The sequence below is a fragment of the Aliterella sp. E5.1 genome, from assembly GCF_057473825.1.
In genome coordinates, this window is the sequence record NZ_JBYCCV010000017.1 from 1 (window position 1) to 57,671 (window position 57,671).

Annotated in this window: 54 protein-coding genes, 1 tRNA gene and 1 pseudogene (1 of these 56 running past the window's edge); 33 read left to right on the forward strand and 23 right to left on the reverse strand. The window is 43.2% G+C overall.

Translation table 11 applies throughout. The features are described from left to right. Positions 1-142, forward strand: a pseudogene (locus tag AC2VE5_RS08605) (IS630 family transposase); the annotation flags it as partial. Positions 143-327: 185 nt separating this feature from the next. On the opposite strand, the gene AC2VE5_RS08610 reads toward AC2VE5_RS08605, so the two are convergent. Continuing rightward, positions 328-555 (reverse strand): hypothetical protein, encoded by a 228-nt coding sequence (locus AC2VE5_RS08610; RefSeq protein WP_486887349.1) that lies wholly within the window; start codon positions 553-555, stop codon positions 328-330. Positions 556-727: 172 nt separating this feature from the next. On the opposite strand from AC2VE5_RS08610, the gene AC2VE5_RS08615 reads away from it, so the two are divergent. Next, complete coding sequence (locus AC2VE5_RS08615) at positions 728-2,032, forward strand: DUF58 domain-containing protein (protein ID WP_486887350.1); 1,305 nt, start codon at positions 728-730, stop codon at positions 2,030-2,032. 9 nt (positions 2,033-2,041) lie between these two features. Here AC2VE5_RS08615 and AC2VE5_RS08620 read toward each other — a convergent pair whose 3' ends face one another. Next, positions 2,042-3,247 carry an HhoA/HhoB/HtrA family serine endopeptidase gene (locus tag AC2VE5_RS08620; protein ID WP_486887351.1) on the reverse strand — a complete coding sequence of 402 codons (1,206 nt, stop codon included), beginning with the start codon at positions 3,245-3,247 and terminating at the stop codon, positions 2,042-2,044. Positions 3,248-3,413: 166 nt separating this feature from the next. Between AC2VE5_RS08620 and AC2VE5_RS08625 the strand changes: the two genes are divergently transcribed. From AC2VE5_RS08625 to AC2VE5_RS08640, 4 genes are all read left to right on the forward strand, one after another. Then, positions 3,414-4,292 (forward strand): LysM peptidoglycan-binding domain-containing M23 family metallopeptidase, encoded by an 879-nt coding sequence (locus tag AC2VE5_RS08625; protein WP_486887352.1) that lies wholly within the window; start codon positions 3,414-3,416, stop codon positions 4,290-4,292. A gap of 151 nt (positions 4,293-4,443) precedes the next feature. Further along, entirely contained in the window at positions 4,444-6,198 is a 1,755-nt protein-coding gene (locus tag AC2VE5_RS08630) for a metallophosphoesterase family protein (protein ID WP_486887353.1), read from the forward strand. A 281-nt stretch (positions 6,199-6,479) separates the two neighbouring features. Beyond that, positions 6,480-8,066: a B12-binding domain-containing radical SAM protein gene (locus tag AC2VE5_RS08635; protein ID WP_486887354.1), complete on the forward strand. Its 1,587-nt coding sequence runs from the start codon at positions 6,480-6,482 to the stop codon at positions 8,064-8,066. A gap of 383 nt (positions 8,067-8,449) precedes the next feature. Continuing rightward, on the forward strand, positions 8,450-10,051 hold the full coding sequence (locus AC2VE5_RS08640; RefSeq protein ID WP_486887355.1) for a B12-binding domain-containing radical SAM protein: 1,602 nt from the start codon (positions 8,450-8,452) through the stop codon (positions 10,049-10,051). A gap of 44 nt (positions 10,052-10,095) precedes the next feature. Here the strand turns inward: AC2VE5_RS08640 and petL are convergent, their stop codons facing one another. Next, positions 10,096-10,191, reverse strand: a complete 96-nt coding sequence (petL, locus tag AC2VE5_RS08645; protein ID WP_071994149.1) for a cytochrome b6-f complex subunit PetL — start codon at positions 10,189-10,191, stop codon at positions 10,096-10,098. Positions 10,192-10,276: 85 nt separating this feature from the next. Here petL and aroB point away from each other — a divergent pair, with 85 nt between their 5' ends. The 5 genes from aroB to ggt all read left to right on the forward strand — a co-directional run bounded on the left by aroB (position 10,277) and on the right by ggt (position 16,672). Beyond that, entirely contained in the window at positions 10,277-11,368 is a 1,092-nt protein-coding gene (gene aroB / locus AC2VE5_RS08650; RefSeq protein ID WP_486887356.1) for a 3-dehydroquinate synthase, read from the forward strand. 428 nt (positions 11,369-11,796) lie between these two features. Then, positions 11,797-12,972 carry a formamidase gene (gene fmdA / locus AC2VE5_RS08655; protein WP_486887357.1) on the forward strand — a complete coding sequence of 392 codons (1,176 nt, stop codon included), beginning with the start codon at positions 11,797-11,799 and terminating at the stop codon, positions 12,970-12,972. 115 nt (positions 12,973-13,087) lie between these two features. Beyond that, positions 13,088-13,360 (forward strand): FmdB family zinc ribbon protein, encoded by a 273-nt coding sequence (locus tag AC2VE5_RS08660; RefSeq protein ID WP_486887358.1) that lies wholly within the window; start codon positions 13,088-13,090, stop codon positions 13,358-13,360. A 178-nt stretch (positions 13,361-13,538) separates the two neighbouring features. Beyond that, positions 13,539-14,810 carry a DEAD/DEAH box helicase gene (locus AC2VE5_RS08665; RefSeq protein ID WP_486887359.1) on the forward strand — a complete coding sequence of 424 codons (1,272 nt, stop codon included), beginning with the start codon at positions 13,539-13,541 and terminating at the stop codon, positions 14,808-14,810. Positions 14,811-14,911: 101 nt separating this feature from the next. Further along, complete coding sequence (gene ggt / locus AC2VE5_RS08670; RefSeq protein WP_486887360.1) at positions 14,912-16,672, forward strand: gamma-glutamyltransferase; 1,761 nt, start codon at positions 14,912-14,914, stop codon at positions 16,670-16,672. Here the strand turns inward: ggt and AC2VE5_RS08675 are convergent. The 4 genes from AC2VE5_RS08675 to AC2VE5_RS08690 all read right to left on the reverse strand — a co-directional run bounded on the left by AC2VE5_RS08675 (position 16,659) and on the right by AC2VE5_RS08690 (position 22,036). After that, positions 16,659-16,916 carry a hypothetical protein gene (locus AC2VE5_RS08675; RefSeq protein ID WP_486887361.1) on the reverse strand — a complete coding sequence of 86 codons (258 nt, stop codon included), beginning with the start codon at positions 16,914-16,916 and terminating at the stop codon, positions 16,659-16,661. The two genes, ggt and AC2VE5_RS08675, sit on opposite strands and share 14 nt — an antisense overlap. A 350-nt stretch (positions 16,917-17,266) precedes the next feature. Next, positions 17,267-18,724, reverse strand: a complete 1,458-nt coding sequence (locus tag AC2VE5_RS08680) for a DUF4335 domain-containing protein (RefSeq protein WP_486887362.1) — start codon at positions 18,722-18,724, stop codon at positions 17,267-17,269. A gap of 118 nt (positions 18,725-18,842) precedes the next feature. Continuing rightward, on the reverse strand, positions 18,843-19,433 hold the full coding sequence (locus tag AC2VE5_RS08685) for a DUF3038 domain-containing protein (RefSeq protein WP_486887363.1): 591 nt from the start codon (positions 19,431-19,433) through the stop codon (positions 18,843-18,845). A 224-nt stretch (positions 19,434-19,657) separates the two neighbouring features. After that, on the reverse strand, positions 19,658-22,036 hold the full coding sequence (locus AC2VE5_RS08690) for an endonuclease MutS2 (protein WP_486887364.1): 2,379 nt from the start codon (positions 22,034-22,036) through the stop codon (positions 19,658-19,660). A 165-nt stretch (positions 22,037-22,201) separates the two neighbouring features. On the opposite strand from AC2VE5_RS08690, the gene AC2VE5_RS08695 reads away from it, so the two are divergent. After that, complete coding sequence (locus AC2VE5_RS08695) at positions 22,202-23,365, forward strand: GuaB3 family IMP dehydrogenase-related protein (protein WP_486887365.1); 1,164 nt, start codon at positions 22,202-22,204, stop codon at positions 23,363-23,365. A gap of 150 nt (positions 23,366-23,515) precedes the next feature. On the opposite strand, the gene AC2VE5_RS08700 is transcribed toward AC2VE5_RS08695, so the two are convergent. The 7 genes from AC2VE5_RS08700 to AC2VE5_RS08730 all read right to left on the reverse strand — a co-directional run bounded on the left by AC2VE5_RS08700 (position 23,516) and on the right by AC2VE5_RS08730 (position 32,042). Then, entirely contained in the window at positions 23,516-25,189 is a 1,674-nt protein-coding gene (locus AC2VE5_RS08700) for a GspE/PulE family protein (RefSeq protein ID WP_486887408.1), read from the reverse strand. 229 nt (positions 25,190-25,418) lie between these two features. Further along, positions 25,419-26,702, reverse strand: coding sequence for a dihydrolipoamide acetyltransferase family protein (locus tag AC2VE5_RS08705; protein ID WP_486887366.1), 1,284 nt, complete (start codon positions 26,700-26,702; stop codon positions 25,419-25,421). Positions 26,703-26,811: 109 nt separating this feature from the next. Continuing rightward, complete coding sequence (locus AC2VE5_RS08710) at positions 26,812-27,261, reverse strand: YlqD family protein (RefSeq protein WP_486887367.1); 450 nt, start codon at positions 27,259-27,261, stop codon at positions 26,812-26,814. A 35-nt stretch (positions 27,262-27,296) separates the two neighbouring features. Next, a complete protein-coding gene (locus AC2VE5_RS08715; protein WP_486887368.1) occupies positions 27,297-29,213 on the reverse strand; it encodes an AMP-dependent synthetase/ligase in 1,917 nt (638 codons plus the stop codon). Between the two features lie 98 nt (positions 29,214-29,311). After that, positions 29,312-29,956: an HAD-IA family hydrolase gene (locus tag AC2VE5_RS08720; RefSeq protein WP_486887369.1), complete on the reverse strand. Its 645-nt coding sequence runs from the start codon at positions 29,954-29,956 to the stop codon at positions 29,312-29,314. Further along, on the reverse strand, positions 29,953-30,594 hold the full coding sequence (locus AC2VE5_RS08725; protein ID WP_486887370.1) for a DUF2238 domain-containing protein: 642 nt from the start codon (positions 30,592-30,594) through the stop codon (positions 29,953-29,955). Before AC2VE5_RS08725 ends, AC2VE5_RS08720 begins: the two co-directional genes overlap by 4 nt. Positions 30,595-30,845: 251 nt before the next feature. Then, positions 30,846-32,042 (reverse strand): NAD(P)/FAD-dependent oxidoreductase, encoded by a 1,197-nt coding sequence (locus AC2VE5_RS08730; RefSeq protein ID WP_486887371.1) that lies wholly within the window; start codon positions 32,040-32,042, stop codon positions 30,846-30,848. 241 nt (positions 32,043-32,283) lie between these two features. Between AC2VE5_RS08730 and AC2VE5_RS08735 the strand changes: the two genes are divergently transcribed. Together AC2VE5_RS08735 and AC2VE5_RS08740 are read left to right on the forward strand one after the other, a co-directional pair. Beyond that, on the forward strand, positions 32,284-32,982 hold the full coding sequence (locus AC2VE5_RS08735) for a pirin family protein (protein ID WP_486887372.1): 699 nt from the start codon (positions 32,284-32,286) through the stop codon (positions 32,980-32,982). Between the two features lie 202 nt (positions 32,983-33,184). Then, positions 33,185-35,653, forward strand: coding sequence for an ATP-dependent Clp protease ATP-binding subunit (locus AC2VE5_RS08740; protein WP_486887373.1), 2,469 nt, complete (start codon positions 33,185-33,187; stop codon positions 35,651-35,653). Positions 35,654-35,734: 81 nt separating this feature from the next. On the opposite strand, the gene AC2VE5_RS08745 is transcribed toward AC2VE5_RS08740, so the two are convergent. Next, positions 35,735-36,307: a VapC50 family PIN domain-containing toxin gene (locus AC2VE5_RS08745; RefSeq protein ID WP_486887374.1), complete on the reverse strand. Its 573-nt coding sequence runs from the start codon at positions 36,305-36,307 to the stop codon at positions 35,735-35,737. A 5-nt stretch (positions 36,308-36,312) separates the two neighbouring features. After that, positions 36,313-36,783, reverse strand: coding sequence for a helix-turn-helix domain-containing protein (locus AC2VE5_RS08750; protein WP_486887375.1), 471 nt, complete (start codon positions 36,781-36,783; stop codon positions 36,313-36,315). A gap of 283 nt (positions 36,784-37,066) precedes the next feature. Here AC2VE5_RS08750 and AC2VE5_RS08755 point away from each other — a divergent pair, with 283 nt between their 5' ends. The 6 genes from AC2VE5_RS08755 to AC2VE5_RS08780 all read left to right on the forward strand — a co-directional run bounded on the left by AC2VE5_RS08755 (position 37,067) and on the right by AC2VE5_RS08780 (position 39,964). Continuing rightward, a complete protein-coding gene (locus AC2VE5_RS08755) occupies positions 37,067-37,306 on the forward strand; it encodes an AbrB/MazE/SpoVT family DNA-binding domain-containing protein (RefSeq protein ID WP_486887376.1) in 240 nt (79 codons plus the stop codon). Further along, positions 37,300-37,647, forward strand: coding sequence for a type II toxin-antitoxin system PemK/MazF family toxin (locus AC2VE5_RS08760; protein WP_486887377.1), 348 nt, complete (start codon positions 37,300-37,302; stop codon positions 37,645-37,647). The genes AC2VE5_RS08755 and AC2VE5_RS08760 overlap by 7 nt, the downstream gene beginning before the upstream one ends. 99 nt (positions 37,648-37,746) lie before the next feature. After that, positions 37,747-38,595 carry a class I SAM-dependent methyltransferase gene (locus AC2VE5_RS08765; RefSeq protein ID WP_486887378.1) on the forward strand — a complete coding sequence of 283 codons (849 nt, stop codon included), beginning with the start codon at positions 37,747-37,749 and terminating at the stop codon, positions 38,593-38,595. 6 nt (positions 38,596-38,601) lie between these two features. Then, positions 38,602-39,309: an HAD family hydrolase gene (locus AC2VE5_RS08770; protein WP_486887379.1), complete on the forward strand. Its 708-nt coding sequence runs from the start codon at positions 38,602-38,604 to the stop codon at positions 39,307-39,309. Between the two features lie 53 nt (positions 39,310-39,362). Further along, positions 39,363-39,435 (forward strand) — tRNA-Ala (locus AC2VE5_RS08775). 85 nt (positions 39,436-39,520) lie between these two features. Next, positions 39,521-39,964: a hypothetical protein gene (locus tag AC2VE5_RS08780; protein ID WP_486887380.1), complete on the forward strand. Its 444-nt coding sequence runs from the start codon at positions 39,521-39,523 to the stop codon at positions 39,962-39,964. A gap of 44 nt (positions 39,965-40,008) precedes the next feature. Here AC2VE5_RS08780 and AC2VE5_RS08785 read toward each other — a convergent pair whose 3' ends face one another. Continuing rightward, a complete protein-coding gene (locus AC2VE5_RS08785) occupies positions 40,009-40,149 on the reverse strand; it encodes a hypothetical protein (RefSeq protein ID WP_486887381.1) in 141 nt (46 codons plus the stop codon). A 138-nt stretch (positions 40,150-40,287) separates the two neighbouring features. On the opposite strand from AC2VE5_RS08785, the gene AC2VE5_RS08790 reads away from it, so the two are divergent. Next, positions 40,288-41,154 (forward strand): DUF2382 domain-containing protein, encoded by an 867-nt coding sequence (locus tag AC2VE5_RS08790; protein WP_486887382.1) that lies wholly within the window; start codon positions 40,288-40,290, stop codon positions 41,152-41,154. A 198-nt stretch (positions 41,155-41,352) separates the two neighbouring features. On the opposite strand, the gene AC2VE5_RS08795 is transcribed toward AC2VE5_RS08790, so the two are convergent. Beyond that, entirely contained in the window at positions 41,353-41,955 is a 603-nt protein-coding gene (locus tag AC2VE5_RS08795) for a hypothetical protein (protein WP_486887383.1), read from the reverse strand. Between the two features lie 156 nt (positions 41,956-42,111). On the opposite strand from AC2VE5_RS08795, the gene rppA reads away from it, so the two are divergent. The 4 genes from rppA to AC2VE5_RS08815 all read left to right on the forward strand — a co-directional run bounded on the left by rppA (position 42,112) and on the right by AC2VE5_RS08815 (position 45,993). Continuing rightward, positions 42,112-42,810 (forward strand): two-component system response regulator RppA, encoded by a 699-nt coding sequence (gene rppA / locus AC2VE5_RS08800; RefSeq protein ID WP_486887384.1) that lies wholly within the window; start codon positions 42,112-42,114, stop codon positions 42,808-42,810. A 48-nt stretch (positions 42,811-42,858) separates the two neighbouring features. After that, the gene (locus tag AC2VE5_RS08805) at positions 42,859-44,124 is read left to right on the forward strand and encodes a sensor histidine kinase (RefSeq protein WP_486887385.1); all 1,266 of its coding nucleotides are present in this window, start codon (positions 42,859-42,861) and stop codon (positions 44,122-44,124) included. A 105-nt stretch (positions 44,125-44,229) separates the two neighbouring features. Further along, positions 44,230-45,624, forward strand: coding sequence for a magnesium transporter (gene mgtE, locus AC2VE5_RS08810; protein WP_486887386.1), 1,395 nt, complete (start codon positions 44,230-44,232; stop codon positions 45,622-45,624). A gap of 198 nt (positions 45,625-45,822) precedes the next feature. Next, a complete protein-coding gene (locus AC2VE5_RS08815; protein ID WP_486887387.1) occupies positions 45,823-45,993 on the forward strand; it encodes a hypothetical protein in 171 nt (56 codons plus the stop codon). A gap of 29 nt (positions 45,994-46,022) precedes the next feature. Here the strand turns inward: AC2VE5_RS08815 and AC2VE5_RS08820 are convergent, their stop codons facing one another. Next, positions 46,023-46,160, reverse strand: a complete 138-nt coding sequence (locus AC2VE5_RS08820) for a hypothetical protein (RefSeq protein WP_486887388.1) — start codon at positions 46,158-46,160, stop codon at positions 46,023-46,025. 23 nt (positions 46,161-46,183) lie between these two features. Between AC2VE5_RS08820 and AC2VE5_RS08825 the strand changes: the two genes are divergently transcribed. From AC2VE5_RS08825 to AC2VE5_RS08845, 5 genes are all read left to right on the forward strand, one after another. Then, the gene (locus AC2VE5_RS08825; protein WP_486887389.1) at positions 46,184-46,399 is read left to right on the forward strand and encodes a hypothetical protein; all 216 of its coding nucleotides are present in this window, start codon (positions 46,184-46,186) and stop codon (positions 46,397-46,399) included. Between the two features lie 73 nt (positions 46,400-46,472). Continuing rightward, complete coding sequence (locus tag AC2VE5_RS08830) at positions 46,473-46,931, forward strand: NirD/YgiW/YdeI family stress tolerance protein (protein ID WP_486887390.1); 459 nt, start codon at positions 46,473-46,475, stop codon at positions 46,929-46,931. Between the two features lie 13 nt (positions 46,932-46,944). Further along, positions 46,945-47,550 (forward strand): SAM-dependent methyltransferase, encoded by a 606-nt coding sequence (locus tag AC2VE5_RS08835; protein WP_486887391.1) that lies wholly within the window; start codon positions 46,945-46,947, stop codon positions 47,548-47,550. 140 nt (positions 47,551-47,690) lie between these two features. Next, on the forward strand, positions 47,691-47,915 hold the full coding sequence (locus tag AC2VE5_RS08840) for a hypothetical protein (protein ID WP_486887392.1): 225 nt from the start codon (positions 47,691-47,693) through the stop codon (positions 47,913-47,915). 119 nt (positions 47,916-48,034) lie between these two features. Continuing rightward, positions 48,035-48,844: a glucose 1-dehydrogenase gene (locus AC2VE5_RS08845; protein ID WP_486887393.1), complete on the forward strand. Its 810-nt coding sequence runs from the start codon at positions 48,035-48,037 to the stop codon at positions 48,842-48,844. A gap of 6 nt (positions 48,845-48,850) precedes the next feature. Here the strand turns inward: AC2VE5_RS08845 and AC2VE5_RS08850 are convergent, their stop codons facing one another. Then, positions 48,851-49,027, reverse strand: coding sequence for a hypothetical protein (locus AC2VE5_RS08850; RefSeq protein ID WP_486887394.1), 177 nt, complete (start codon positions 49,025-49,027; stop codon positions 48,851-48,853). Between the two features lie 103 nt (positions 49,028-49,130). Between AC2VE5_RS08850 and AC2VE5_RS08855 the strand changes: the two genes are divergently transcribed. Then, positions 49,131-51,770: an MGH1-like glycoside hydrolase domain-containing protein gene (locus tag AC2VE5_RS08855; RefSeq protein WP_486887395.1), complete on the forward strand. Its 2,640-nt coding sequence runs from the start codon at positions 49,131-49,133 to the stop codon at positions 51,768-51,770. 155 nt (positions 51,771-51,925) lie between these two features. Next, the gene (locus AC2VE5_RS08860; protein WP_486887396.1) at positions 51,926-52,132 is read left to right on the forward strand and encodes a hypothetical protein; all 207 of its coding nucleotides are present in this window, start codon (positions 51,926-51,928) and stop codon (positions 52,130-52,132) included. Between the two features lie 4 nt (positions 52,133-52,136). On the opposite strand, the gene AC2VE5_RS08865 is transcribed toward AC2VE5_RS08860, so the two are convergent. The 3 genes from AC2VE5_RS08865 to AC2VE5_RS08875 all read right to left on the reverse strand — a co-directional run bounded on the left by AC2VE5_RS08865 (position 52,137) and on the right by AC2VE5_RS08875 (position 56,620). After that, positions 52,137-53,177 carry an AI-2E family transporter gene (locus tag AC2VE5_RS08865; protein WP_486887397.1) on the reverse strand — a complete coding sequence of 347 codons (1,041 nt, stop codon included), beginning with the start codon at positions 53,175-53,177 and terminating at the stop codon, positions 52,137-52,139. 301 nt (positions 53,178-53,478) lie between these two features. Continuing rightward, positions 53,479-53,862 (reverse strand): hypothetical protein, encoded by a 384-nt coding sequence (locus AC2VE5_RS08870; protein ID WP_486887398.1) that lies wholly within the window; start codon positions 53,860-53,862, stop codon positions 53,479-53,481. A 25-nt stretch (positions 53,863-53,887) separates the two neighbouring features. Further along, complete coding sequence (locus AC2VE5_RS08875; RefSeq protein ID WP_486887399.1) at positions 53,888-56,620, reverse strand: cation-translocating P-type ATPase; 2,733 nt, start codon at positions 56,618-56,620, stop codon at positions 53,888-53,890. 547 nt (positions 56,621-57,167) lie between these two features. Here AC2VE5_RS08875 and AC2VE5_RS08880 point away from each other — a divergent pair. Continuing rightward, positions 57,168-57,671, forward strand: partial view of a bacteriorhodopsin gene (locus AC2VE5_RS08880; protein ID WP_486887400.1) — the 5' portion only. 300 nt of this gene lie beyond the right edge of the window; 504 of the gene's 804 nt are visible here — the first part of the coding sequence; the start codon lies at positions 57,168-57,170; its stop codon lies beyond the right edge, outside the window.

Here is a 57,671-nt window from a genome sequence, read left to right on the forward strand (position 1 = left end):
GTGGTTGCAAGCAAAGAGGTTTATCCGAGAGTTCTATCATCTGTGTAAATCTTTCTTTGCTGTCAAGCGCTTGTTTGAGCTAGTAACTCACCGACAAATTTTTAATTTCCCAAAGATATTCATGTATGGTGCATTTTCATGAACCATTCAGGATTGCTATATCTGGGAAGATATTCGAGAAAACAACTTTTATAATCAAGCCTTTTCCTCCCTTGAACAAGTAGAAGATGTACTTTGCCAAGGCTTACTTGAACTTTCTGCTAATAGTGAGCGCCTGCGCTCTATGACTTTCTTTCCTCACCTTCAATTACTACCTCTGATCGCAACTTAGTATAACTCATACTCGGCGTGTGGTATTCCTAATATTTCACACAATTCGGCTGCGACTTTTTCTGCCCAATCTTCGCCTACATTTGATCGGGCTTGTTTATATAAATAATCCAGATTTTCATGCTTAAACCAAAATTTATCTTTAGTTCCTAAGTATTCATTCTCGCGAAGTTCAAAATTTTCTTTGGTAACAACAATAACTTCGTATTCCGGCGTGCTTATCATTAGGGAGGAGTGCGTTGCGAACAATAATTAATGCCCTAACCAATGTATCAAGTTAGTCGAATTTATATAAAGTTGTGCTGGAGCGCTATAAAGCGTCTTTACTACTAGGCTGCTTTTATCCCTTCTGGTGAATAGACGAGTTTAAATGTTACACCTTAAATAAAGTCCTTAAATGATTCCCTCAAAAAGAACCTATTTATTACTGCTATTTGGAATTGCGATCGCTCTTTCCACAGCTATCATCTGGAATGTGCAAACAAGTATAGCGATTACTCTGCTATTTGATGCCATTGTTTTAGCCCTAATGGTGGTAGATAGTTTGCAAGTAAAATCTCACCGCGTCCAAATAAAGCGCACCTTGCAACCGCGATTATCTATTGGGCGAGATAACCCCGTAGTGTTAACTATAAACTCAAAAAATCGCCCCATCGAAATCCAGATCTGCGATCGCCCACCGACAGAATTTAAGTCTCAGCCAATCTTACAAACTTCCTTACCCAGCAATACCACTAGCGAATTAACCTATACTGTTTCTCCAACTAAACGCGGCGAATTTGACTATGGCGATCTTCAAGTGCGCCAGCTAGGTAGTTGGGGACTTGCTTGGGATGACTTTAAAATTTATTGCAGCCAAAAAGTCAAAGTTTACCCAGACTTATTAGGATTAAAAAGTCTATCAATTCGCCTGACATTACAGTCTAGCGGTGCGCTGCGGAGAATGCGTACTCTAGGTATAGGTACAGAGTTTGCCGAATTGCGCGATTATGGCAAAGGCGACGATTTGCGCTTAATTGACTGGAAAGCTACCGCAAGGCGCGATCGCCCTTTAGTGCGAGTTTTGGCACCAGAACAAGAGCAAACCCTAATTATACTGCTCGATCGCGGGCGCTTGATGACGGCTCAAGTTCAGGGATTAAAGCGGTTTGACTGGGGAATGAATGCTACTTTATCTTTAGCTCTAGCGGGCTTAAATAGAGGCGATCGCGTAGGAGTTGGTGTATTCGATCGCCAGATGCACCTATGGATTAGACCCGAACGAGGTCAACATCAATTAAGCCACCTGATCGATCGCCTCACACCGATTCAACCCGTGCTGCTGGAATCAGACTATATGGGAGCGGTTACAAACGTAGTCCAACAGCAAACTAGACGCGCGTTAGTGGTATTGATTACTGAAATCGTAGACAGCACGGCTTCGGCGGAATTATTAGCCGCTATGGGACGACTTGCGCCCCGTTATTTGCCTTTTTGCGTCACATTAGGCGATCGCCAAGTAGACGAAATTGCCCACACTCCCACCCAAAACGTAACCGCTACTTACACTCGCGCCGTAGCCTTAGATTTACTCGCCCAGCGTCAGTTAGCTTTTGCCAAGCTCAAGCAAAAAGGCGTATTAGTATTAGATTCAACCTGCGATCGCATTAGCGAACAAATTGTAGACCGATATCTACAACTTAAAGCCCGCAATCAATTGTAAGAGTTGCTACTACCCCTTACTTTCAGGAAACGCTCCTGGCTTAACTTGAATAACTTGAACTTTGCCATCGCGGTTAATTTCCATCGCTAAAGTAGTTCCGAGCGTAGTAGCTTCAACGTACTGCTGCACCTCCGAGGATTTTTTCACTGGAGTATTGTTAATTTTTTGAATTACATCTCCTTCTTTTAATCCTGCTTGCTCGGAGGGTGATTTTCTTAAAACTTCGACGATTAACACTCCAGAATTTTGCTTAACATTCAAATTAGTTTCTTGATTAACTTGTTCTCTAGTAGTGCTAGTTAGATCCACCATTTTTATGCCTAAAAATGGATGATCCACGCTGCCTTTACTAAATAACTGATTGGCTACGCGGGCGGCGGTTTGAATTGGAATTGCAAAACCCAACCCCTGAGCATCCGAGCGAATTGCTGTATTTACCCCGATAACTTCACCTTGAGAGTTTAATAGCGGTCCTCCAGAGTTACCAGGATTAATTGCGGCATCGGTTTGAATAAAAGTTACCCGCTTGTCTGGAACCCCAACTTGAGCGCTAGATCTATCTGTAGCGCTAATAATCCCAATAGTTACCGTGTTATCTAATCCCAACGGATTGCCAATGGCGATCGCCCATTCACCAGGAATTAAGTTATTGGAGTTGCCAATTCTAACTTGGGGCAAATTATTCGCTTTAATTTTTACCGCCGCTACATCGGTAACAGCATCTACCCCGACAACTTTCCCTTCAAAACTGCGTCCATCTTTGAGCGTAACTTGCACTGTATCTGTATCTGCGACTACGTGGGCGTTAGTGAGTAAATGCCCATCCGCACTTAAAATAAAGCCCGATCCTGTACCGCGCTCTACTCGCTCGTCGGGAATAGGTTGCTCGTCGCCAAAAAAGCGGCGAAATAAAGGATTATCCAAGGCTTCAGGAATTTGATTTGTTACTTTGCGCGTGGCGTTAATTCTTACTACCGCCGGACCTACTTGTTCGACGGCGGTAGCAATAAAATTGCGATCGCTACTCGGAATAATCCCCGCCGTGACGCTACTACCTACTGGTGGAGACGCTGAGGGCTGGATTACTGGTACAGTTCTCAGTTGCTGAAATGTTTGTTTTGGCGCGGGTAAATAGCGGCTGCCTAAGACCCCCGCACCACCGCCGATAACCAGTAAAGTAAGAGAAAAAGCCAACTGTTTTAAAGATACGCCCATATTATTTGCTGCTTTTTAACCGCGATGCAGATATTAATTTTTAAACTTGCTAATGCCGCTCTAGCTAGTTTTAACTTTAACTTTGCTGGGGCGAAACCACGTTAACCCGGGTAATTGCTTAATGACAATGCGATCGCACTTGTACCCTAATTACAATTTAATTGCTATGGTTCTGCGTTTACTGTTTTTTTCAACACTTTTTGGTTTAATATTAGCAACCGATAATCGCTCAGCCATTGCTGCACCCACACCGCCCAAAAATTGTTCTACTCCTGCCTTAGCTCGTCTAGTGAGCCACAAAATAGCACCAGGCGAAACTATAGAAGAAATCGCCGCCAAATACAATTTAATTCCTGCAACTTTAATTGGTCTAAATCCAGCTTTGCAAAATGGACAAGCTACTATTGGCAGCAAAATTGCGATTCCTCCTTACAACGGCATTCGCGTCCAAGTATCAAAGGGTCAAACTTGGAAGCAGTTGGCAGCCAAATACAAAGTCCGCGCCGATGTATTATTTGAAGTCAATGGTTGTCAAAGCGTACCGCAAGTTGTATTTATTCCTGGAGTAAATTGGTCGCCACAGCCTATTGTGCCTAGTTCTACACAACCTATCCTCGGCTACCCGTTACCACAAAAAGCAAACATAGGTTTAGGTTATGGCTGGCAAGTTGATTCTGCTACAAATCAAGTAGTCTTTCATAGTGGCATAGATTTATTAGCACCCGCCGGAACTACAGTACAGGCAGCAGAGGACGGAATTGTTGCTTTTGCGGGCATTCAAGCAAGTTATGGCAATTTGGTGGTAGTCAATCATCAAGGCGGCAAACAAACCCGTTACGCTCACTTGCAAAGTATTGCTGTACGTACTGGTCAGCAAGTCAAACAAGGTGAATTACTCGGAAAAGTAGGTACTACTGGACAACCTAGTTCTCAGCAGGTGCATTTACATTTTGAGTTGCGCTACGCTTCGGGACTTGGCTGGACGGCGGAAGATCCGGCTTCTGTAATAGTCAACCGTCCGCAAGCAATAGGTAATAAAAAGTAGTACAAAACTCAACCCAACTGCTTATTTAATTTAGCTAGTCTTGGTTATGATTAAGCTGGGATTTTGGGTGCGATAGCGTCTTAATATTTATCTTTAAATCTTTTCTAAGCAAGGACTAAGTAGCTCTTTAGCAATATTTGAGAACAAATTAATGTTCAACTTCAACACTCTTATCCGTTGGTGTGCGGCGGTATTATTAGTTTCAACCTGCATTATCTTAATAAGGTCAACGGCAGCTGAACAACCAATTATGACTTCTGTACCTCAGCTATTGAGCGATCCATTTTTGCAACTACCAACAGAAAATTCAGTCCGGGTGGTGTGGTTTACTGAGTTTGCCGGATCTGGGCATACTGTTAGTTACGCTCAAGATTTTAGTCAAAGTGCGATCGCTACAACTACAAAACTTAGCCGTCGTACTCGTGAAGATCAAAAATCTATGGTAGGTACTGAGTACAAACAACCTACTAAACGCGATATTTGGCGACACGAAGCAGAAATTACCCAACTTAGTTCTAATATCCACTTGCCGTATCGGGTAACGAGTGTAACAGAAGACGGTAAAAGTATCAGTAGCGGTGAATTTACCTTAGCTGCAAAACCAATACCAGGTATGCCGTTAAAGATTTTATTAACCTCCGACCATCAGCTTAAACCAATGACGGCGGTTAATCTGCAAAAAGTAGTCGAAACTGTGGGGAAAGTAGATGCAGTATTTTTTGCTGGCGACTTGGTAAATATTCCCGATCGCGCGTCAGAATGGTTTGATGATATTCGTGGGGGAGCTTTTTTTCCCTGTCTCCAAGGTCGTGCTAAGTATGAGTTAGAGAAAAATGGCGTTAAAACTACTTATACTGGCGGCGAAATTATCCAACACGCTCCCTTATATACAGCGATCGGCAATCATGAGGTGATGGGGCGCTTTGAGAGGACTGGTAGCTTAGATGATGAATTTGGCGATGCTTATCCCCGCCAAGCTGCAATAGCACAGCTACTCAAGCAAAAGCGCGATCGCATCTTTGTCAAAGACTATTCCTTTAATACCGATACCTACGAAGAAATTTTTACATTACCCCAAAGCGATCGCGGGGGCGAAAAATACTATGCTGTTACTTTTGGCGACGTGCGTTTGGTTGTACTATACGCGACGAATATTTGGCGGACTCCGAACTTAGATAAGTTGGCTAAAGGTAAATATCAAGAACGACAACAAGATGTAAATAACCCAGATGAATGGGGATACGGACAGCATATATTTGAGGATATTTCTCGTGGTAGCCCTCAATACAATTGGCTAGAGGAGGAACTAAATAGCCCTCAATTTCAAGAGGCAAAATACAAAGTTGTGATGTTGCACCATCCGCCTCATTCTTTGGGAGATAATATTGTTCCTGCCTATACTAATCCAGTCCAAATAATTAACACCGATAAGAACGGTACTACGTCTGTAAGCTATAAGTACCCAATAGAGCAAGATTACCTGATCCGCGATATTGTCCCTTTGTTAGAAGCAGCTTCGGTGCAGTTGGTATTTTATGGACATTCGCATTTATGGAACCGTTTTGTTAGTAGTAGCGGAATGTACTTTTTAGAAACTTCTAATGTTGGTAACTCCTACGGTGCTGCTTTAGGCGACAAGCGCCGCGATGTGCCAGTTGGAAATAATAATTATGCAGCCACAGGCGATCCTAATGGGCTAGAACCTGTATTACCGACGATCAAACCCCTTTTAGGTAAAAACGGTCAAAAGCTACCCTACATTGCTAGTAACGACGTTACAGCGTTCAGCATTTTAGATACTGCTACTGGCAGTGTTAGTAGTTATAAATTTGATACGCTAAAACCAGATTCAGAAGTAGTAAAATTTGACGAATTTAAGCTGAAGTTAAGTACAGGTAGCAATTGACATATTTGCTGCTTAATTTTAGCGATCGCTCACAACTAAAATAATTGCAATCCGCAACATTTAGAGCCAAAATCAAGAACAATTAGATTTGCCAATCGGTCTATATACAGAGATTTAAAATAACTGACTCTAAAATGCTAACTTAGCCGATCTTTGCTTGCTTGAGTAGTTTATAATGCAAAGCAATTTAACAAAGAAATAAAACTTTAAGTAAAAATCCAACCGAGTCTGCGTATATAAGTTTTGAGCTAGGCTAACAAATATAGTGTGAGGTCTATAGTATGCGAGTCTTACTTGTTTACCCTTTATTTCCCAAAACTTTTTGGTCTTATGAAAAAATACTGGAATTGGTAAACCGTAAAGTTTTGCTTCCGCCTTTGGGCTTGGTTACAGTAGCGGCTATCTTACCCCAAGAATGGGAGTTTAAGTTAGTAGATCGCAATATTCGTACTGTTACCGACGCAGAATGGGCATGGGCAGATATATGTATTTTTAGCGCAATGATCGTCCAAAAAGACGACCTAATCGAACAGATTAAAGCTGCTAAACAACGAGGCAAATTAGTAGCGGTAGGTGGTCCTTATCCCACTTCTGTACCCGATGAGGCTTTAAAAGCAGGCGCAGATTATCTAATTTTGGATGAAGGGGAAATTACCCTCCCTATGTTTGTGGAAGCAGTTGGACGCGGCGAAACTTCGGGCATTTTTCGCACTCAAGAAAAGCCTGATGTCACAAGTACCCCCGTTCCCCGCTTCGATTTATTAGAACTCGATGCCTATGATATGATGTCGGTGCAGTTTTCGCGGGGTTGCCCGTTTCAATGCGAATTTTGCGACATTATTGTGCTGTATGGGCGCAAGCCACGTACCAAAACTCCAGCCCAACTACTTGCGGAGTTAGATTACCTCTACCAATTAGGGTGGCGGCGCGGCGTTTTTATGGTGGATGATAACTTTATTGGCAACAAACGCAATGTCAAATTGTTGCTTCAAGAGTTAAAAGTTTGGATGCAAGAACACCAATATCCCTACAGGTTTGATACCGAAGCCTCCATTGACTTAGCCCAAGATCTAGAATTGATGGAATTGATGGTAGAGTGCGGCTTTGCGGCGGTATTTTTAGGAATTGAAACCCCCGATGAAGACAGTTTGCAACTAACTAAAAAGTTTCAAAATACCCGTAGTTCCCTAACGGAATCTGTCGAAGCAATTATTAGGGCTGGATTGCGCCCGATGGCAGGATTTATTATTGGCTTTGATGGCGAAAAAGCCGGAGCAGGAAGTCGCATAGTCAAGTTTGCCGAACTTGCAGCGATTCCCTCTACTACCTTTGCTATGCTGCAAGCTTTGCCCAATACTGCCTTATGGCATCGTTTAATCAAGGAAGGACGGCTACGAGAAGACAAAGACGGCAATATCAATCAAACAACTTTGATGAATTTTACTCCTACTCGTCCTTTGGAGGATATTGCTAGAGAGTATATCGAGGCTTTTTGTGCGTTGTACGATCCAGAAAAATATTTAGACAGAACTTATCGTTGCTTTTTGATGATGGGTGCGCCGACTTGGAAAGCTCCCTTTAAGTTACCAGAATTAGTTGTTGTGAAGGCACTAGCGATCATAATCTGGCGACAAGGAATCAAACGCAGTACGCGCTGGAAGTTTTGGCATCATTTGTTTAGCATGATTAAGCAAAATCCAGGAGTTGCGGAACATTATCTGGCGACTTGCGCTCATATTGAGCATTTTATGGAGTACCGCCAAATCGTACGCGATCAAATTGAAAGCCAGCTTGAGGAGTTTCTGACTCAAGAACAGGTATTACCAAAGGAATCTGTAGAAACTAAAACCGCCGCTTTGCAGCACTAAAATCTCTACAATAACGGCATTAAGAAGATTGGGATGTTTGAGAAGGTATGGTTTGTTAGCAGGAGATCCCCCCTAACCCACGGCAACAAAGCGGGAAGCGGAAGCTCATCCGCTTTTTGCCTCCCCTTAAAAAGGGGGGGAAATGTGGAGCAATTAGCTTAAAAGGGAGAGAATACGAAAAATTGACTTAATAAAGGAAAATATTTATTATTCCCCCTTTTTAAGGGGAGCCAGTGCGCCCGTCGGATTTCCCGGCTTGAAGCATCTGGCATGGATTTAGGGGGATCTGAACGCTTGGCAACTAACCGAAAGACTTTCAGTACATCCAACAGATTGCTAAAGAGCGTACCAGTTTAAAAACAAAATTAGAGGTTGAATATTTCGTGAAAGTTTTACTTTTATATCCGCTATTTCCTAAAAGCTTTTGGTCTTTTGAAAAAACTTTAGAATTGTTAGGGCGCAAAGCGATGCTACCACCTTTGGGATTAGTCACCGTAGCAGCAATTTTGCCCCAAGAATGGGAATTTAAGTTAGTCGATCGCAATGTTAGTTCAGTAACCGAAGAAGAATGGCAATGGGCAGATTTAGTTATTCTTTCGGCAATGATCGTCCAAAAAGAGGACTTGCTTGCCCAAATTCAAGAAGCAAAAAAACGCGGTAAATTAGTAGCAGTGGGCGGTCCTTATCCTACAGCTTTACCTCAAGAAGCCCAAGGTGCAGGGGCAGACTTTTTGATTTTGGATGAAGGGGAAATTACTCTCCCCATGTTTGTAGAGGCGATCGCAAAAGGAGAAAAAAGCGGCACTTTCCGGGCTATTAATGGTGAAAAACCTGATGTCAGCAATACCCCAACGCCCCGCTTTGACTTGTTAAAATTTGATGCTTATTCGGAAATGTCGGTGCAGTTTTCGCGCGGTTGTCCGTTTCAATGCGAATTTTGCGACATTATTGTCCTTTACGGGCGCAAACCACGTACCAAAACCCCGGCGCAAATTATCGCCGAATTAGAATACTTGTACCAGCTTGGCTGGCGGCGCAGCATTTTTATGGTAGATGACAACTTTATTGGCAATAAACGCAATGTGAAGTTGTTTCTCAAAGACTTAAAACCCTGGATGGTTAAAAAACGCTATCCTTTCTCTTTTGCCACCGAGGCATCAATCGATTTGGCAAAAGACCAAGAATTGATGGATATGATGGTTGATTGCAACTTTGGTTCGGTGTTTTTAGGCATTGAAACCCCCGATGAAGAAAGCTTAACTTTGACGCAAAAGTTTCAAAATACTCGTGACTCTTTAACAGATTCCGTTCATGCCATTACCCGTACTGGACTGCGGGTAATGGCTGGGTTTATTATTGGCTTTGACGGCGAAAAATCGGGCGCAGGCGATCGCGTTGTCAAGTTTGTCGAAAAAACCTCAATTCCTACGGCTATATTCAGTATGCTGCAAGCATTGCCAGATACAGCGCTGACTATTCGCCTAGAAAAAGAAGGCAGATTGCGATCGAAAGATGCCAATATCAACCAAACTACGTTGATGAATTATGTCCCTACTCGCCCTTTAGAAGAAATCGCCCGCGAATACGTTGCTGCTTTTTGGGAATTGTACGATCCAGAGAAGTTTTTAGATCGTACTTACCGCCACTTCCGCATTTTAGGAGAAGCAAAATATCCTGATAAAGGTAATACTTCTAAAACCGGAGTTGATTTAAAGGTAATTCAAGCATTTTTGACAATTTGCTGGCGGCAAGGAGTAGTTCGCAAAACTCGCTATGCTTTCTGGCGCAATTTGGTGAATATGTATCGCTATAATCGCGGCGGAATTAGTAGTTATTTGTCAACCTGCGCCCAAATCGAGCATTTTCTCGAATACCGATCGATCGTCAAAGCAGAAATTGAATCGCAATTAGCTGAATATCTGGCAGAAGAAGCCAAACTCAAAGCCCAAGCTCCCCAAGTGAATGTTACAGTTTTAGCTAGTTAAGTCTATAGATAGGGCGCATCGGTAAAATGCGCCCAGCACAGCAATTACAGCAATTTAACCGCGCGTAGCCCGAACAGCAAACCCACTGCGAGAGCAAAAAAACCGCCCAAAAGCAGGACGTAAGAAATAACTCCAAACATTTGTGTTTCTCCATTAGCTATAAAGAATATTGAAACATTAGTTGAAGTAAAATACAGCGCAGAGTCGCCGATTGGATTATTTGCTATGTCTGTTATTAGTGTAAATCTACCTTCTGAGTCTTACGACATTGCGGTTTCTCCTGGCAACTTAGAATTGCTGGGCGAGAAAATGGCTGCCCTCAAACTGGGTAAAAAAGTTTTATTAGTGTCCAACCCCTCAGTGTTTGGTCATTATGGGGAAAAAGTAACTTTATCTCTCAAAAATGCTGGCTTTGATGTCACAACAAGCATTCTCAACGACGGCGAACAATACAAAAACTTAGCTTCTATCCAGCAAATCTACGACAAAGCTATAGAAAACCGTCTAGAACGCGCGTCAACGATGGTTGCTTTAGGTGGGGGCGTAATTGGCGATATGACAGGCTTCGCGGCGGCTACGTGGCTACGAGGGATTAATTTTGTCCAAGTACCCACGACACTGCTATCTATGGTGGATGCTTCTATTGGTGGCAAAACGGGTGTAAATCATCCCCAAGGCAAAAATTTAATTGGTGCATTCCATCAACCGCGACTGGTGTTAATAGACCCCCAGGTATTGGATACTTTGCCCGTGCGAGAATTTCAAGCGGGGATGGCGGAAGTAATTAAGTACGGGATAATTTGGGATGCAGACTTGTTTGCACAAATGGAAAAATGCGATCGCTTAGACGAAATGCGTTACCTTTCCCCAAGCCTGCTGCAAACTATTTTGGAACGTTCTTGTCAAGCTAAAGCTGATGTTGTTAGTAAGGACGAAAAAGAAGCGGGATTAAGGACAATCCTCAATTACGGGCATACTATTGGTCATGCGGTAGAAAGCCTGACAGGCTATCGTGTTGTCAATCATGGTGAGGCGGTCGCAATTGGGATGGTAGCGGCGGGAAAACTCGCCCTGGGGATGAATTGGTGGGATGCAGAGTCGCAAGCACGGCATATTGCGCTAATTCAAAAAGCTGGACTTACAATTAAATTGCCTGCGGGAATAGATATTAATGCGATCATTGATGCTTTGCAAACTGATAAAAAAGTTAAAGCAGGTAAGGTTAGATTTGTGCTACCTACTCAAATTGGTGCAGTAGAAATAACGGATCAAGTACCAACAGATTTAATTAGTCAAGTCTTGCAGGAAATGCAGTAAATTTATTTTTTTACTCTTATTATTGGGCAGGCAAGATGTCTGCTCAAATAATTGCTTATTTTGTTACTTTTTGCCGTTAAAATTTTACCCTAAGAAAAACCAAGATTTTGGGAAGCCACCCCCAAAACCCCTGCAAACTAAAGTTTTGTAGACAAATAATCAAGCTTTTGTTTTGGCAAACCTAGATGTGTAAGTCCTACAAACCTAGTTCGTTTTTTGTATTAATCAATACAATCTAATTGCTGTATTTTTGCTTTTATTAAACGTAATTAATTTTTTGGTATTTGAAGAATAGTGCTTCAATATAGTTGAATGGTTCGTATTCTTTGGCTACTAATTAATAATATGTTTGATAAAAATTGAGCTTCATTTGCTTAGTTTTTTAAGAAAAATCCAACTTGCAACAAACAGACAAAGAGGAGAAACTTATGCCAGAAGTACTGTTTAAAGTTGACTTAAATAAGCCAATGACGGAACAAGATGCGGTTGGACATAATCGTTGGCATCCTGATATTCCAGCTGTAGCGTCTGTCAATCCTGGTACAGTATTTCGGATTGAGTGCAAAGACTGGACGGATGGACAAATTCACAACAACGATAGTCCTGAAGATATCCGCACGGTCAATTTGACTATTCCTCACGTACTTAGCGGACCAATTCATGTTAACGGTGCAGAACCAGGCGACTTGCTGGTAGTAGATATTTTAGATGTGGGAACTTTGCCTAGCTACGAGTGGGGTTTTACAGGAATTTTTGCTAAAGAAAATGGCGGCGGCTTTTTAACGGAGCATTATCCGACAGCGCAAAAAGCAATTTGGGACTTGCAAGGCATCTATGCGCGCAGTCGTCATATTCCTGATGTAAGATTTGCTGGGATTCCCCACCCTGGACTAATTGGCTGCGCTCCTTCACATGAATTGTTAGCTACTTGGAATAAGCGGGAGGCGGAATTAGTAGCAACAGATCCAGATCGCGTACCAGCTTTGGCTTTACTGCCAAACCCTAAAGATGCAATTTTGGGTTCTCTCAAAAGCGGAGAATTTGACCGCGTAGCACAAGAAGCTTGCCGTACTATCCCTCCCCGCGAACATGGCGGAAACTGCGACATCAAAAATTTATCTAAAGGCTCAAAGGTTTATTTCCCTGTCTACGTTGAAGGTGCAAAACTTTCCATGGGAGATATTCACTTTTCCCAGGGTGACGGAGAGATTACTTTTTGCGGCGCAATTGAGATGGCTGGCTACCTCGATTTGCACGTAGAGCTAATCAAAGGTGGCGTAGAAAAATACGGGCTAATCAATCCCATATTCAAACCAGGTCCCGTCCAACCTCAATACTCAGAATTTTTGGTATTTGAAGGCATATCGGTAGATGAGTTTTCCGGCAAGCAGTACTATTTAGACGCTCATGTTGCCTATCGTCGTGCTTGCTTAAATGCGATCGCTTATTTCAAAAAGTTTGGTTATACAGGCGAACAAGTTTATTTACTTTTGGGTTCTGCACCAGTAGAAGGACGCATTAGCGGCATTGTAGACATTCCCAACGCTTGCTGTACGATCGCTGTACCAACAGCAATTTTTGAGCGTAATGTGCTACCGACCTAGGTAAATAATCTGAAAGATACTTCCAAATATTTTCCCCCCTTTTGAAGGGGGGTTAGGGGGATCTCCAAATAATGGCTACCAACCAAAAGTTCAATAATTAAGAAGATAGCAAACAATGCCCTTATACGATTTTCGCTGTGAAACTTGCGGCATATTTGAGCAAAGCCGCAGCATTCAAACCGCCAACGATCCGATGTTTTGTCCAACTTGCAATACTGTAGCCAAACGCCTCATCTCTGCGGTAGGCATACTCAAGACCCCAACCCAACTAAGCAAACGAGTTGAACAAAGCGCCGAACCTCGCGTAGTGCAACGCGCACCCCAACACAACCACTCAACCCACACGCGCAACCACCATCACGGACGACCCTGGGCGATCGGTCACTAATGCTCAGATACTTTATCAAAATTACTGTTAAGATGAATCTCTGCTAGTGCATCCCGGTCTGTTGCTGGCGGATTGGACTTGCTGATTTAAGCCATCCAACTAAACCAAAATTTCTTGCTCTTAGACTGGTTCCAGACATTTGCTTTGGGTAGGGGCATCACTAGGAGCAATCGCATCTATGACATTTTCTCATCTCGGTCTTGCCAAGGACTTACTTCGTGCTGTCGCCGAACAAGGCTACACCGAGCCAACCCCCATTCAACAGCAAGCAATTCCTGCGGTTTTGCAAGGAAAAGACGTTCTTGCCAGCGCCCAAACAGGAACGGGTAAAACGGCAGGTTTTACATTGCCTCTGTTGCAACTCCTCAACAACAATAGCCCAAATAAAAACTATCGCACTCCTCGCGCCTTAATTCTCACCCCCACCCGCGAACTTGCACAACAAGTGGGCGATAGCGTGAGAACCTATGGTAAACACCTATCTCTGCGCTCGGCAGTAGTCTATGGTGGGATTGGCATTAAACCGCAAATTCAAACCTTGCGCCAAGGCGTTGATATTGTAGTTGCGACTCCCGGTCGCCTAATCGACCACTTAGAGCAAAAAAACATCGATTTATCCCAAATAGAAATACTCGTGCTAGATGAATGCGATCGCATGTTAGACATGGGCTTTATTCACGATATTCGCAGAATTTTGGCAAAATTGCCCGCTTCCCGGCAAACGCTGATGTTTTCCGCCACTTTCTCCAAAACAATCCAGCAGCTTGCAAATACTCTATTGAAGTCTCCTACTCTAATTGAAGTTGCTTCCCGCAATACCGCCTCCGAGCAAGTAGAACAGGTCGTTCATCTAGTCGATCGCGATCGCAAACGAGATTTGCTTGCTTACATGATTAGTTTTCACAACTGGAAACAGGTGCTAGTTTTTACCCGCACAAAACACGGTGCTAGTCGTCTAGCCGAGCAGCTTGCCAAAGATGGATTAAAAACTGCCGCAATTCATGGCAACAAAAGTCAAGCAGCCCGCATGAAAGCTCTAAACGATTTTAAACAGGGTAGGGTGCGCGTGTTGGTTGCTACCGATGTAGCATCACGGGGGCTAGATATTGAAAAGCTGCCTCATGTCGTCAATTTTGAACTGCCCAATGTTCCAGAAGACTACGTTCACCGTATTGGTCGTACTGGTCGCGCTGGGATGGAAGGACGAGCGGTTTCCTTGGTCTGCAAAGATGAGTATCCTTTTTTAGAGAGTATCGAAAAATTGCTTAATTGTCCTATTGCCAAAGAATCCATCCCAGGATACGAGCCTAGTCTACCCATTGCTGGGGCAGAGCAAGCGCAGCCTAAGCGCTCTAAACAACGTCGCAGTAATTGGGCAAAGTCGCCTACTAGCAGCAAAAAGCCCCCTGTGCCAAGCAGTCGCACTCAAAAACGATTGCATAGTGTTTGAGAACCTGATAGTCAACTTACTCAAAATGATCGCATGAGTAAGTTGACGATTAAAGTGCATAATTACTAGAGAATCTGCTTGTTTTTTATCAAAAGCTGTTAATGCTCAGTACCCATAACCTTAAAATACCTCTATTAGTTTTTCTATTCTTTTTTTCGGCGCAACCAGCCTCTGCTCTCATTCAACCACTGACAACCAAACGCGGCATGGTAGTATCGGCTCATCCTTTGGCAAGTCAGGCAGGGCTGGAAATACTGCGAAATGGTGGTAATGCAGTAGATGCTGCTGTAGCGACAACTTTGGCTATTTCTGTAGTCGAACCTTTTTCGGCGGGTATTGGGGGTGGTGGTTTTTTACTTTTGCATCAAGCTAAAAATGCAGAAATGAAGGCGCTCGATTTTCGCGAACGCGCTCCCTTAAAAGCTACCAAAAATATGTACCTGGATGCCCAAGGCAAGGTACGTCCAAATGTAAGTATTGATGGCTATTTATCTGTGGGCGTACCCGGTACGGTAGCTGGGCTTTATCAAGTACATCGCCAGCATGGAAAATTGCCTTGGGCAAAATTAGTTGCTCCATCTATTAAGTATGCTCAAGATGGATTTGTAGTCACAGAGCGGTTTGTGGGAGCCGTAGAAAGCCGCAAAAAGCAAATTCTGAGCAACTCTGCCGCTCGGCAAGTTTTTACTCGTAATGGTTCAATGTACGCAGTGGGCGACAAGCTAGTACAGCGCGATTTGGCAAAGACTTTACAACAAATTGCAATCAATCCCCAAAGTTTTTATACCGGAAATATTGCCCGTGCGATCGCGTCCGATATGACAAATAAGGGTGGTTTAGTTACTCTTGAAGACTTAAAAACTTATAAACCTATTTGGCGCACTCCAGTTTGCGGTACTTTCCGCTCTCTTGAAAAGGTTGACGCGGGAATCCTCCCGCGCCCAACTTTCCGCGCCTCCCGCATTTGCTCAATGCCGCCGCCTTCTTCGGGAGGCGTGCATTTATTGCAGATATTAAATATGATCGGCGACACCGATTTTAAAGCCAAAGGATGGCACAACCCGGATGTACTGCACTTAATGGTAGAAGCAATGCGTATTGCTTACGCCGATAGATCGGAATATTTGGGCGATCCCGATTTTGTCAAAGTGCCAGTACAACAACTAATTAGCCGCGAATATGCTGCCAAACGACGGCAAGAGATTCGTACCAATGTAACGCCGTCAACTAAAGTAAAACCCGTAGATAAAGCAACTTTAGAACGCTTTACTAAAGCAGAATCTGCCGACACTAGCCATTTAACAGTAGTAGACGAACAGCGCAACGCCGTTAGCTTGACTTTTACAGTCAATTACGGCTTTGGCTCTGGGGTAGTTACGCCGGGAACGGGTATTTTACTCAATGATGAAATGGACGACTTTGCGGCGGCTCCCGGCGTACCCAATGCTTACGGATTAGTCGGCGGTGAGGCAAATGCGATCGCCCCCCGTAAAACTCCTTTGTCTAGCATGACACCTACCATAGTCACCCAAAATAATCGCTTGAAGATGGCAACGGGTGCGCCGGGAGGCAGCACAATTATCACTACCGTGCTGCAAATCATTCTCAATGTTTTGGCTTACGATATGAATGCCGGAGAAGCAGTTTCTGCCCCACGCATTCATCACCAATGGTTGCCTGACGAATTGAGAATGGAGCCTTTTGGTTTAGATACAGCGACTATTGCCGAACTGCAAAGACGGGGACACAAAGTAGAAGTGCGATCGCCTTGGGGAAATGCGAACGCGATCGTTGTCACCCCAGAGGGTCAATTGGCAGGAGCCGCCGATCCGCGTGGTGAAGGTTCTCCTAGCGGTTATTAAAAGTTTCGACTGGGGCGATCGCAAATTCTTTGGCTCTGGCACTAGGTACTAACGTCCAGCCTGCTTTCATTAGTTTTTGGTAGGTTGCCCAGCCTTTAGAGCCGCCAGGTACGCGGTAATCTGGTACGGCAATTTGGGGAAAAGCTGTATAAGGTCGCCAAGAGCGATCTACTTGTGTCTGCAAATGCAGTATTTTTTCTCCGTCGTCGCCCTGTCTGGATAACCAACACATTTGTCCTGCCATATCACTACTCCTCAATTCAATAAAACCTAAAACCTGCCCGAAATTTGGGTTTTGGGCTAATATCTCAATTCCATTGCAATGGGCTGAAATTTTTGTGTATTAAGCACTGAGTCCTCTTAAGAGAACTTGAGTTATCAATCATTGGTTGATAACTTTGGTAGATGATTGCAAGAGGTCCTTTATTTACCTGCATCTTTGCACGCTTTTGTCAATGATGGCATCCTCCTAAAAGATTAGTTTATTCGGTACTTTACTTTGTGCAAAACATCAATAGTAATTAATACCCAATATTGAGATATTTGCCTAAGTATTTTAGTATTACAGCTAACAAAACTTAAGAAATATTTGTTTTACCTAGCATCACTCGTCTCTAAAAATGCTTGGACTTTGCCATTCGGATTGAAAAGTAGGCGGATTCTAGGACTTTGACCGCCTTGATTTGCGGAGACAAAGCGTTCGCCAATTAGTGGCATTCCCGTGCGATCGAGATAAGTTCTAGATGCTAATCCATAGGGTTCAATGACTTGAATGCTACCGTCAACATCTAGAACAATGCTGTATTCCAACGAACTCTTCAAGTTCGTTGGTGCTTCCCACCGTTGGTTAAAATAATCGCTAACTTCTGCTACTTGAGGATTGGTAACAGAAGCAGTGCGGGTAGCGGCAACCTTGGGCTTGGGTGGTGTTGTCGGCTTAGTAGGAGTATTAGCTGGCGCTGCTGTGGCGGTAATTTTTTCTGTGGTAGCGTTAGGAGCTACTTTTAAATTGGGATTAGGGATAACCGCAATAGGGGGTGCTATACGACTGGTAGCTCCGGGAATAGTTATGGTAGTAGTAGTGTTTTGCCCTGTATTGGGGATATTAATGGATTGCGATGGTAAGCCATTAGCTACAGAATTAGCCTGATTGCCTGGTGTTGTTGGCGGCACTGAAGTTGTGCTAGGTGAGGCGATTTGAGCAGTAGTTTTAGCACCAGAATTAGTGGGAACTGCGATCGCATTTGGTGGCGGCGGCAAGGTTCCCGCCGGAGATATAGTAGGAAAGGGCGAGGGAGCAAGGGCAACTTGGGGACTATTGATAGTTTTGGGGCGATTATTTAGATTATTCGCAGTTTGCTGAGAATTAGGACGATTGAACATTTGCAATCCTACCGCCGAAATTCCCACCCCCAATAGTAATGCGGCGGCGATATTTGCCCAAACTAGAGGAGGGGAAGAAGTTTGAGCATGGCTATAGGTTGGTAAAGCAACTAAATCGCTGGCATATTCATCAAGGGCAGTTGCCAAATCAAATAATTGTAGTAAGCTAAGCTGGACAAATTTCCCTGTGCTTGCCGTGGCTAAAGAGCCGAGAAAAAGGTTGTGAGATACTTTTGTTGCTGGTTTTAGGGTTAAAGCCTCGCCTTGAGCAATCTCAGTTACAGACCCTCGATTAGCTTCTGGAGTTGCGGGGGGCTGTTCATCCACTGGCATTAGCCAAACATCGCCTTCTACATCTACGCTTGGCGAGGGAGGTACAGTGGGTGGTGTTTCGATGCCTAAAGTAGCAAAACTTTCTGGCGACAAGTTGAGCAACTGTTGAATGTAATCTGTGACTACCGTGTGGACAGCTTCTAATTGGTGGCGATCGCCTACAATGCTAATTTGTTTGTCCGCAGGAAATCTTGGAGCGTCAAAACGCAAGTCAAACTGTACTTGTTTTACTACTTTAGAACCCAGCCAACGGGATACAGGCGAACTATAAGCCACAACTTGCAGCGTACAAGTGGGAGAAGTATAGCGATGTAGAACCGAATTTGATAGGGACATAGTAAGGAATAGTTTTGAGCCAATGAGTTCAAGAGTTGGAAATTTTTTCGATTGAGCTTTAGAGCTTAAAGTTATTTCCTTAAAATTATTAAGGAGATGGCGATCTTAAAAGCTAGAGCTAGGTTTGGGTACGGTCTAAAAGTGCTAACCACAAACGCCGATGACCTCCAGGACCACTATAAAACAGCAAATCTACTAAAAGTTTGAAAGCAAGTTGAGTCAAATTGTCTGTAGAAACGTGGCTATCCTCTTCCATACGTTCTAGGTAGGTATTATTAAAAGCATCCAGATATTCTCCAAGCATTGCAGTTTTGTGAGGTTCGCTGTTATTTTGAGAGACTTGTTCGAGCAAGTCGATGGCGCGACGGATTTGCTCTTGGTGCTGTTTGGCAAGATAGCAGCTAATTAAAACAAGACTTCGTGCTTCTTCTACATCTAGCTTTTTTCGTCCACCTTCACCTTTGCGTAATGGATTTGATTGGCGCAACCGCCATAAGGTCACGCGGTCGGGTATTTTTGATTCCAGATTCAGCGCTAACGCGGCTTGCAGCATGGCCTCAGACCCAATACCTGCTAAGGACTCCAACGCTAACAGCACCAAATCTAACTGAGTTTTGATGTTGTCTAGTTGGGTGGAGTCAGGCTTGGTGCGGCTTAGATCGTCCCAAGGAGGAGATGACCCAGCGCTAGAATGCGTATCTTTAAGCATATAAGCTAAGACAGGTATCGATAGAGTTGTTACCTATTTTGAAACCAGACTTCTTTACAAGAAATTTGGTTTCTAATAGCATAATCTGTCAGCTTACCCCTGTCAGCTATTCATGCCTCCGTATAAACATTTATACTGTTTGTTTTGTTACTTAAAAAGCTTTTTTTACTCAAGTTGAGCTATTGTTTCTATGGCGATCGCGCTTATTTATAAAGAATTGTTCGCTAATCTATATAAGCTACCGTGACACCCGTACCGCCATCAGCTTTTTGAGCATCTTCATAGCGGCTAATTCTGGGGTGCTGGTGCAAAAATTCGCGAACGCCTTGCCGCAATTTCCCCGTCCCGTGTCCGTGAATAATCCACAGTTGCCCTATAGCGGTCGAAATTGCATCGTCTAAAGTCCTTTCCGCATCAGCAACTCGACTACCACGCAAGTCCACGGTATTTTTGGAAGTCCGAATCACTGGAGTTGGAGGAGTTTCTGCGGGTTTTTCTTCAATTACTTCTGGTTTTTTCTTTTTAGGAACTACTGGTTTTTCACCGTCCAATGATTCAATATCTGCTAGCTTGACAGTCATTTTCATCATCCCAAACCGGACAATTAGCTCTCCATCGTCACTAGGAGCGCTTAACACCTCCGCCGTTTGTCCTAACCTAGGAATGCGGATGCGATCGCCTATTTGTGGTTTGAATCCGGCTTTTGGCTTTGGCTGCGGTGCGACATAATGAGCGGCAATTTGATTAATGTCATTAGTTGCTTGCTGTGCGTCAGTGGCTGTCACCGTACCTTTTTGCAGGCGGCGAATTACTTGGGCGATTTCTCCTTTAGCTTGGGCGATCGCATTTTGCACGGCGACATCTTGAGAGGCGCGTAATTCTTGTTCTCTCGCTTGCAAGGCTGCGGCTTTTGCCGATACTTCTTGATAAAAACGTTCGGCTTGTTCTAATAATTTTTGAGCTTCGGTGGCTTTTGTTTCCTGACGTTTTCTTTGTGCTTCTAACCCCGCAATTATCTGATTTACATCGTCATTTGCGCCACCTATATGCTTTTTTGCTTCCTCAATTACTTCTAGTTTTAATCCCAGGCGTTGGGCAATAGTTAGAGCGTTAGAACGTCCTGGAATCCCCCACAGCAGCCGATACGTGGGCGAGAGGCTGATTTCGTCAAACTCTACCGAGGCATTCTCAAAGCGATCGTCTTCGTATTTTAGAGCTTTAAGTTCGCCAAAGTGGGTTGTGGCAATGCTCAATTGGGCATTGTTGGCTAAGTATTGCAATAAAGCAATTGCTAAAGCGCTGCCTTCTACGGGATCTGTTCCGGCTCCCACTTCATCTAAAAGTACCAATGATGAGCTTGGTTCGTCTATGGCAGTTAATATGCGGCTAATCCGGCGAATATGACCTGAAAACGTAGACAAGCTTTGCTCTAGCGCCTGTTCGTCGCCGATATCAGTTAATACCTGCTCAAACCAGGGAATTTCGACTGGTTCACGCGCCGGAATAAATAAACCCACTTTTGCCATCAAAGCGGCTAAACCCAAGGTTTTGAGGGTGACAGTTTTACCGCCTGTATTGGGACCTGTAATCGTCACAACGCGGAGGTGCGGCGCAATGAATAGATCGACAGGAACAACATTGCGATCTTGTTCGTGTTGCTGCTGCCAGACTAATAATGGATGGCGCAACTGACGCAAATTGATACTTTCGCCATCGCTGCGATTGATAAAGCGGGGAGGATTGGCTTTTAGCCAGAAACTATAACGAGCGCGAGCAGTGGCAAGATCGATAATAGTTGCGATCGCCAGCAATCTTTCTAAGTCTGTACTAACTTCGGCGACTTGCTTAGTCAAAATGCGGCGAATGGCTTCTTCTTCAGCTTGTTCTTTGCGGACTAATTGCCGTAATTGGTTGCCCAAAGGGACAATGCTATTGGGTTCTACATACAGGGTTGCGCCGCTAGTTGATGTATCGTGAACTATGCCTGGAATAGCATCTTTTTGGGGTGCTTTGACCGGAATAACAAAGCGATCGCCTCTAGTGGTAACTAACTGTTCTTGGACAGCATTGGCGTGGCGTTGTAAAATGTTTTGCAGCGAACGATTTATTTGAGTTCTAAGCTGTTTTATTTGGGTACGCAAATCGCCTAAAATTGGACTTGCGCGATCGGTTACTTGTCCTCGTTCGTCAATACACCGATGAATTTCTTGCTCTAATTCTGGATAAGTCCTTAGCTCAGAGACTAATTGCGTCAATACTGGCATATCGGACTGATTATCGATATAACGCCGCAATTGCCTAGCACCAAATAAAGTAGTAGCGATTGCCAGTAACTCACTTCCAGCTAAAAGTCCCTGTAACTGCGCCCTTGCTAAAGAGTCGCCAATATCTTGAATGCCATCAAAAGATAAACCCGTAGTTAGCCGAGTTTCTAAGTTGTATACTTCTTTTGTCTGAGCTAATAATTCTTCGCTCTGTACTTGTGAAGCTGGAATTTGAAGATTACGCGCAGCAACAGAGCCGAGTTTAGTTGCTGCGAAGGTAGATAAATGCTGACAAAGACGCGACCATTCTAATAGTTCTAGAGTCTCAGATTGGATCAAGGCTTACCTGTAAAATCGCAACTAAAGGTGTTGAGAAAGCTGTTTGGAAAAAACAATTCTACTTTGATTCTAGCGGATACAGCTATAGCTAGGCATGGTCAAGCACCAACGCCCCGCAATTTGATACGCTAATTTAAACAGAATCGGAAGTGGGATAAAACAAAAGTGGATATTGAAATTGGGCGGGGTAAAACAGCAAGGAGAGCTTACGGAATCGATGAAATTGCTTTAGTACCAGGCAATAGAACCCTAGATCCGACTTTAGCAGACACCAAATGGCGAATTGGTAATATCGAGCGAGAAATTCCGATTATTGCGAGTGCCATGGACGGCGTGGTAGACGTTCGCATGGCAGTATTATTATCTGAACTTGGCGCATTGGGGGTACTCAACTTAGAAGGCATCCAGTGCCGCTACACCGATCCCAAGCCGATTTTAGAGCGCATCAGTTCGGTGGGCAAAGATGAATTTGTCGGCTTGATGCAAGAATTGTACGCCAAACCCATCGAGCCGCAATTAATCGAGCAGCGCATTAAAGAAATTAAGCAACAAGGGGGAATCGCCGCCGTCAGTGCTACCCCAATTGGAGCAACAAAATACGGCGAAATGGTGGTAAAGGCGGGAGCAGATTTATTTTTTGTCCAAGCAACAGTAGTTTCTACTGCTCACTTGTCACCCGAATCTGTTACACCCTTAGACTTGGCGCAATTTTGCCGAGAAATGCCCATCCCAGTAATTTTGGGCAACTGCGTTACCTACGAAGTTACTCTCAACCTAATGAAAGCCGGAGCCGCCGGAGTGCTAGTAGGAATTGGACCTGGAGCCGCTTGTACTTCCCGTGGAGTCTTGGGTGTGGGCGTACCCCAAGCTACGGCGATCGCCGATTGTGCGGCGGCGCGTGACGATTACTTTCAAGAAACCGGAAATTATGTCCCAGTAATTGCCGATGGCGGTTTAATCACTGGAGGGGATATTTGCAAGTGTATTGCTTGCGGAGCCGATGGAGTAATGATTGGTTCGCCCTTTGCTAGAGCCGCCGAAGCCCCCGGAAATGGCTACCATTGGGGCATGGCAACACCGAGTCCAATTTTGCCACGGGGGACGCGCATCCGGGTAGCAACTACTGGAACTTTAGAGCAAATTTTGCGCGGACCAGCTTTATTAGATGATGGTACTCACAACTTGCTGGGAGCCTTAAAAACCAGCATGGGAACATTGGGGGCAAAAAATCTTAAAGAAATGCAGAGTGCGGAAGTGGCGATCGCTCCTTCTCTACTTACAGAGGGCAAAGTCTACCAAAAAGCTCAACAATTGGGTATGGGCAAGTAAGCAAGATCCAACTATTGATTGTTGAAAAAATCGTAATTGTCATCCAGCAAAACCATTTACTGTCGCTTACAATAGGGGAGACGGAAAAAATATTTTTCCGTTCACTCCTCACACCACATTCCGCCCAATTAATATTGGGCGGTTTCTTATTTAATTTACTGAAACTGATGCCTCAATCCGACTTTGCAAGTCTTTGCTAGAGGTGTTTCTATTTAGCGAACTACGCGGCAATACGCGCATAATTTCTTCTACAGTAGTTAATCCACTGGTGACTTTCTCAATTGCTGCCACTTTAAAAGAAGCAAAACTAATATTTTTGAGGTATTGATGCAATTGAGTAATACTACCTTCGTAAATAATCTCTTGCACGGTTTCATCAATATCTAGCAACTCTACAATCACTTCGCGTCCCAAGTAGCCAGAATTGAAACAAGCTTGGCAACCAACCCCTTTGCGCCATATCCCAAATTTTTGCTGCAAGCCCAAAATCTTCAAATCCATTGAAGTCGGCGTATAAGGAGCCGCACAGTGAAAGCAGACGCGACGCACGAGGCGCTGGGCAACTATTCCCAGCAATGCGTCGCTAAGTAAAGCCGGATCGGGACCAATATCTTTAAGCCTGGGAATTGCCCCCACAGCATCGTTAGTATGCAAGGTAGTCAATACCAAGTGTCCAGTTAAAGCGGCTCTGACTGCCGTTTCTGCCGTTTCCGCATCGCGGATTTCTCCAACCATGATTACATCTGGGTCTTGGCGCAAAATTGCCCGCAGTCCCGCCGCAAAGGTCATACCCGCCGCTTCATTGACTTGAGTTTGAGTTATGCGGGGTAATAAATACTCTACCGGGTCTTCTACCGTAACTACATTAATATGCTCGTTAGCAACCATTTGTAAACTGGTGTACAAAGTGCTAGTTTTTCCCGAACCTGTGGGACCTGTAAGAATAACCATTCCTTGGGGTTGCTTCAACCAGCTTTTGTAAATCGCTAAGGTTTCTTGAGAAAAGCCTAAATTGTTGATGTCAGAAAACGGATTTTTTCTAGGTAGCAAACGGATAACAGCTTTTTCCCCATTGACACAAGGAAGGGTGCTGACCCGCATATCCATGCCTAGCTCGGTTTCTTGTTGCGACGCATATTTTTCCCCAATTCGTCCATCTTGAGGGCGGCGGCTGTCGGAAATATCTATACCAGACATGACCTTGAGCGCAACAATTACTCTGCGGCTAAGTTCGGCAGGCAGGATAGTAATATCGCGCAATACGCCATCAATTCGGTAACGGACTCGCAAGCCGTCTAACATTGGTTCTAAATGAATGTCACTAGCGCGGTTGCGTAAGGCTCCAGAAATGAGGGTTTTGATCCGCCCAATTTGATCGGCAGCTTTGGAAAGGTATAGTTCGGTGGTTTCGCTAATATTTTCTTGCTCGTATTCTCCTGTTAGAGGGTTGACTAAAGGAGCGGAGCTAAGGTTGTTGACGTTAAGATTTTGGGTATGAAACCAAGCCCGGTAGCTTTTGTCAGAAATAGGAATGACTTTTATTTGGCTGTAGGTGCGATCGCCCAAATTAGCAATTATTTCTGGACTTAAGTCAACTGGACTGCCTAAATAATAACAGCCACGCCACAACAACAAAGGAATTGCTGGCGGTAAAGAATTTCGATCGGGAAAGTGCCGCAAAAATCTTAAGCTCACATCCCGGTCAAGCATTGCTTCATTGACTGCACCTTGGTCGTTCACCAAAAGTTGCAGCGCTTGGGCGCAACTGATTTCTTGATTTTTTAGTTTTTGCCAAGCGGAGTTATTTGCGGGTGAAGGTTGCATATTTGTTGGTAAATTCACTCACTCAATCTAACTCTAATATAAAAATTTTTTATTGATACTACGACTTCACGATAAATTGATGCGATCAATTTATTTATAAATTTACCTTAGTAATGGTAGGAAAAAATTAAGGAATGCGATCGCCTAATCGCAAAAAATCCGATTCCACTTGGCAATAAAAAAGCTTGGAGCCTCAGCCCCAAGCTTTACAATCAATCTTAGTAATTATTTATTGAGTCAAAGACTGAGCGTTTGTTTCAATTAGCTTCGCCAAATCTTTCAAAAATGCCGCCGCCGTCGCCCCATAAATAATCCGGTGATCGCAAGTAATATTTACCTGCATTTGTTGCTTTACACCCATCATGCCATCTTTAGTTGCTACTACTTGACTTCGCGCCGCGCCAATAGCTAAAATCGAGCCTTGTCCGGGGGGCAAAATCGCATCAAAGCGATCTACACCAAACATTCCCAGATTTGACAACGTAAAAGTACCGCTATTGTATTCTTCTGGTTGCAACTGCTTGGCTCTAGCTTTTTCTACCAAAGTTTTCCAGTTGCGCGACAAAGAATAGATATCTAATTTATCAGCGTTTTGCAATACTGGTGTAATTAGCCCCCCATCATCCATCGCTACAGCTACAGCAATATTAATGTTGGGATGATAAACAATTTTTTGCTCCGAGTAGCTGGCATTGACTAAAGGATGTTTCTGTAAGGTTACAGCTACAGCTTTGGCAAGCAGCGCTGTCATGGTCACGCCTTTAGATTTAATCTGCTTGTACAGTACATCCAACACTTCGGTCGTAATTGTATAACCGACGTGAAAAGTTGGGACTTGCAAGCTTGCCATCATGTTGCGTACTACTGCGTTTTGCAGCGTGTTCATTGCCACTTCTTGACCAGGGGTGGCGGCGGCAACAACGGGAGCCGCTTGGGGCGTTTTTGGCGGCTGGGGAACCACAGGAGGCGGTGCTACAGGGGTGGATGTGGGTTGCTTGCTAGTATTTGCCGCCGCTTCCACGTCTTCGGCGACGATGCGCCCGTGAGGTCCGCTACCTGACAGGCTACTTAAATCGACTTTCATTTCTTTGGCTAACTTGCGGGCGCGGGGAGAAACCATAATTCTCCCATCCCCAACATTTGAGCCATTTGGCGAGGGAGCAGGGGCAACGACTGTACTTGTAATATCTGCTACTTGTTGCCCAGGAGACGTAGTAGCTTCAGCTTTAGCGGCGGGTGGAGTAGCTTGTTGCTTGGCGGTGGCAATTTCTGCTTCAGTTTCGGCAATTAGAGCGATCGCACTACCCACCGGAGCCGTATCGCCAGATTCCACTAAAATAGTAGCTATATAGCCTTCGTAGAAGGTTTCTACATCCATATCTGCTTTGTCTGATTCCACCACTACCACTGTTTCGCCTTTTTCTACTTTGTCCCCTGGCGACTTTACCCAAGAGACAATTTTGCCCTCAGTCATGGTAGAACTCAGAGCAGGCATAAAGACTTCGTGAATCATTTGTAACCTTGAAGCAATAAGCGATTAATTTTAATTATCTAAGAAGACTTGTATTGTGTCTTGCTCTAGGAGATAAGAGACGTTCCGATGGAACGTCTTGGTAGGGGAATTAGATATCTCCCCGAATTTCTTCTACCACGCCATCGCGCAAAAGAATTTCTACTTGCATTTTGCTAATGAGGTTGTCTCCAGGTTGAACGCTAAACAAGCCTTCAAGTTGAAACTGGTTCACTTCTTGATTCATCTCCAATAGCTGCACTTGCTGGAGGTTTTGCAAACTTTGATTTTTTTGCTCTAGTAGTTCGCTTTTTTTCTCATTAACCTGAATTTGGACGCTTTCAATTTGTTGCATTGTCTGCGGACCAGGTGGTTGCAAGCTTTGCTTTTGAATTTCTGAAATTGCTCTTTGTCCTTGCATTTCCAATTGTTGCAATTGACCGTCAACTTGGTTAATTTGAGCTTGCAATTGCTGCTGAATCTCGTCTTTCCAACGCGGAGTTACTACAGCTTTGACGTTAATTGGGCGTTTTAGGGTGAGTTGAGTGGGGGAAATATCCATAAAATCAAAGCACAATTACTACTTTTTAAATTGCATTAAGCAAACATCCTGTCAATAATATCCTGGTAGCGATCCATCACAACAGATCGTTTAATCTTCAATGTCTGGGTCATAGTGCCATTTTCAATTGAAAATGGTTCAGCTATTAGCTTAAACGTACTAATTCGCTCGTCAGGGCGATAACCAGGGCGATTTTGGACTTCTCGGCTCAACTCTTGGCGATATAAGTCAATAATTGCTTTGCTATCGAGGTTATTTGCCGAGAACTCTAGGTTTTGGGTAGTTGCCCATTGTTGCAAAGCGTCTTGGTTGGGGACAATTAAAGCGCCCAAAGATCGCATATCTTGCCCAACTAGCATAATTTGGTCGATATAAGGCGATCGCAAACAAGCGTTTTCAATTGGCTGCGGCTCGATGTTTTCCCCATTACTCAAAACAATAGTATCTTTAGCGCGTCCAGTAATAACTAAATCGTTTTGCCCCGAAACCCAGCCCAAATCTCCCGTATTAAACCAACCTTCAGGATTGATTGCCTTTGCCGTTGCTTCGGGATTTTTGTAATAACCTTGCATGACTTGATGTCCGCGAATCATGACTAAGCCTTTTTTGCCGACGCTGAGGGGTAAATGTGTTTCTAGCTCGACAATTTGCGTTTCGGTATTGGGCAAAGGTTGACCATCAGCGCCGCGTAAGTTACGCCAAGTGCGCCGCACGTGGGTAATGGGCGAAGTTTCAGTTAAACCATAACCGCCCAAAATATCAACGCCGATAATTTCGTAAAAATCCTCTAAATGCTCTGCAATAGAGCCGCCACCACTTACTAAAAACCTAACTCTTCCGCCCGTTGCTTCTCGTACTTGCTTGTATACTATTTTGTCTGCCAACTGATGAATTAAACCCAAAGGAATTGTCTGTATACCCGCCCAAATTTTTGCAAATATTGAGGGGGAAAGATTGTTTAAATCCAATCCTTGGACTACCCGACGACCAAGAATATAGCGTTGACTTTGGGCAAAGAAAAAGTTTATCAAGCGTTGCTTATTGGGAGGTTGCTCCCGAAATTGCTTTTGTACCCCTTCGTAGATAGATTCCCATAATCGCGGTACGCCAACCATATAGTAGGGTTGAAATTCTTTAAAGTCTTTTTTGACGTTCCGAATGTTAGTGTATATCTGCGTGCAACCGTGAGCGAGAATAAAGTATTCAAAACTGCGCTCGTAACAGTGCCAAATAGGTAAAATACTCATCACTACTTCCCCTGGCTGCGGTTCTACTACCGCACTCGCGCCAAAAACTTGGGATAGCAAGTTGCCTTGGCTAAGCATTACTCCCTTGGGCTGTCCCGAAGTGCCAGAAGTGTACATAAGCGTTGCTAGATCCTCTTTATGCCATTGCACGGGCTTTAAGGGACGATCTGCACCTAGGGCGATCGCACTTGCATAATTCAGGACTTTTGTATTGGCGATTTCTGGTGGCTGTTCGTCAGATAGTAAAATTGCTAGGTTTACAGGGAGTTTGCCCTCTGTAAGCAATTTTTGCAGTGTGGCTTTGTCTTGCACCACCAAAGCTATGCTATCGCTGTGAGAAAGGATATATAACAACTCCTCTCGGTCGGCTTGCGCTCCCCGCACCGCATTTACTGCGCCCGCAGCCATAATACCTTGATCGGCAACAAGCCAGCGTGGTTGATTCTCGGCAAATAACGAGATGCGATCGCCGGGCTTGATGCCTAATGCTTGCAATCCTGACGCAAACTGTTGAATCTGTTGATATAACTTGCTATAAGTTAAAACTACTTCGGGCTGGACGTGGGGATCTTTGAGCGCAATAGTATCGCCGAAGTTTTGATTGGCGATCGCCCAGATTTCTGGAATAGATTGTACGTTCTTGTAATCATCAGTGCGTTTTGAGGCGGCTTGCTTAGTTTTATCTGACGGGGAAGATTTCAACATAACTCAATCGCTAGATAAGTTAATACTTTCTATATACCTTACTCTTGGTTATGCTGAAAATAGTTAAGTTTGATGGACAGATTGATGAGTGGCTCTAGCTAGTTGCGTTTAATTAATATCGCTTTCAAACCCGCCTCCGAAGCTCCCTGATAATCTTCTTTAAAACTATCTCCAATGTGCCATGCGTCTGCTGCTAGACAATTGTGCTTATCTAAGCTGGCGTTAAAAATTTGCCGATCTGGTTTTGCGGCACAAACTTCGGTAGAAATAGTAATAGATGTAAAAAAGTCAATTAAATTGAGAGATTCTAAGACTAAATACAGCCGCGAATCAAAATTTGATATTACACCTAGTTCTATCTGGCGCTTTTTCCAGCGTTCGAGGTTAGGAATCGTATCGTCATATACAAACCAAGGTTCGGCGGTGGCAAAATGGCTGTAAAGTTGCTCAAAAAACTGAGAAAAATCTGCAAATTGGTTGACTACTCCTATTTGTTGAAATGTTTCTAAGGCTACAAGTTGCCACCATTCAAATTCATAATTAGGAATATCCTCAAGCTTTACTCCCGGAAATATCGGCGGGGGGGCAGCCGCAAAACTTTTTAGAAATGCAGCGTTTACTGCTTCATCAGATACTGTAACGCCAAATTTTCCGGCAATATCTGCATAAGCTTTGCCTACGCTGCCTTTGACTCCAAACAGCGTACCAACGGCATCTAAAAAAATTACTTTAGGCTGTTTCATGACGATCTAGCATTCAATTTTACAATAAAGAAACCAATTAATCCACCGATTAAGCTTACGCCCATGTCGTAAATAGTATCTGAGTAATAAAATGCAAATTTACCATAATTTATTGGCTTGCAGCAAACCCGCAAAAAATATTCAAAAAACTCATTTAAGTTCCCAATTAAACAGACTAAGCCTAGAATAAAAACTAAGGTTTGCCACCATTTTAGACTATGCCAGATATTTATATAAATAGGCAACAAAATGATTGTAACGCCTACAGATGAGCATAAGTGTTCTAATCGATTTAGCCAAAACCAAGAATAGGGGATAATATTTTTTTGAATCATCCAAGTTAGCCAAGTTTCGACGATCGGAAAGATCAATGCTGTTGTTAAATATAATCTGCGTTCGCTATTTGATAGTTTTGCTTCTAATTTGGAGAACTTAAAAATGAAAATTACTGCAAACCAAATACATCCTAGTAATACCCAATTGGAAAATACTGTTAAAGAAAATAAAATTGTTGAACTAGCAAATAGAATCCAAAACCAGTTAAATTTAACAACATTGACCATTTGCATATTTAAAAACAGGCAATATGCCTGTTTTAACAAAATTATAAGCGGAGTTAAAAAAAATCTAACTTCCACATCTCAACTTTTCCAAAACTTGATTGTTTAGAGAATTGATAAGTTTTTTTGTGAGTAGACAGCTACCAAATCCCTTTTTTAAAAGAAGGAAATATTATTTAGCCCCTTTAAAAAGCGGGATGAGTAAAGAAACGCAACTATTGCAAAAAGTCTGTGCGTCACGGAAATTCGGCTCAGCACTTTTTAATAAGGGCTACCAACCCTTAGACTTTCCTCTCATCTTTGTACAGCAACTTTTAGCTTTTTCCACCTCAATCGGTCAAACTATCAACAATTGGATGAGTAAGCCAATTTAACCCTACTTTCAATTGATGCCCCAAAGTAGGCATCCGGTAAAGATAGGCAAGGCGACGAGCAACATATGCTAAAGAGCCGTCTAGTTTTATTCCTAAACCAGCAAAAGTGGCGCTATTTGTGCCTAACGTCATCATCTCCCCTAGGTGTTGATAGCGGAAAGGCAGCAGAGGCTTACCCGTAAGCGAAGCCCAGATATTCCAACCGACATAATCGGCTTGTTGAAAAGCAGATTGAGCAGTATTTGGCACTTGCTTACCATCCGCATCAACGCAATCGACTAAATCGCCCAAAGCAAAGATTTCTGGATGTTCTATTACTTGCAAGGTGGTTGTAGTAGTAAGTTGACCGCGCCCGTTATGCTTGAATGGAAGACTTTGCACCACCGGATTTACCCGCGTCCCCACCGTCCAAATTACCAAGTCTACAGGAATCGTATCTACTTGATTTTTGTATTCTAAAGCGATCGCATCGTGAGTAATTGACTCTACTTTAGTTTCCAAATCGACCCATACTCCCCGATCTTCCAACGCCTTTGTTGCCGTTGTCCGGTTAAATTCTGGCGATGTCCGCAGAATTTGGTCGCTTAATTCTATTAGCCGCAATCTACCGCGCTCTTTCAAGCGTTCAGATAGCTTACACGCAAGTTCTACACCACTGTAACCCGCCCCTACAATAGCAACTCGAATTTTATCAATTTGGGAGCTTTCCAGCATTCGCAGCCGTTGTTCTAAGCTGTAGGCATCGGTAATAGTCCGAAATGGGAAGGCGTAAGAAGTCGCCCCAGAAACCATATCTAAAGGAGTTTCGCCTCCTAAAGCTAGTACCAGGCGATCGTAGGGAATTTCGCTGCCATCAAGTAAGTGGACTCGTTGCCTATCGGTATCAATGTCTGCGACTTCCCCTTGCAAGCAACGAATGCCTGTATTTGCGAAGATCTCTACAAAAGGCGGGGCAATTTCCCAAGTTTGTAGTTCTCCAGTCAGGAGTTCGTACAACAGAGGAGAAAATAGAAAGCGATCGCTTTTGTCTACTAAAACAATTTCTGGCTTTTGCGCTGCTTCCCAAGGTAGTTGGCTAAGACGCAGTGCTGTGTAAAGACCGCCAAAGCCTCCACCTAGGATACATATGCGTGCAGGTTGCTGGGTTGTCATAGAGCTAAGGAGGTTGAAAAAAGCAGTTGCTGGATATCTTCTTCCAAGATAGCAAGGCTGATTGAGGAGAGGAGAAAATATTTTCTCCTCTCTCTACCAATAATCTCTTGATGCCTCTTTTATTGGAGTTGCCAAGACTAAAAGGCGATCGCAGTTTTCTCCTGATGTTTGCGGTGCAAACAGTATAAATACATATTAAATAATTTAATGTTAAACTAAGTATAGTTCGAGGAAAAATCAAATGATTACAGTAAGACAAGCTCATCAACGCGGTCATGCTAATCATGGCTGGCTAGACAGTTACCATACATTTTCCTTTGCCAATTATTACGATCCCCAATACATGGGATTTCGCGACTTGCGCGTAATTAACGAAGATTGGATTCAACCAAGTGGGGGGTTTGGCGCTCACAGTCACCGCGACATGGAAATTATTACCTATGTACTGGAAGGGGCGCTAGAACACAAAGATAGCTTAGGTACGGGAGCGGTGATTAAACCCGGAGATGCCCAACGTATGAGTGCGGGGACAGGGATTACTCATAGCGAGTTTAATCACTCTACAACTGAGGCAGTTCATTTGTTGCAGATTTGGATTTTGCCGGACACCAAAGGAATTACGCCAAGTTACGAACAGCGCAACTTTCCAATAGACGAAAAACTAGGCAAACTGCGGCTAATTGCGGCAAAAGATGGGCGCGATGGGGCAGTCAAAATTCATCAAGATGTAGACTTGTACACCTCGGTTTTGAGGAATGGCGATTTCTTTGTTCACAATCTCCAACCCAACCGTTACGCTTGGTTGCAGGTAGCAAATGGCGAAGTCAATGTCAACGATTATGCGCTCAAAGCCGGAGATGCGATCGCGGCAAGCAAGTCAGAATCGCTCAATATCAGTACTGATACTGAGGCAGAAATCTTATTGTTTGACTTAGTTTAATCGATGTTACCCAAACTCTTTGTAGGGGCGCTACTGCCTTCCGCCCCTACCTTTGACGGCAAGTACACCTGAACGCATACGGCTCTCACTACTGCTAAAAGTGACCGGAGATAGATACATTAAAGCAAGAAAGTACATAAAAATTTAAGTATGGGTGAGAGTAACTCATCCGCTCTATCTAGCCAAAAGAGGGCAACCCACGATGTTTGAACATTTCAGCAAAGAAGCCATTAAGGTAATAATGTTAGCCCAAGAAGAAGCACGACGCTTGGGACACAATCTCGTGGGGAGCGAGCAAGTGCTTCTAGGGTTGATTGGCGAAAATACCAGCATTGCTGCTAAGGTACTAAACGACTTGGGCATTAATATCAAAAATGCCAGAGTAGAAGTCGAAAAAATTATTGGTCGAGGATCTCGCTTGGTCAGTGCAGAGATTCCTTTCACTCCCAAAATGAAGCGCGTATTTGACAAGTCTTTTGAAGCAGCGCGTCAACTAGGCGACAACTTTATTGCTCCCGAACACCTGCTACTCGGACTGATTGAAGATGGCGAAGGCGTAGCTGTAAAAGTAATTGAAAACCTAGGTGTTGAAACGGCAGAGGCTCGTAGCGCCGTCTTGCAGGAATTAGAAAAGCAGCCAGTTACTGCTAATAGAGGTAAGGGGCAAGACTCCACAAGCCAAGGTTTTGCAGGCAAGACAACCAACTTAGATGAGTTTGGGACAAATTTAACCAAACTAGCCGCCGAGGGCAAACTCGATCCCGTAGTGGGACGAGACAAAGAAATTGAACGCGCCGTACAGATTTTAGGACGACGCACGAAGAATAACCCCGTACTCATTGGCGAACCAGGAGTAGGCAAAACTGCGATCGCCGAAGGATTGGCGCAGCGTATTGTTGACAAAAATATTCCTGACATCTTGGAAGACAAGCAAGTATTTAGTCTTGATGTCGGTTCGTTAGTCGCTGGTACTCGCCATCGCGGAGACTTTGAAGAACGTATCAAAGCAATCATGGAGGAGATTCGCTCTTGCGGAAATATCATCTTAGTAATTGATGAAGTACATAACTTAGTTGGTGCAGGCTCAATTCAAGGTGGAATGGACGCAGCGAATATTCTCAAGCCAGCTTTGGCAAGAGGCGAACTTCAGTGTTTGGGTGCAACTACTCTCAACGAGTACCGCCAGCACATCGAACGCGATGCAGCTTTAGAGCGACGCTTTCAGCCGATCATGGTAGGCGAACCTTCGGTAGAAGAAACCATCGAGATTTTGTACGGCTTGCGCTCGGTTTACGAACAGTACCACAAAGTCAAGATTTCTGACGAGGCAATTTTTGCCGCCGCCAAGCTTTCTGACCGCTATATTAGCGATCGCTTTTTACCCGACAAAGCCATAGACTTGATTGATGAAGCAGGTTCTCGCGCTCACTTGGCAAGTACCCACACTTCGCCAGAAGTCAAAGAGTTAAAGCAAGAACTCGATCGCATTGTCAAGGATAAAGAGAAAGCTGTTAAAGACCAAGATTTTGAGGTTGCAGGACAATTGCGCGATCGCGAAATCAAAGTAGCTGAAAAATTGCAAGCAGCTTCAGAAAACAAGCAAGCAGTAACAATTACTGTTGACGAAGAAGCGATTTCTCATATCGTTGCTTCTTGGACGGGCGTACCTCTCAACAAACTAACTGAATCAGAGTCTACAGTTTTACTACACTTAGAAGACACTCTCCACCAACGTTTGATTGGTCAAGAGGAAGCAGTAACCGCAGTTTCGCGGGCAATTCGTAGAGCTAGAGTCGGCTTAAAAAATCCTAATAGACCAATTGCTAGTTTTATCTTCTCAGGTCCCACCGGAGTTGGTAAAACCGAGCTTGCGAAGTCTTTAGCCGCTTACTTCTTCGGTTCGGAAGAAGCCATGATTCGCCTCGATATGTCGGAATACATGGAGCGCCATACAGTTTCTAAGCTAATTGGCTCACCTCCTGGTTACGTCGGCTATGACGAAGGCGGACAGTTAACTGAAGCAGTACGACGGAAGCCTTACAGCGTCATCTTGTTTGACGAAATTGAAAAAGCTCACCCCGATGTATTCAATCTCCTGTTACAACTATTAGATGATGGGCGGCTTACCGATGCCCAAGGTCGGACAGTGGACTTCAAAAATACACTGTTAATTATGACTTCCAATATCGGTTCTAAAGTCATCGAAAAAGGCGGCGGTGGGATTGGCTTTGAGTTTGCCGATAATGGCGCAGAAACTCAATACAACCGCATCAAAACTTTAGTCAATGAAGAACTCAAAAACTACTTCCGTCCTGAGTTTCTCAACCGTTTAGACGAAACCATTGTCTTTACTCAACTTAAGAAGACAGAAATCAAACAAATTGCCGAGATTCTGCTCCAAGAAGTTGCCAATCGGTTAGCCGAACAAGGAATGACGCTAGAAGTAAGCGAATCCTTCAAGGAACTTGTAGTAGAGCAAGGCTATAGTCCTAGCTACGGTGCTAGACCATTGCGTCGAGCAATTATGAGCTTGCTAGAAGACTCTTTAGCTGAAGCAATGCTATCTGGTCAAATCAAACTTGGCGACAATGCGATCGTTGATGTCACTGGTGGTGAAGTGAAAGTAACTAAATCTGAAAAACCAGAGTTGGTACTTTCTTCAGTCGGATAACATTTTAAACCCTGGTATTGCTACCAGGGTTTATTTATATTCCCCTTTTAGAAACAAAATTTCTAAAGATTCTTAAATTGCCTAAGTTTCTTCATAGAGTTCCTGAAATATGGATACTGAAACACTCAATCTCTGTTTCAGCAAGATTTCTAAATATTCGTCAAAGGATTTAGGCGGATTTTTGAGTCGCTGTTGACACGTCCTTGCTGCTGCTATTACCTTTGACGGCTTCAAGTCCAGTAAATCAGAAATGAATTCATCTGGATGTTGAGCAATAATGTTGTATTGGTCAAGGCTAGATTGAGGGAAATCTGAGAAATTGAATGTGACAATCACTTCTGCACCTCCAGCCAGGGCGGCTGCAAGGACATGACGATCGTCTAGATCGGGTAGTTGCAGTTGAGGAATCAGGTACTCATAATTTGTAACCAGGCAATCGCGTACATTTCTATCCATCAACTGTTTGGTACGAATAAGCTGTTCTAGGGTTAGATCGGTACGGTTTTTAAGAACATTTCTCATCCATTCGTCGTGAATTTGCTCCGTCCAACGCGCTCTGAACAAATCAGTTAGTGCTAACTGCATGAGTAAATCGCGCAGAGGTGCTGGATACAAAATACACGCATCATAAACTACTGTAAAGTTAGATGGCATGAGTTTTAGTCATAACCCATATTTAGCTCTTGAGCTTGAGCCGCCAACTCATCTAAGGCTTGCAGACGATCGCTATCGATTTGTTTTTTATACTTCATCAAGTCTTCAAAGCGGATACGGCGATGTCGTCCAACTTTCCGACAAGGAATTTCACCTGTCTCTATTAGTTTTATAAGAAAAGGGCGTGAAACGTTAAGCGTATCTGCGGCTTCTTGGGTAGTTAATTCTGCATGAATAGGAATAAGGGTAAAAGCGTTTCCCTGAGCCATTTGAGACAAGATATCTACAAGCAAATGGAAAGCCGCCGCAGGAATAATAACTTTTTCTTCGCTATTGTCATCTTCAACAACTTTAAGCTCAATAGTAGAACGATACTGAGGAATATGAGACGCAAAAATGCGGCTGCTCTCTTGAGCAAGCTGGGCTTCAACCTCTGTAGGAATGAATGAATTTCGGTAAAGTGTATTACTTGTCATTTAAAGTTTCTCCCATGACTGAGGAAAGCCTAATCTTACTTTCGCAAAATCAAGCTATGCCAGTTCTTGTAACACCATTCTAATAGATAAACGAAATAGACGCAATAACCGAATTAAACGAAACAAGGTGATTTTCTAAACTGTTAGGTTTCGGCAATCGCTAAATTATCCTTTGCCCGTGAAGTGGAAATGAGATCGCTAAATCCTGGAAAACAAATGGTCAATTGCGGAAAGTGTGTTTAAGTTGGAATATACTTTGTATATCCAAAAAGCATATAAACTAATGAAATCGCAGATCGGTCAATGGGGGAACTCCTTAGCTTTTCGCATCCCCAAAAACTTCGCTAAACAGTTAAATTTAAAACTCAATGATGCCGTTCAATGTGGCATTGAAGACGGAAAGCTAGTTTTAAAGCCAATTCCAAAAGTCAAAGAGTACACCTTAGATGAGCTTTTAGACTTTGAGATTGATGAAAATGAGGAGATTTCCTTGGGCAAATCAGAAGGTAAGGAAGTTTGGTAGATTATATTCCAGAGCGAGGATGCTTTATTTACCTCAATTTCAACCCCCAATCTGGTCACGAGCAAAAGGAAAAACGACCCGCGCTAGTAATAAGTCATACCAAATTCAACCGCAAGATGGGCTTTGTTCTTGTCTGTCCTATCAGTAATACTCAACGCCGTAATCCGTTTTATGTTCAAATTCCTGACGGAGAAGCCGTGACTGGTGTAATTATGGCAGATCAAATCAGATCGCTAGATTATCGGGCTAGAGGTGCGGCTTTAATTAGCGAGTGTCCGCAGGAGTTGTTTGCAGAAGTATTAAGTCGAATCAGTCCGATTTTGTTTTACTCGATTGAGTAATGCGCGATCGCACTTTGCTCCTCAAGCCCAAGCAATATATTAAAATTTGTAAAAGGGGCGAAGCCCCCGACTCTACACCTGTACGCGCAACTAAACTTTATGGCACGTCAAGACACTCTTTGGGAACGCTTTTTATCTCCGATAGTTCGCTCCTTTATTAATGAAGAAGAATTGCAGCGCTACTACAAAAGTATAGATTGGGAGTCTGAAGGCGCAGCTTTTCAAAGGGCAAGTGTCACAATTCCCGATTACTACAGCAGCCAAAACTTTCACGGAATTGAGGGCGGTTATTTAACTGCTGGGGCAGCCGTATCTTACGATCCAATTACCCAATATGTATTACCTCCTGGCGAAAACTTAGTACGCCAGTTTCTTATTGACTCCCTTCGCTCTATTCCGAAGCGAATTTTAGATTTAGGTTGCGGTACGGGTTCAACAACTCTAATGCTCAAACAAGCCTTTCCCCAAGCAGAAGTAATTGGCTTAGATTTATCCCCTTATATGCTAGTTCGGGCAAGTCATAAAGCAAAAATTGCAGGCTTAGATATTCAATGGATGCAAGGAAATGCCGAACAAACGGGGTTTAAAGATGCTAGTTTCGATTTAGTTACAGCTTCCTTGTTGTTTCATGAAACCCCAACGGCGGTATCTCAATCAATACTGCATGAATGCTTCCGTCTACTACCAGCCGGAGGAGAAGTAGCAATATTAGATGGCAATCAACAGACTATACGCAACTTAGAGTGGTTAAGTAACATATTTGAAGAACCGTATATTCGCGAATATGCCGCCGCCAGCCTCGATAATTGGATGAGTAGAGCGGGTTTTGCATCTGTACAAACTCTAGACTGGTGGTTTATCCATCAAGTAACTCGCGCCGTCAAACCATTAGCGCAAACAAAAGAGTATGCTGTTGACTCAGCTTGGATGCCCGCCCCCGGTTACTAAAGACTTATGAGTTTGAAGGCAGTTTTATTTGATTTTAACGGTGTAATTATTAATGATGAACCCTTGCACGAGCAACTAATCGAGCAAATTTTGCTTGGGGAAAATTTGCGCCCCCAACCAGGGGAATTTAGAAAAATTTGCTTAGGAAGAAGCGATCGCGTTTGTTTGCAAGAATTATTAACTAATCGCGGTAGAGTAGTTAGCGAAAATTATTTAACCGAGTTAATTGAGCGCAAAGCCCAAGCCTATCAAAAACTTTGGCGCGAAAAATCCGACCAATTGCCAATTTATCCGGGTTTGGAAGATTTAGTTTTTCAACTAACTTCACGCAACATTAAGTTAGCTGTAGTTACGAGGGCTATTCGTACAGAAGTAGAGCTTGTACTCAACAGCACAAATCTATCCAAATACTTTAATGCGATCGTGGCAGGAGACGATATAAATACTAGCAAACCCGCGCCCGATGGCTATCTATTGGCTGTAGAACGCCTCAAAGAACTTTATCCCAACACCAATTTACAAGTTACCGATTGTTTAGCAATTGAAGATACCCCCGCAGGTATCCAAGCCGCCAAACAAGCCGGAATTGCTGTAGTAGGAGTAGCTAATACCTATCCCTTCCATATGCTTCAGCGTCAAGCAAATTGGACGGTAGATTACCTCCACGATTTGGAAATAGAACGAGTGCAGAAGGTATTGCGAGAGAAGAAATAATCCTGTTTTTCTCCCTTGCCCAGACAAATGCTAAAATAAAGAATTGAATACACGGGGAATTAGCTCAGTTGGTAGAGTGCTGCGATCGCACCGCAGAGGTCAGGGGTTCGAGTCTCCTATTCTCCACTCCTTATTTTGTCACCATGGCACGAGCGGGAAACCCTCGGCCATGGGCGGTGAGAGGGCTAAAACAACATTCAGTGAATTAGTTATGAATATTGTTAGACCAATTAACAGAATTCCTTTATTAGCTTTAAGTACGCTTTGGCTGGCTTATGCTTTGTTAGGGTGGTATTTATCCGCTCACCATATTGTTTGGCTAGTAGGGGCTTTTGTAGTATTTATAGCCTTGGCTTTAATCTGGAAAAGTAGTCCCCTGCTAGAGCATTTGTCTAGTCTTGGTTCTCAAGGGCTATTTGTCGTTATCGGTATAAGTTTAATTTTTAGCCTCTCAGTAGCTTTGGCAATAACTTGGTCTACGTCTTTCCTATTTATTGCCATGCCTTTGATAACTACCTTTTTTGCTCAGGTAGAAATGAGTTTTAAAGGCTTCAACAAATCGCAGAAATTATTATTTTTAACAATTACTACTGGGTTTGGCTTGATATTCGGTGAAATATTAGACATAGTAATTTTACCTAGTGTGAGATACTAATTGTTGCTAATTAATCTAAGTATGGTGTGCCAATAACGCTGACATCAACTAGCGGTGTGGCGTGGAATTGTTGGGCGAGTAACTGGGCTTTTGATTGCTGGGCTGAAGCGATCGCAAATCTTCCTAGCAGAAAGTCTAACTCCCCCTCGTTGCAGTAGGTAAATAGTGCAAAGCAGTAGCTCCATTTTATTACTTTTGTATTTAACTCGATATTGCTGATTTTAATGCCTCTACAATATGAGCTATTTCGGTAGTGGGATGTATTAATCGCCTAAAGCTTTAGTCTTGAAACTAAGCAATGTTGAAGAAGAGGATAAATACTCATGGTTCTTTACAAGCTTGAAGATTTCGATCCAGGCTATCAAGACTCTTTCGATCGCAACGACATCAAGGGATATGATGTTTATGCAGATAGAAATAACGAAAAAATTGGCAGCGTCAAAAACATCTTGGTGGATGAAGCAGGTCATTTTCGATATCTGGTAGTAGATACGGGTTTTTGGGTTTTTGGTAAGCAGGTATTACTACCGATAGGACGCTCCCGGATCGACCAGAATGATCGCCGAATCTATGCTGTAGGTTTGACTAAGGAGCAAGCAGAACAATTGCCCGAATTTACTGATGACCTCAAAATTGACGACGATTACGAGGAAAGCGTTAGAGGAATTTATCGCGATCGCTCTGTAGATGTGCCACCTGTAGCAGCTACTACCCAAACTGACAACTACGATCGTACCTACAACTACCAGCAAGAACCATCTCTATACGAGATGAATCAGCAAGATCACCAAACGCTCAAACTGTACGAAGAACGCCTAGTTGCCAACAAAACCCGGCGCAAAACAGGGGAAGTTGAGATCGGCAAACACGTTGAAACCGAGACAGAGCGAGTTTCAATTCCAATTGAAAAAGAGCAAGTAATAGTTGAGCGAGTAACACCTACAAACGCCGGAAGACCTGTAGCACCTGGAGAAGCAACCTTTGCTGAAGGTGAAGTTGCCCGCATGGAAATCTATGAAGAAACTCCTGACATTCACAAAGAAGCAGTTTTGCGTGAAGAAGTCAGAGTTAGGAAACAAGTAGAACAAGACACAGTTAATGCTGAAGAAACGTTGCGACGAGAGGAGTTAGATGTCGATACTCAAGATCGTTCAGCTACCGATAAAAACAAACGCGGTTTCAACAAATAAGCGCATAAATTAGGATAAAGATCAAAGGAAAATTAAATTCTTCTCCTTTTGCCCAATTATTCTAAAAATCTAATGCAGGTGAAGCTCAGACTCCACCTGTATTTTTAACTAGGGATTAGAGCGAACATTTGATTTGCTCGACGTTTGCCTCAAAGCCAATTAGCTCCAAACAAGCTGGATTATCTATCAATTGTTGTGCTAGTTTTTTATCCTATAGCTGACTAACATTCTGGCATCTTCACGCGATAGCCCTAATTCTTGAGCGATCGCAGTTTTTACTGCAGTCAATTCGGTTGTGGGAAATACCAATTCTACCTTTTTGAGTACAGAGTTTGTAGGTTCAATTTTGACTTTGGTAAAACCCTGCTCTTTTTTGATTTCAGCTAAGATTCCTTGCACGTCAAATCCTAGCTGCACTTTTAATTGCGTCCCTGCTTGCAACTTTTCTGGAGTAGATAAGCCTACTTTTTGAGCCAGCATAGCTTTTGCTGTATTTGAGTTTGCCCTGACAAACTCAAATTCTAGTTTTTGAATTACAGAGTTTGCCGTGCAGACTTCAACTTGCGTAAACTCTTGCTCTTGCTCAATTTCAAGTTTAGTTACGATCGCTTCCACAGCTAATTGCACTTGTGGATGCGGATTTTCTGCTTGCAACTTATCTAAAGCAACATAAGACCGATTTAGTACCTGATTGGTAAGGTATTCGCCACCAAGCCCAAAAGCAATCAACAGTAGCGGTAGTGGTAACAAAAAACGCAGGCTCAAACTAGGCGACTTGACCAACCAGGAAGATAAAAACATAGGTAATTAGACCCGATTTTTGGGTTTCTACCCATACTTTACAAAAATCCACGAAATTAGAATCTAACTGGTGGAAGATATGCGTCTACATAAGTTTTTCTACTCTTATTACTAAGTCAAGCAATTTTTATCAAAAAACCTTTAAGAGCATATCTTATGAGAATTTTGTTAGTAGAAGACGATATAGAACAACTAGAGCCTCTGCATACAGCCTTAAGCGAAGCAGGGCATATTGTAGATGGGATCGAGGATGGGGAAACAGCGCAATGGTTGCTGTCTCAAAAAAACTACGATTTATTGATTCTAGATTGGTTATTGCCCGAAGTTAGCGGGGTGGCAATCTGCCGCCAATACAGACAAGCGGGCAAAACTGCACCTGTACTAATGCTGACTGCCAAAGATACTACCCCAGATAAAATTGTCGGCTTGGATGCGGGAGCAGATGATTATTTAGTTAAACCCACCGATGTTTTAGAACTATTGGCGCGAGTAAGAGCATTGGGGAGGCGATCGCTTCTTTGGCAAGGAGATATACTGCAAGTGGCAGACCTGCAACTGTGTTTAAATAGTCTCACAGTGACGCGCGGACAGGCGACGGTAGAATTAGCACCACGAGAATTTAATTTATTAGAATACTTTTTGCGTCACCCCAATCAAGTTTTAACCCGCGACCAAATTGAGCAAGCTTTGTGGGAATGGGGCAACGAACCAGAGAGCAATGCGGTAAGCGCCCTCATGCGGCGGTTGCGGCAACGCTTGCAATTAGTTGATGCAGCAGATTGGATTGAAACTATATATGGTATGGGCTATCGTCTCAAACCTGTCATACATGAGAAATTGGAGGTTAGTTGTTAAGACTTCGCTTAATAATTAATTAGCTTATTCCCTTTCTTCTATTTAGCTATGTTTAATCGCCAATTTACTCGCAGTCGCATCGATCTAGCTTTATGGTTTGTTCTAACGATGGGGAGTATTTTGGTTATTTTTGCAGGCGCAATTTACTACCTGGCAATCTTGGATGAATTAGAAGAAAGCGATCGCTTACTTTACAAAAAAACTAGAGTGATGGCGGTAAACGCCAAATACGATCGGTCAAACAAACAAGTAAGTTTGGAAAATGTACCGCTTGTGGGGATTAACGCTCCACCTATCGGTACAGAAATTGTTTACGCGCGTTGGTACGACGAGCAAAACCAATTAGTCCAATTTTTCGGGGCTACCCCCGCAGCGCAGCTATCAGTAGCGCCGGGATTTGGGACGATAAGCACTAACGCTGTTTGGCTGCGTCAGGTTACTTTGCCCGTCTACGACGATGGCTTATTGATTGGATACTTGCAAGTTGCCATCTCGTTAACATCTGCTCAACAGAATTTAGCCCAGTTAAGAATAATTTTGCTGTTAGCAGTACCAGTAACTCTGGGATTTATAGGCATAGCTGGTTGGTTTTTAGGAGGACTAGCAATGCAACCGATTCATCAGTCCTACGATCGCCTGCAACGCTTTACGGCGGATGCTTCCCATGAATTACGCGCCCCCCTATCGGCGGTAGTGAGCAATGCCCAAGTAGGGATAATTTCCAAGTCAAGCGATCGCTCTAGTCAGATTTTCCGCTTTGAGAAGATTGTTAAAGTTGCCAAATCAATGGATACTCTAATCGGGCAGCTATTATTTTTAGCTCGGTACGAAGAAACCTTAGCTAAGGAATTTTTGCAAGACATCGATTTGACAATCGCTTTAAAGGATATTGCAGATAGCTACGTCGCCCAAGCTTCAGAAAAGCACTTAAGTTTTACCTTTGATTTGCCACCACAATTTGTCAAGGTAGAAGGTAATTTAGAGTTACTGCATCAAGCTGTAATCAACCTGCTTAATAATGCTTGCAAATATACTCCTGCTGGCGGCACTGTAGATTTATGCCTTTTGGTGCGATCGCCCTTGGCAATAATTCAAGTCAAAGATAGCGGTATTGGCATTCCTCCCCAAGATTTACCTTATATTTTTGAGCGCTTTTATCGAGTAGACAAAAAGCGATCGCGTAAAACTGGCGGTTTTGGTTTGGGGTTAGCGATCGCCCAGCAAATAGCTCAAGTTCATGGCGGCGAAATTAGCGTTACTAGCACAGCCGGACAGGGTTCAACTTTTCAAATCAAATTGCCGCTCAAAAATTGAACTGATAGAGCCTTGATGTAATTTTCTCATCATATTTATTGCTAATACTGGCAACAGTTAGCAAAAATCCCGCTTTTAAACTGGTATAAGGGGGTCCTCTTCGTTGTGAACCAATATTCCTCTGCACGCCGCTCGGCTGTTTCTCGGCAAGAACTGCGAGAGTTAGTACAATTGCAACTTCTGACACTACTAGAGCAACAGAACTTTTTGGGAGCTAAAGCTCTGCTAGTACCCGTACAGCCTGTAGACATTGCCGCGATTGTTACAGAGTTACCCGCAGCAAAGCAAGCGATCGCTTTTCGCTTACTTGCTAAAGATGAGGCAATCCAAGTTTATGAATATCTCAATTCTGAAGTACAGCAAGCACTGCTTGAAGAATTTAAGCATCAAGATGTCCAAGACATTGTAGATAAAATGTCGCCAGACGATCGAGCGCGGCTATTTGATGAGTTGCCTGCTAAGGTCGTCCGCCGCTTAATCGATCAACTCAGCCCCACAGAACGCCAAGCTACTACCTTGCTATTAGGTTATCAACCTGGCACTGCTGGGCGAATTATGACCCCAGAGTATATTTCGCTCAAAGAAAACTTTACGGTTGCCCAATCCTTGGATCGGGTTCGCCGTTTGGCAAATGTTACAGAAAATATTTACTACTTATATATTACCGATGCCTCTGGTCACCTTACTGGTGTCCTCACTTTACGCTCTTTATTCACTGCCCAGTCAGAGCAAATAGTTAGTGAAATTGGTAGAGGTGATACCATATTTGTCTATACGAATACAGACCAAGAAGAAGTCGCCAGAGTCGTTCAGGACTACGATTTTGGGGCAGTACCAGTAGTAGATACTGAGCAGCGTCTAGTGGGGATTATTACCGTTGATGATGTCCTTGATATTTTGGAACAAGAAACAACAGAAGATATTTATACTCTAGGTGGCGTGCAGTCTGGGGGCGATAAATACTTCCAAACCACTAACTTATTTAAAGTTGCTCAAAAACGGGTTGTGTGGCTGTTCGTCCTCCTAATTGCTAATAGTGCTACCGCCGCTGTAATCGCAGATCAAGAAGATATTTTAGAACAGGTTGTTGCCTTAGCTGCATTTATTCCGTTGCTGATTGATACTGGCGGTAATGTAGGGGCGCAATCTTCAACGGTGGTAATTCGTGCTTTGCATCTCAAAGAAGTTAAACTCAAAAAAGCTTTAGCAGCGATCGCCCGCGAGACAATTGTGGGAGTATTGTTGGGGATAGCTTTAGGGCTAGTAGTAATTGTTTGGGCTTACTTTCTCCAAGGCAATTTAGCTGTAGCAGTAGTAGTGGGAATTAGTCTAGTCGCGATCGCAATTTTAGCTTCTGTATCCGGTTCAGCACTACCTTTTTTATTTCATAAACTTGGTTTAGATCCAGCTTTGATGTCTGCTCCGTTTATTACCTCTGTGGTTGACGTTTTAGGAGTTTCAATTTATCTGTGGCTGGCAAAGCGAGTTTTACAATTGTAGTTTCAACTGAAGGAGTTTTGGCTGCTAGCCAAACTCGCCAATTTTCATTTTCCTTTTAGGCGATAAGTTTGTTAATTTCTGCTGAGACACAAGCACTGAAATTATTTCTCAAACATCAATTGCTGGCGACAAAGCTTGTTGTCCAAATAATTTTTGTGCTAGCTAATTTTTACTCTATATTTCACGCAGGAGATGCCTATGAATACCAAATTTTATCCGCAGACTTTTGTTGTTTTCAGTGTTATTACTCTAAGCGCGATCGCTACTGGACATTCGGTTCAAGCCCAAACCCCAACTGCTGCCGATCTTAGCGGCACGCAAGCAAATGAAGTAGCTCAAATCCCTACCGAGCCTTCACCTAGCGTTTAACCAGGTAGGGCAACTCGTGGCGGTTCTTGCTATGTTGGCGTAGCCGGGAGCATTGGGTTTTCTTGTGGCGGAAAAGCTTTGGGGGTAAGAAACTTCACTGTCATTAGCAAAATTTGCTTTACAGAGACAATATCAGCACGCCCAACCGTAGTAATTGGTAACGACACTACTTTTCTCGTGCCTGTTACTTATGACTTTAATTTTCGCCAAAGAGATGCGGTTGCAGGCTAAGTTACGGCGGCTCCCTACTGGTAGCAACAGCGATGTTGGTTCATTACTGACGGCTGGGGTAGATGTGCCTATAGCTGATCAATTTACAGCTACTGGTGCAGTCCATGCTGGTTTCTTTGGTCGCCTTAACGTCAGGCTAATTATTGATGCAGGCTACAATTTCTCATTGCTCTAGAATTGCTGTCATATTCTTATCACTTTTACTTTTGATACTGAAACAAGTAGTAAATATTTGAAGATCGGTAATTATGCAGCGCTTATTTGTCTGCTTAACCTTAGCTGCGATCGCAATTCCTACTTTTCCGGTTTTGGTAGAAGCACAAACTAGAACTGGAATTGGCGAGTTGCAACAACGTGCTAGAGGCACTACTATTTCTGGCAAAGTCGTCAGTGTGGTAGGTAACGACTTTACACTCAACGATGGTACAGGGCAAATTATTGTCGATGCTGGACCTCGTTGGTGGCGGCAAATTGACATCAGACCTGGCGAAGAAGTTACCGTTACAGGCGAAATAAGTAAGAAAGTGGCGAATTTGATGCCTTTGCAATTAACTGCGCTAACGGTTCTACAATTGAAATTCGTTCTGCGGAAGGTTCGCCGCCTTGGGCTGGCAGTCCCAAGGGCAAGCGCCCCAAACCAGCGCCCAGCGCCCGCCCCATCCCATCACAAAACCCCCCAGGCTCCTAATCTAGCACCGTCTTTGTAGAGGGTAAAACAATATGCAACTACGTAAACTCCTGAAATTGCTGATTACAGGTGCAAGTATTGGTAGTTTAGCGATCGCCGGATGCACGGCTCAACGCCAGTTCGATACCCAAAGCCCAGCAACAACTTCGTCTACCAGCGTTCAATCTCCCCAACGTGAACTTGATGTACCTTACGTACCTACCCCGCAAACCGTTGTAGACCGAATGCTTACCATTGCCAAAGTCAACAAAAACGATGTTTTGTATGACCTTGGTAGTGGCGATGGCAGAATCGTCATTACCGCCGCCCAAAAGTACGGTACGCGGGGTGTGGGTATAGATATTAATCCAGAGCGGGTTGCAGAGGCAAATACCAATGCTCAGCAAGCTGGCGTGACTGATGATCTGGTAGAGTTTCGTCAGCAAGACCTGTTCCAGACCGATTTAAGCGAGGCTACGGTAGTTACCCTCTACCTACTACCTCAAGTCAATTTGAAGCTCCGCCCTCAGTTGCTCAAACTCAAACCTGGTACGCGCATTGTCTCTCATGCTTTTGATATGGGAGATTGGAAGCCAGAACGGGTAGAGCAGGTAGCTGGCAGCACTATTTATTACTGGGTTGTCCCCAACCCGTCCTAGTAACAACCGTGTTCAGGAGTGCATCCCAACTTCGCTATGAAGCTTGGTAACTGCCTTTGCTGTATATCCTGAAAAGTAGCCAAAAGCGATGCAGGAAAATCAAAATCAAAGGATTGAAAGGCAAAAATGCTTTAATTGCAGTGACTTCTGGGATTGGACAAGCGAAGCCCGTAACCGGGGGCGCTTGCGCCCCCGCGATCCGACTTGCTCAAGAAGGATGCAACTATCGCCAAAGTATAGAGGACGTAGAAGACACCGCAATGGCAATCCAAAAAGCTTCTTACAGCGATATTGATAACTGCGGTGTTGGTATTGCCAATTCAAAGCAATGCCTCCAGTTTCTATTTGATGCTGAAGATAGTTGACTAGAAATTCTAGTTAAGAGATTTCTTTAAGTTGGAAAGCATTCTTGACGAAGCAAAGGTCAGGTGACAGCAGCTTTCAGATCAAACTACACCCACTCAATTGCTGAAGAAGATTACTTATGAAAGGACTGCAAGGAAAAACAGCGCTGATTACCGGAGCGAGTTCAGGCATTGGGCAAGCGATCGCCATCCGCCTCGCTCAAGAAGGCTGTAATATAGCCATCAACTATCGTAAAAGCGTAGAGGAGGCAGAAGATACGGAAGAACTGGCGATGCAAAAAGCCTGCGGACAAGCAGCCGAGTGTGGAGTTGAAACGCTACTCATTCAGGGTGATGTCTCCAAAGAAGAAGACATCCTGCGCATGGTGAATGCGGTCATTGAGAAGTTTGGCAACCTAGATATTTTGATAAATAATGCTGGAATTCAAACAGAAAGCGCTTCCCATGAAGGGTCAACCGATGAATTTGATCGCGTTATTGCTGTCAATTTGCGCGGTGCTTATCTGTGTGCGCGAGAAACTATTAAGCATCTGTTAGCGCAGGGGCGCGCTGGCACGATTATCAATATTTCTAGCGTCCACGAAATTATTCCTCGCCCCATGTATGTCAGTTACTCCATCAGCAAAGGCGGCATGGGAAATCTAACTAAAACCCTGGCGTTGGAATACGCAAACCGGGGTATCCGCGTCAACGGCATTGCTCCAGGAGCGACAATTACACCGATTAACGAAAGCTGGACAGACGATCCAGCACAAAAAGCGATCGTGGAAAGCCACATCCCAATGGGGCGGGCAGGTACATCAGAAGAAATGGCAGCAGCCGTTGCCTTCCTCGCCTCTGAGGAAGCCGCCTATATCACTGGACAAACGCTGTTTATTGATGGTGGGCTAACACTTTATGCCGACTTCCGGGAAGCTTGGTCAGCCTGATCTCGTTCAAAGTCTGGTGCCAATCAAAATCAGCTTCAGGGGTCGATCGCGATCGCGAATCGGCTGTTTGGCTTGCATCCGGTCGATCATCCCTACCGCAATACCCCAGTTGTAGGTCGGATCATCGCGATCGTCGGCAGATAATAGCGCCATTTGCCAGAAATTGCGAATGTTGATAAACACTTGCCCCAGCAAACCTTCATCTTGTTCGGCGGCACGCCAAAACCCTGCTAATGGGTTGTCTTCAACTAACGAAATTATTTTTGCTGTTTACATTTAAACCACCATGACCGCAGAAGAAAAAAGATTACAAGAAAATCGCGATCGCACCGCTTACTGGCGCAGATGGGGACCTTATTTAAGCGAACGACAATGGGGGACAGTCCGCGAAGATTATAGCCCTTACGGTACAGCTTGGGACTATTTTCCCCACGACCACGCCCGTAGTCGCGCCTATCGCTGGGGTGAAGATGGAATTGCTGGCATCTCTGACAATCACCAAAGACTATGTTTTGCGATCGCGCTGTGGAATGGTGCAGACCCCATTCTCAAAGAAAGGCTATTTGGTTTAAGCGGACCTGAAGGCAATCACGCAGAAGATGTCAAAGAATGCTACTTCTATCTAGACAATACTCCCAGTCATGCCTACATGAAGTATCTCTACAAATATCCCCAAGCTGCCTTTCCTTACTCCGATATAGTTGCCGAAAATCAGCGTCGAGGCTACGCAGATCCAGAGTATGAATTGATCGATACAGGGATTTTTGAGGGCGATCGCTATTTTGATGTATTTGTAGAGTATGCAAAAAACTCCCCTGAAGACATTTATATTCAAATTACAATTATCAATCGCAGTTCTGAACAAAAAACTCTTCATCTATTGCCTACACTTTGGTTTCGCAATACTTGGTCTTGGGAGGAAGGTCAGGAAAAGCCTTATCTGAAGGTAATGCAATCTGATGATATAGCTGGCGCTGTTGAAGCTTCTCATCCAACTTTGGGCAGCAGATGGTTGTATTTTCAAGACCCTTGTAAGTTGCTATTTACAGAAAATGAGACTAACCAGCAAAAATTATTTGGAGTCAATAATAGTTCTGCTTATGTCAAAGATGGAATTAACGACTATGTTATTCATGGCAATCAAGAAGCTATCAATCCGCAGCAAGTAGGGACCAAAGCCGCCTGTCATTACTCATTAAATATTGGTGCAGGACAAGAAAAAGTAGTCCGCCTCCGACTTAGCGACCTTGGCAAATTAACTCAACCATTTGCTGATTTTGATTCAATCTTACAGATGCGCTCATCAGAAGCAGATGAATTTTATCAGCGGATTACGCCTACTTCAATATCAGCCGATGCTCAAAACGTCCAAAGACAAGCCTTTGCAGGAATGTTGTGGACTAAGCAGTTTTATCACTACGTTGTGGAAGATTGGCTAAAAGGAGATCCAAATCAACCACCACCGCAACGTAAATACGCCAGAAATGCAGAGTGGACGCATTTATTTAACGATGACATTCTTTCTATGCCTGATAAATGGGAATTTCCCTGGTTTGCTGCCTGGGATTTAGCTTTTCATACAGTTCCTCTAGCGACCATTGACCCTGATTTTGCCAAACGCCAATTAGATAGGTTGACGCGGGAATGGTATATGCACCCCAACGGGCAAATTCCAGCCTATGAATGGCATTTTAGCGATGTCAATCCCCCAGTGGAAGCTTGGGCAACATGGCGCGTTTATCAAATAGAAAAACAGATGTACGGTCGCGCTGATACAGATTTTCTAGAGCGTGTCTTTCAAAAATTACTCCTCAACTTTACTTGGTGGGTGAACCGTAAAGACATAGACGGAAATAATGTCTTTCAAGGTGGTTTTTTGGGTTTGGACAATATCGGCATTTTCGATCGCAGTGCCAAATTACCAACGGGTGGATATATCGAGCAATCAGACGGTACAAGCTGGATGGCAATGTATTGTTTGAGTATGCTGGCGATCGCTTTAGAATTAGCGAAAGATAATCCGCCTTACGAAGATATTGCCAGCAAATTTTTTGAACACTTTTTGCATATTGCTGATGCCATGAATCATATCGGTGATACCCATTTGAATTTGTGGGATGAAGCTGATAGTTTTTATTACGATGTCCTGCATTTACCCCATGGCGAGCGCTTGCATTTAAAAGTCCGTTCCATGGTAGGACTTATCCCGCTTTTTGCTGTAGAAACCTTAGAAGCAGAAATTATTGATGCTTTTCCAGGTTTTAAAAAGCGGTTTGAGTGGTTTATTAATAATCGCCCTCACCTGACGCGCAATATTGCTTGTATGGAAAATGGTGCAGGAGAATGTAGATTACTTGCTATTGTTAATCCTGAAAAATTACGAAAAATCCTGCACAAAATGCTAGACGAAGCAGAATTTTTGAGTCCCTATGGCATTCGTTCTGTTTCCAAGTTCCATGAAGCACATCCATATACTTTTACAGTAGATGGATATCAACATCGGGTGCAGTACGAACCAGGCGAATCTACAACTGGAATGTTTGGCGGCAATTCAAATTGGCGCGGTCCTATTTGGTTCCCTGTAAATTATTTAATTATTGAATCGCTGCAAAAGTTTCATGACTACTTAGGCGATGATTTTAAAGTTGAATGCCCAACAGGTTCTGGTAAACAAATGAATTTAGCAGAAGTTGCAACAGAGTTATCGCAAAGATTGCAGCAACTTTTTCTACAAAACTCCCAAGGTCAAAGACCAGTACATGGAAAAGTAGAGAAGTTTCAAAATGATCCTAATTGGCGCGAATTGTTACTTTTTTACGAGCATTTTAATGGCGATAATGGCGCAGGTCTTGGTGCTAATCATCAAACTGGTTGGACTGGTTTAGTTGCACAATTAATCTACGCTAGTAAGAGCCATAAAAAATAAATTATGACTTACTAATTTTAAGTAAAAACTTGAATCAAAAAATGTTCTTTCTTGTGTTAGATAACTAAATATAGATCTTAAATAATAATGTCTATAAGCATTTATCCTAAAACGAATAAATCCATGCTAATTCATCAAATAATGAAAAGTAGAAAATGAATAAAAAAATTTCAAATCCATTAAAACCTTGGACAGCAATTGCTGTATTTTTATCAATGACAACTGCCTATAGCTTTTTAAATCAGCCTGTAGCTAAAGCTCAATCGTCAACACCTTCTGCAACTCCACGCTCTACCCCCGCTCCGGCTGGATCTACGGAACTTAGACGCTTGCCAGATACTAAAGCAAGTATACCTTGTTAGGATTTTATAAAGGGGTATGATTCCACTTATCCATAATATCTTTAATCACTACCTCCTCTAACCATATCTTGGTAACTACAGTTAGTGGTAGAGCTAACAATAATCCTAAAAAACCAAAAAAGCTGGTAAAGAATATTTGAGCCGTAAGAGTGATCGCAGGTAATAGCGATACCTGATGTGCCATGACGGTAGGGGTTAACCAATAGCTTTCAATATTTTGAATTACAAGGTACAAAATTAAAACTGCAATTGCTTTCCAAGGAGCATCTATTAGAGCGATCGCCATTGGTAGTACCACACTCAAGGTTGGTCCAATATTGGGAATAACGTTGAGTACCCCAGCTAAGATGGCATGGGCTAGAGCTAGGGGTACTTGCAAAATCCATAAGCCTATACCACTCAAAGCCGCAATAAATACCATTTCTATTAAAGTACCCACTGTCCAATTCTTTAAACCTGACTCACAAAGCTTGAGAATTTCATCAACTCGTTTACGGTAAAAAGAAGGAAATAGTTTTACAAATCCTTGCCGATATGGTTGGGGGTTGGCTAGAAGCATGAGGGTGATAACCAATACTAAAAGGAGTTGCAAGATAACGTTGATAGGTAAAAATAAAAAATCAAAACTGTTTCTAACTAACTGATTGGCTAAAGGTTGAATTTGTTGGATTATTTGCTCAATTAAAACATCTATATCAGGTAAATCTGGATACCATCCCAAAAGGCGCTCCGCCAAAAGATTCAGCCACTGTTGAGTCCGGATCAATCCACTGGGGAAAAGTTCTACAAGGTCTTGAAATTGCTCAACAAAAGGTGGCACGATCAGCAACAAAAAGATAATTGAAAGGGCAAGGGAAGCAATAACACTCAAAAGAACAGCCAAAGAACGCTTAATACGTAGTTTTTGAAATTGTTGAACAAGCTGATTTATTGCTGTTGCTAATACCACTGCTGTAAATAAAAGCAAAAGTAGTTCCCGGATCTGCCAAAGGATATAGATCGAAATAATTGAGGCTAGTAAGCCAATCCATTTACCAACTTTCACAGGGTATTTAGCTCTTAATATTCAAAGTTTGTAGGAATATTGCCTGATTCATAAATAACGCTCTTAGAGGCTACCGTGTTTAATATTAGTAGTAGTTATAAATGACAGGAGTTAATTTAAATCAAATAGTAATAGATATAAAAATAGCTATATTTTATGAATCAAAGACTATTCAATAAAACATTTTTTACTGTATAGTTGTCAATAAAATAGCTAATTGATTTAAACTTCAAAAAATAGCTTTAGACTATAGAATGTAGCTTAGAGCGAACCTACATTAAATAAGTAGGCAAAGATTCATTTAATCAGGAATATTATTTTGAGGATAATAGTCATGACAATTAACTGCTTCTGATTTTAAAGCAGTGTCTGGATGTACCGCACATTTGAGATAATAGTTATGGTTGAAGAATCGACAATTTTTACAAGGAATTTGATTTGAACGGTTGAAAGTAGAAAGCTGATTTTTTCCAGTTTTATAGGATTTAAATGATTTGAGAACCATTAGCAATACAGTAAATACTAAAAAATAAATAGGAATTAAAAGCATTTCACCATTAGCTACTATTGGCTCATCTTGCTTTTTTACATCGGTTTTTTCTTCAATTGGGCTTACCTCAATGAGATTTAATCGATTAAAATCTCTTTCTGCTGTTTCAGATTTTTTTAATAGTTTATTATTCATTTTATTTCCCTCTTTTTTAAACTACTCAGTTAGGAGGATCTAAGCGATTGACCAAAGCAGATACTGGAATCATTGGTAAACCCACAAGCAGACATATCAACCATTGATTTAAGTTCAATGGCGTTGTGTAAAACAGATTGTTCATGAAATCCCACTGACTGAAAAGCACCTGTAAAATTACAGCACAGATAATACCAATTCCAATGGCTGGACTTGTTCTGATTGTTACTCTTTTTCCTTGAAGTTTATCTATGAACGCACTTCCTAAGTGGCTAATGCTCAAAAGATAAAAAATTCTTCCTGCTACTAAAGATTGAATTGCCATTGTGCGAGCTAAATCGACATTTCCCGTAGTTTGTTGCACCCATTCAAATACACCAAAGATCGCAATCCAGTTAAACGCAGAGATAATCAAAATACGCTTTAATAAATTGCCTGATAGTAAAGGTTCATTGGGGTTGCGTGGAGGATATTCCATCTCCCGCTTGGATTTTGGCTCAAAGGCTAACGGTACGGTCATGGCGATTGAATTGACCATGTTTAGCCACAGAACTTGTAATGATAGGATGGGCAAGGCTCTTGCCAACAGTACGCTAATCAAAATTGTCATCGACTCCCCACCGTTTACAGGGAGAATGAAAGCGATCGCTTTGAGTAGATTGCGGTAAACTGTACGACCTTCTTCAACCGCAGCTTCAATAGAAGCAAAGTTATCATCAGTCAAGATCGTGTCGGCGGCTTCTTTAGCTACCTCTGTACCCGATTTCCCCATCGCAATGCCAATATCTGCTTGTCTAAGCGCAGGTGCATCATTAACTCCGTCTCCAGTCATTGCCACAATTTCGCCTTTGGACTGTAAAGCTTCGACGATGCGGAGTTTTTGTTCTGGGGCGACACGGGCAAACACTACCCCATCTTCTACCGCCGTTGCCAGTTCATTTGGCGGCATTTGGCTAAGTTCAAGCCCCGTGAAAGCTAAAACTTCTCCATTGTTGTTAAATCCCATGCGAGACGCGATCGCGGCGGCGGTGACAGCATGATCTCCAGTAATCATCTTCACCTTGATTCCCGCTCGTTGACAAGCTTGGACTGCGGCGATCGCTTCGGGGCGCGGCGGATCGATCATCCCTTGCAACCCCAAGAATATTAAACCCGTTTCAATATCCTCATGCTCTAAAGAATCTTGCTGGGCTAGCACAGATTTTTTAGCAAACGCTAGTACCCGTAGCCCCTGCTGTGCCATGCTATCAACTTCCTGATGCACGGTTTTTTGATTTACCTCAGTAGTATTTCCTTCCGCATCCAACATCTGTTCGCAACGCGCCAGGATTGCCTCTACTGAGCCTTTAACATAGATAGTCCTCAAAAAAGATTCTTTATTAAGTCTCTCGTGCAAAGTTGCCATGTACTGAAACTCAGATTCAAAAGGGATGACATCTAGCCTGCGTGACTCCCTTTCTACGCTGCTGTCGGTAAATCCTGCTTTTTGAGCCACCGCCAGCAAAGCTCCTTCCGTTGGATCGCCGATTACGACAGCTTGACCACTTTCAACTTCCAAACGCGAGTCATTGCACAACAACCCAGCTATAAGGCATTCCTGCAACGTAGGATGCTGATTTAAGTGAACTGACTCGTCATCAACTAAAATTTCCCCTTCACCTGCATAACCGCTACCTGTGACTGTATAGCGATCGCCTCCTGCATAAATCGCTTGTACCGTCATCTGATTTTCTGTCAATGTTCCAGTTTTATCAGAACAAATAACCGTAGCACCGCCCAAGGTTTCGACGGCTGGTAACTTGCGCACAATTGCATGACGACGAGCCATCCGAGATACGCCAATCGCCAGCGTCACTGTTACTACGGCTGGTAATCCTTCAGGAATTGCACTCACAGCCAAAGCCACCGCCGCCTCAAACATTGCTACCCAAGAGTTGCCGTAACCCAGCCCCACTGCAAAAGTGAAGGCGGCTACCCCTAAAATGACGTATAACAACTTGCGACTGAATTTATCAAATTTCCGGGTTAGTGGCGTTGTCAGATTGGTTTGCTGGTCTATTAACTGAGATATCCTTCCGGTTTCTGTAGCATCTCCCGTGGCAACAACAATGCCACTACCAGTCCCAAACGTCACAAAGCTGCCAGCATAAGCCATATTAATGCGCTCTGCTAGCGGTGCGTCTGGATTGAGCGGTAGAGTGTTCTTTTCTACAGCAATCGATTCACCAGTAAGTGCTGATTCATTGACTTGTAAGTTACGGACTTTAATCAGGCGCAAATCTCCTGGTACTTTGTCTCCAGAAGCGAGTAGCACTATATCGCCCGGTACTAACTCCGTAGAAGCAACTCGTACTTTTTGCCCGTTACGAATGATATTTGCGTCGGTAGTAACAGAGGAAGCTAAGGCAGCGATCGCACTTTCCGCTTTTGCTTCTTGAACGTAACCGATAATGGCATTAATGACTGTAACACCCCAAATTACCCACGCATTTGCCCACGAACCAAGTAATGCCTTAATTGCCCCAGCTATCAGCAATATGTACAGCAAGGGCTGGTTAAATTGCAGGATAAATCGCAGCCAAGGGCTTTTCCCTGGTTTACTCTTGATTTCGTTAGTGCCAAAACGCTGCTGGCGCTGTACCGCCTCCTTAGAAGTTAATCCCGATTCCAAATTGCTGTCTAAATGTCGAGTGACTTCCTCTACAGGCAGAGAATGCCATTGATATTCCAGCAAGTTTTTGGCTGCGGTTGCTGTCATGTTGTTTGCTCCGAGACGGTAAGGTAAGGCACTCCTACAACTAAAGCGGATTCGATAGTGTTATGCGCATATGAAATCCATCTAAATTTAGTTTTGGATACAAATGTGACTAGAAAGTGATAAAAGCTGTCATTTTTTAATCACTTTTACGCTCAATATTAGAAATAGAAGTATTGAGTAAGGCGAAATATTAAACTTTAGCTTGTAGCGTTCGAGAAATGTTTTATGCTTTCTATTGCTTTACTTATAGCAACTTAAAATCTATACAAGAACTCAAAAAGTAATGCTGTTGCAGCGATTTGGCTAATAAACGTTAGAAAATTCAAGGTTATAAAGCGATCGCTCAAAACTTTTTATTAGTATTTCAGCTATACAAGCTAACTTTATCTCCAAGTCACTCTGTAGCTAGATGGAAGTTGAATTGTACTGATGATTTATTTGGAAAGATGAATTAAACATAAAGGCTCCAGTTATCAGCTTTTATTTGTAATTAGGCTTGATTTTTGTTATCTAAATATCCACTCTTGAACCAATGGCGAGGTAATTCATGGATTTGCAGACTCTATTTCATTGGCTCTACATTACTGGAATGGTGATCGGCGCTATTTACTTTATATCCCTAGGCAGAAATCCTCGCGGCGTTCCCCGATATGAATACTTAGTTGCCGCCTTTATCCCTATATGGTCAGGTCTAGCTTATCTATCAATGACTGTACCCCATGGGGATTTGGAGCAGGGAAAAATTGAAGTAGCAGGTCAAATTGCCCATTTTGCCCGCTACCTAGACTGGGTTGTAACTACACCATTGTTGCTACTAGCCTTATCCTGGACAGCAATGCACCATCTGCAAAAAAAAGACTGGACATTAATTGCGTCTTTGATGGGTACACAGGTAATTGTTGTTATTTGTGGCTTAGTTGCCGATCTATCGGTAGTACCTTGGGTTAGATACTTGTGGTATATCAACGGTGTCGTTGCCTTTTTGGTTGTTTTAGGAGGTATTTGGGGAGCTTTACGCGCCAAAACTAGAAGCCAAGGAGCAGAACTATCA

Excerpts from the sequence above, each read along its gene's own strand:
- AC2VE5_RS08610 (WP_486887349.1), bottom strand. The coding sequence starts at position 555 with ATGATAAGCACGCCGGAATACGAAGTTATTGTTGTTACCAAAGAAAAT.
- AC2VE5_RS08615 (WP_486887350.1), top strand. The coding sequence starts at position 728 with ATGATTCCCTCAAAAAGAACCTATTTATTACTGCTATTTGGAATTGCG.
- AC2VE5_RS08620 (WP_486887351.1), bottom strand. The coding sequence starts at position 3,247 with ATGGGCGTATCTTTAAAACAGTTGGCTTTTTCTCTTACTTTACTGGTT.
- AC2VE5_RS08625 (WP_486887352.1), top strand. The coding sequence starts at position 3,414 with ATGGTTCTGCGTTTACTGTTTTTTTCAACACTTTTTGGTTTAATATTA.
- AC2VE5_RS08630 (WP_486887353.1), top strand. The coding sequence starts at position 4,444 with ATGTTCAACTTCAACACTCTTATCCGTTGGTGTGCGGCGGTATTATTA.
- AC2VE5_RS08635 (WP_486887354.1), top strand. The coding sequence starts at position 6,480 with ATGCGAGTCTTACTTGTTTACCCTTTATTTCCCAAAACTTTTTGGTCT.
- petL (WP_071994149.1), bottom strand. The coding sequence starts at position 10,191 with ATGTTTGGAGTTATTTCTTACGTCCTGCTTTTGGGCGGTTTTTTTGCT.
- aroB (WP_486887356.1), top strand. The coding sequence starts at position 10,277 with ATGTCTGTTATTAGTGTAAATCTACCTTCTGAGTCTTACGACATTGCG.
- fmdA (WP_486887357.1), top strand. The coding sequence starts at position 11,797 with ATGCCAGAAGTACTGTTTAAAGTTGACTTAAATAAGCCAATGACGGAA.
- AC2VE5_RS08660 (WP_486887358.1), top strand. The coding sequence starts at position 13,088 with ATGCCCTTATACGATTTTCGCTGTGAAACTTGCGGCATATTTGAGCAA.
- AC2VE5_RS08665 (WP_486887359.1), top strand. The coding sequence starts at position 13,539 with ATGACATTTTCTCATCTCGGTCTTGCCAAGGACTTACTTCGTGCTGTC.
- ggt (WP_486887360.1), top strand. The coding sequence starts at position 14,912 with ATGCTCAGTACCCATAACCTTAAAATACCTCTATTAGTTTTTCTATTC.
- AC2VE5_RS08675 (WP_486887361.1), bottom strand. The coding sequence starts at position 16,916 with ATGGCAGGACAAATGTGTTGGTTATCCAGACAGGGCGACGACGGAGAA.
- AC2VE5_RS08680 (WP_486887362.1), bottom strand. The coding sequence starts at position 18,724 with ATGTCCCTATCAAATTCGGTTCTACATCGCTATACTTCTCCCACTTGT.
- AC2VE5_RS08685 (WP_486887363.1), bottom strand. The coding sequence starts at position 19,433 with ATGCTTAAAGATACGCATTCTAGCGCTGGGTCATCTCCTCCTTGGGAC.
- AC2VE5_RS08700 (WP_486887408.1), bottom strand. The coding sequence starts at position 25,189 with ATGCAACCTTCACCCGCAAATAACTCCGCTTGGCAAAAACTAAAAAAT.
- AC2VE5_RS08705 (WP_486887366.1), bottom strand. The coding sequence starts at position 26,702 with ATGATTCACGAAGTCTTTATGCCTGCTCTGAGTTCTACCATGACTGAG.
- AC2VE5_RS08710 (WP_486887367.1), bottom strand. The coding sequence starts at position 27,261 with ATGGATATTTCCCCCACTCAACTCACCCTAAAACGCCCAATTAACGTC.
- AC2VE5_RS08715 (WP_486887368.1), bottom strand. The coding sequence starts at position 29,213 with ATGTTGAAATCTTCCCCGTCAGATAAAACTAAGCAAGCCGCCTCAAAA.
- AC2VE5_RS08720 (WP_486887369.1), bottom strand. The coding sequence starts at position 29,956 with ATGAAACAGCCTAAAGTAATTTTTTTAGATGCCGTTGGTACGCTGTTT.
- AC2VE5_RS08730 (WP_486887371.1), bottom strand. The coding sequence starts at position 32,042 with ATGACAACCCAGCAACCTGCACGCATATGTATCCTAGGTGGAGGCTTT.
- AC2VE5_RS08735 (WP_486887372.1), top strand. The coding sequence starts at position 32,284 with ATGATTACAGTAAGACAAGCTCATCAACGCGGTCATGCTAATCATGGC.
- AC2VE5_RS08740 (WP_486887373.1), top strand. The coding sequence starts at position 33,185 with ATGTTTGAACATTTCAGCAAAGAAGCCATTAAGGTAATAATGTTAGCC.
- AC2VE5_RS08745 (WP_486887374.1), bottom strand. The coding sequence starts at position 36,307 with ATGCCATCTAACTTTACAGTAGTTTATGATGCGTGTATTTTGTATCCA.
- AC2VE5_RS08750 (WP_486887375.1), bottom strand. The coding sequence starts at position 36,783 with ATGACAAGTAATACACTTTACCGAAATTCATTCATTCCTACAGAGGTT.
- AC2VE5_RS08755 (WP_486887376.1), top strand. The coding sequence starts at position 37,067 with ATGAAATCGCAGATCGGTCAATGGGGGAACTCCTTAGCTTTTCGCATC.
- AC2VE5_RS08765 (WP_486887378.1), top strand. The coding sequence starts at position 37,747 with ATGGCACGTCAAGACACTCTTTGGGAACGCTTTTTATCTCCGATAGTT.
- AC2VE5_RS08770 (WP_486887379.1), top strand. The coding sequence starts at position 38,602 with ATGAGTTTGAAGGCAGTTTTATTTGATTTTAACGGTGTAATTATTAAT.
- AC2VE5_RS08780 (WP_486887380.1), top strand. The coding sequence starts at position 39,521 with ATGAATATTGTTAGACCAATTAACAGAATTCCTTTATTAGCTTTAAGT.
- AC2VE5_RS08785 (WP_486887381.1), bottom strand. The coding sequence starts at position 40,149 with ATGGAGCTACTGCTTTGCACTATTTACCTACTGCAACGAGGGGGAGTT.
- AC2VE5_RS08790 (WP_486887382.1), top strand. The coding sequence starts at position 40,288 with ATGGTTCTTTACAAGCTTGAAGATTTCGATCCAGGCTATCAAGACTCT.
- AC2VE5_RS08795 (WP_486887383.1), bottom strand. The coding sequence starts at position 41,955 with ATGTTTTTATCTTCCTGGTTGGTCAAGTCGCCTAGTTTGAGCCTGCGT.
- rppA (WP_486887384.1), top strand. The coding sequence starts at position 42,112 with ATGAGAATTTTGTTAGTAGAAGACGATATAGAACAACTAGAGCCTCTG.
- AC2VE5_RS08805 (WP_486887385.1), top strand. The coding sequence starts at position 42,859 with ATGTTTAATCGCCAATTTACTCGCAGTCGCATCGATCTAGCTTTATGG.
- AC2VE5_RS08815 (WP_486887387.1), top strand. The coding sequence starts at position 45,823 with ATGAATACCAAATTTTATCCGCAGACTTTTGTTGTTTTCAGTGTTATT.
- AC2VE5_RS08825 (WP_486887389.1), top strand. The coding sequence starts at position 46,184 with ATGACTTTAATTTTCGCCAAAGAGATGCGGTTGCAGGCTAAGTTACGG.
- AC2VE5_RS08830 (WP_486887390.1), top strand. The coding sequence starts at position 46,473 with ATGCAGCGCTTATTTGTCTGCTTAACCTTAGCTGCGATCGCAATTCCT.
- AC2VE5_RS08835 (WP_486887391.1), top strand. The coding sequence starts at position 46,945 with ATGCAACTACGTAAACTCCTGAAATTGCTGATTACAGGTGCAAGTATT.
- AC2VE5_RS08845 (WP_486887393.1), top strand. The coding sequence starts at position 48,035 with ATGAAAGGACTGCAAGGAAAAACAGCGCTGATTACCGGAGCGAGTTCA.
- AC2VE5_RS08855 (WP_486887395.1), top strand. The coding sequence starts at position 49,131 with ATGACCGCAGAAGAAAAAAGATTACAAGAAAATCGCGATCGCACCGCT.
- AC2VE5_RS08860 (WP_486887396.1), top strand. The coding sequence starts at position 51,926 with ATGAATAAAAAAATTTCAAATCCATTAAAACCTTGGACAGCAATTGCT.
- AC2VE5_RS08870 (WP_486887398.1), bottom strand. The coding sequence starts at position 53,862 with ATGAATAATAAACTATTAAAAAAATCTGAAACAGCAGAAAGAGATTTT.
- AC2VE5_RS08875 (WP_486887399.1), bottom strand. The coding sequence starts at position 56,620 with ATGACAGCAACCGCAGCCAAAAACTTGCTGGAATATCAATGGCATTCT.